At 45.0% G+C, this 57,132-nt stretch carries 60 protein-coding genes, 2 tRNA genes and 1 other RNA gene (2 of these 63 running past the window's edge); 54 read left to right on the top strand and 9 right to left on the bottom strand.

The genetic code is table 11. The features are described 5' to 3' along the window. The 5 genes from uvrA to ACOJQI_RS19920 form a co-directional block, all read left to right on the top strand. Positions 1–7, top strand: partial view of an excinuclease ABC subunit UvrA gene (gene uvrA, locus ACOJQI_RS19940; RefSeq protein WP_421381374.1) — the 3' portion only. Its footprint begins 2,873 nt before the window's first position; only the last 7 of its 2,880 coding nucleotides appear in the window; its start codon lies off the left edge, out of view; it ends in the stop codon at positions 5–7. 512 nt (positions 8–519) lie between these two features. Further along, positions 520–834 carry a DUF4870 domain-containing protein gene (locus ACOJQI_RS19935; protein ID WP_421381372.1) on the top strand — a complete coding sequence of 105 codons (315 nt, stop codon included), beginning with the start codon at positions 520–522 and terminating at the stop codon, positions 832–834. Positions 835–854: 20 nt separating this feature from the next. Then, the gene (locus ACOJQI_RS19930; RefSeq protein ID WP_421381370.1) at positions 855–1,997 is read left to right on the top strand and encodes a DUF4097 family beta strand repeat-containing protein; all 1,143 of its coding nucleotides are present in this window, start codon (positions 855–857) and stop codon (positions 1,995–1,997) included. A gap of 35 nt (positions 1,998–2,032) precedes the next feature. Beyond that, positions 2,033–2,215 (top strand): PspC domain-containing protein, encoded by a 183-nt coding sequence (locus tag ACOJQI_RS19925; RefSeq protein WP_421381368.1) that lies wholly within the window; start codon positions 2,033–2,035, stop codon positions 2,213–2,215. 17 nt (positions 2,216–2,232) lie between these two features. After that, on the top strand, positions 2,233–2,595 hold the full coding sequence (locus ACOJQI_RS19920) for a phage holin family protein (protein ID WP_421381366.1): 363 nt from the start codon (positions 2,233–2,235) through the stop codon (positions 2,593–2,595). A 64-nt stretch (positions 2,596–2,659) separates the two neighbouring features. On the opposite strand, the gene ACOJQI_RS19915 is transcribed toward ACOJQI_RS19920, so the two are convergent. Beyond that, positions 2,660–3,334: an N-acetylmuramoyl-L-alanine amidase gene (locus ACOJQI_RS19915; protein WP_421381364.1), complete on the bottom strand. Its 675-nt coding sequence runs from the start codon at positions 3,332–3,334 to the stop codon at positions 2,660–2,662. A gap of 255 nt (positions 3,335–3,589) precedes the next feature. Between ACOJQI_RS19915 and hprK the strand changes: the two genes are divergently transcribed. The 21 genes from hprK (at position 3,590) to ACOJQI_RS19810 (ending at position 22,285) form a co-directional block, all read left to right on the top strand. Continuing rightward, positions 3,590–4,534 carry an HPr(Ser) kinase/phosphatase gene (gene hprK / locus ACOJQI_RS19910; RefSeq protein ID WP_421381362.1) on the top strand — a complete coding sequence of 315 codons (945 nt, stop codon included), beginning with the start codon at positions 3,590–3,592 and terminating at the stop codon, positions 4,532–4,534. A gap of 138 nt (positions 4,535–4,672) precedes the next feature. Further along, a complete protein-coding gene (gene lgt, locus ACOJQI_RS19905) occupies positions 4,673–5,494 on the top strand; it encodes a prolipoprotein diacylglyceryl transferase (RefSeq protein WP_421381360.1) in 822 nt (273 codons plus the stop codon). A 30-nt stretch (positions 5,495–5,524) separates the two neighbouring features. Continuing rightward, positions 5,525–6,472, top strand: coding sequence for a nucleoside recognition domain-containing protein (locus tag ACOJQI_RS19900; protein ID WP_421381358.1), 948 nt, complete (start codon positions 5,525–5,527; stop codon positions 6,470–6,472). Continuing rightward, positions 6,469–7,122, top strand: coding sequence for a pyrophosphatase PpaX (gene ppaX, locus ACOJQI_RS19895; RefSeq protein ID WP_421381356.1), 654 nt, complete (start codon positions 6,469–6,471; stop codon positions 7,120–7,122). Before ACOJQI_RS19900 ends, ppaX begins: the two co-directional genes overlap by 4 nt. Further along, positions 7,119–7,652 (top strand): acyltransferase, encoded by a 534-nt coding sequence (locus tag ACOJQI_RS19890; protein ID WP_421381354.1) that lies wholly within the window; start codon positions 7,119–7,121, stop codon positions 7,650–7,652. The genes ppaX and ACOJQI_RS19890 overlap by 4 nt, the downstream gene beginning before the upstream one ends. 412 nt (positions 7,653–8,064) lie before the next feature. Next, positions 8,065–9,249, top strand: a complete 1,185-nt coding sequence (locus tag ACOJQI_RS19885; protein WP_421381352.1) for an ATP phosphoribosyltransferase regulatory subunit — start codon at positions 8,065–8,067, stop codon at positions 9,247–9,249. Then, entirely contained in the window at positions 9,246–9,884 is a 639-nt protein-coding gene (gene hisG / locus ACOJQI_RS19880) for an ATP phosphoribosyltransferase (RefSeq protein WP_421381350.1), read from the top strand. The genes ACOJQI_RS19885 and hisG overlap by 4 nt, the downstream gene beginning before the upstream one ends. 17 nt (positions 9,885–9,901) lie before the next feature. Beyond that, positions 9,902–11,170 carry a histidinol dehydrogenase gene (hisD, locus tag ACOJQI_RS19875; protein ID WP_421381348.1) on the top strand — a complete coding sequence of 423 codons (1,269 nt, stop codon included), beginning with the start codon at positions 9,902–9,904 and terminating at the stop codon, positions 11,168–11,170. A gap of 111 nt (positions 11,171–11,281) precedes the next feature. Further along, positions 11,282–11,875 (top strand): imidazoleglycerol-phosphate dehydratase HisB, encoded by a 594-nt coding sequence (hisB, locus tag ACOJQI_RS19870; RefSeq protein ID WP_421381346.1) that lies wholly within the window; start codon positions 11,282–11,284, stop codon positions 11,873–11,875. Continuing rightward, entirely contained in the window at positions 11,876–12,505 is a 630-nt protein-coding gene (gene hisH / locus ACOJQI_RS19865; protein WP_421381344.1) for an imidazole glycerol phosphate synthase subunit HisH, read from the top strand. Next, positions 12,502–13,227 (top strand): 1-(5-phosphoribosyl)-5-[(5-phosphoribosylamino)methylideneamino]imidazole-4-carboxamide isomerase, encoded by a 726-nt coding sequence (gene hisA, locus ACOJQI_RS19860; RefSeq protein ID WP_421381342.1) that lies wholly within the window; start codon positions 12,502–12,504, stop codon positions 13,225–13,227. The genes hisH and hisA overlap by 4 nt, the downstream gene beginning before the upstream one ends. Continuing rightward, positions 13,221–13,979: an imidazole glycerol phosphate synthase subunit HisF gene (hisF, locus tag ACOJQI_RS19855; RefSeq protein WP_421381340.1), complete on the top strand. Its 759-nt coding sequence runs from the start codon at positions 13,221–13,223 to the stop codon at positions 13,977–13,979. Before hisA ends, hisF begins: the two co-directional genes overlap by 7 nt. Continuing rightward, entirely contained in the window at positions 13,976–14,605 is a 630-nt protein-coding gene (gene hisIE / locus ACOJQI_RS19850) for a bifunctional phosphoribosyl-AMP cyclohydrolase/phosphoribosyl-ATP diphosphatase HisIE (protein WP_421381337.1), read from the top strand. The genes hisF and hisIE overlap by 4 nt, the downstream gene beginning before the upstream one ends. Positions 14,606–15,008: 403 nt before the next feature. After that, positions 15,009–16,523 (top strand): tetratricopeptide repeat protein, encoded by a 1,515-nt coding sequence (locus ACOJQI_RS19845; RefSeq protein ID WP_421381335.1) that lies wholly within the window; start codon positions 15,009–15,011, stop codon positions 16,521–16,523. 195 nt (positions 16,524–16,718) lie between these two features. Next, the gene (gene trxB / locus ACOJQI_RS19840) at positions 16,719–17,669 is read left to right on the top strand and encodes a thioredoxin-disulfide reductase (RefSeq protein ID WP_421381333.1); all 951 of its coding nucleotides are present in this window, start codon (positions 16,719–16,721) and stop codon (positions 17,667–17,669) included. Between the two features lie 431 nt (positions 17,670–18,100). Then, a complete protein-coding gene (locus ACOJQI_RS19835; protein WP_421381331.1) occupies positions 18,101–18,559 on the top strand; it encodes an 8-oxo-dGTP diphosphatase in 459 nt (152 codons plus the stop codon). A 16-nt stretch (positions 18,560–18,575) separates the two neighbouring features. Further along, positions 18,576–19,469: an RNase adapter RapZ gene (gene rapZ / locus ACOJQI_RS19830; protein ID WP_421381329.1), complete on the top strand. Its 894-nt coding sequence runs from the start codon at positions 18,576–18,578 to the stop codon at positions 19,467–19,469. Then, positions 19,466–20,446, top strand: coding sequence for a gluconeogenesis factor YvcK family protein (locus tag ACOJQI_RS19825; RefSeq protein WP_421381327.1), 981 nt, complete (start codon positions 19,466–19,468; stop codon positions 20,444–20,446). The genes rapZ and ACOJQI_RS19825 overlap by 4 nt, the downstream gene beginning before the upstream one ends. An 88-nt stretch (positions 20,447–20,534) precedes the next feature. Next, positions 20,535–21,482 (top strand): DNA-binding protein WhiA, encoded by a 948-nt coding sequence (gene whiA, locus ACOJQI_RS19820; protein ID WP_421381325.1) that lies wholly within the window; start codon positions 20,535–20,537, stop codon positions 21,480–21,482. Between the two features lie 31 nt (positions 21,483–21,513). After that, positions 21,514–21,771 carry an HPr family phosphocarrier protein gene (locus ACOJQI_RS19815; RefSeq protein ID WP_421381323.1) on the top strand — a complete coding sequence of 86 codons (258 nt, stop codon included), beginning with the start codon at positions 21,514–21,516 and terminating at the stop codon, positions 21,769–21,771. A 58-nt stretch (positions 21,772–21,829) separates the two neighbouring features. Beyond that, entirely contained in the window at positions 21,830–22,285 is a 456-nt protein-coding gene (locus tag ACOJQI_RS19810; protein WP_421381321.1) for a hypothetical protein, read from the top strand. 49 nt (positions 22,286–22,334) lie between these two features. On the opposite strand, the gene clpP is transcribed toward ACOJQI_RS19810, so the two are convergent. Further along, positions 22,335–22,934, bottom strand: coding sequence for an ATP-dependent Clp endopeptidase proteolytic subunit ClpP (gene clpP, locus ACOJQI_RS19805; protein WP_421381319.1), 600 nt, complete (start codon positions 22,932–22,934; stop codon positions 22,335–22,337). 912 nt (positions 22,935–23,846) lie between these two features. On the opposite strand from clpP, the gene ACOJQI_RS19800 reads away from it, so the two are divergent. From ACOJQI_RS19800 to eno, 10 genes are all read left to right on the top strand, one after another. Next, positions 23,847–23,918 (top strand) — tRNA-Arg (locus tag ACOJQI_RS19800). 183 nt (positions 23,919–24,101) lie between these two features. Beyond that, on the top strand, positions 24,102–24,767 hold the full coding sequence (locus ACOJQI_RS19795) for a DsbA family oxidoreductase (RefSeq protein WP_421385521.1): 666 nt from the start codon (positions 24,102–24,104) through the stop codon (positions 24,765–24,767). Between the two features lie 162 nt (positions 24,768–24,929). Further along, complete coding sequence (gene rpoN, locus ACOJQI_RS19790) at positions 24,930–26,216, top strand: RNA polymerase factor sigma-54 (protein WP_421381317.1); 1,287 nt, start codon at positions 24,930–24,932, stop codon at positions 26,214–26,216. Next, positions 26,209–26,466, top strand: a complete 258-nt coding sequence (locus tag ACOJQI_RS19785) for a glutaredoxin family protein (protein WP_421381315.1) — start codon at positions 26,209–26,211, stop codon at positions 26,464–26,466. Before rpoN ends, ACOJQI_RS19785 begins: the two co-directional genes overlap by 8 nt. A gap of 140 nt (positions 26,467–26,606) precedes the next feature. After that, positions 26,607–27,629 (top strand): sugar-binding transcriptional regulator, encoded by a 1,023-nt coding sequence (locus tag ACOJQI_RS19780; protein ID WP_421381313.1) that lies wholly within the window; start codon positions 26,607–26,609, stop codon positions 27,627–27,629. Positions 27,630–27,689: 60 nt separating this feature from the next. Next, positions 27,690–28,697: a type I glyceraldehyde-3-phosphate dehydrogenase gene (gene gap, locus ACOJQI_RS19775; protein ID WP_421381311.1), complete on the top strand. Its 1,008-nt coding sequence runs from the start codon at positions 27,690–27,692 to the stop codon at positions 28,695–28,697. Positions 28,698–28,886: 189 nt separating this feature from the next. Beyond that, positions 28,887–30,071, top strand: a complete 1,185-nt coding sequence (locus tag ACOJQI_RS19770) for a phosphoglycerate kinase (protein ID WP_421381309.1) — start codon at positions 28,887–28,889, stop codon at positions 30,069–30,071. 16 nt (positions 30,072–30,087) lie between these two features. Next, entirely contained in the window at positions 30,088–30,849 is a 762-nt protein-coding gene (gene tpiA, locus ACOJQI_RS19765; RefSeq protein ID WP_421381307.1) for a triose-phosphate isomerase, read from the top strand. Next, the gene (gene gpmI, locus ACOJQI_RS19760; RefSeq protein WP_421381305.1) at positions 30,842–32,377 is read left to right on the top strand and encodes a 2,3-bisphosphoglycerate-independent phosphoglycerate mutase; all 1,536 of its coding nucleotides are present in this window, start codon (positions 30,842–30,844) and stop codon (positions 32,375–32,377) included. Before tpiA ends, gpmI begins: the two co-directional genes overlap by 8 nt. A gap of 491 nt (positions 32,378–32,868) precedes the next feature. Further along, entirely contained in the window at positions 32,869–34,161 is a 1,293-nt protein-coding gene (eno, locus tag ACOJQI_RS19755) for a phosphopyruvate hydratase (RefSeq protein WP_421381303.1), read from the top strand. Positions 34,162–34,512: 351 nt separating this feature from the next. On the opposite strand, the gene ACOJQI_RS19750 is transcribed toward eno, so the two are convergent. The 3 genes from ACOJQI_RS19750 to ACOJQI_RS19740 are packed head-to-tail and all read right to left on the bottom strand — an operon-like array spanning position 34,513 to position 38,272. Continuing rightward, entirely contained in the window at positions 34,513–35,340 is an 828-nt protein-coding gene (locus ACOJQI_RS19750; RefSeq protein ID WP_421381301.1) for a phytoene/squalene synthase family protein, read from the bottom strand. Further along, on the bottom strand, positions 35,337–36,782 hold the full coding sequence (locus ACOJQI_RS19745) for a phytoene desaturase family protein (RefSeq protein WP_421381299.1): 1,446 nt from the start codon (positions 36,780–36,782) through the stop codon (positions 35,337–35,339). The genes ACOJQI_RS19750 and ACOJQI_RS19745 overlap by 4 nt, the downstream gene beginning before the upstream one ends. Continuing rightward, positions 36,779–38,272: a phytoene desaturase family protein gene (locus tag ACOJQI_RS19740; RefSeq protein WP_421381297.1), complete on the bottom strand. Its 1,494-nt coding sequence runs from the start codon at positions 38,270–38,272 to the stop codon at positions 36,779–36,781. Before ACOJQI_RS19740 ends, ACOJQI_RS19745 begins: the two co-directional genes overlap by 4 nt. Positions 38,273–38,708: 436 nt before the next feature. Here ACOJQI_RS19740 and secG point away from each other — a divergent pair, with 436 nt between their 5' ends. The 5 genes from secG (at position 38,709) to ssrA (ending at position 43,558) form a co-directional block, all read left to right on the top strand. Beyond that, positions 38,709–38,942 carry a preprotein translocase subunit SecG gene (secG, locus tag ACOJQI_RS19735; RefSeq protein WP_421381295.1) on the top strand — a complete coding sequence of 78 codons (234 nt, stop codon included), beginning with the start codon at positions 38,709–38,711 and terminating at the stop codon, positions 38,940–38,942. Positions 38,943–39,320: 378 nt separating this feature from the next. Next, positions 39,321–40,067 (top strand): alpha/beta hydrolase, encoded by a 747-nt coding sequence (locus tag ACOJQI_RS19730; protein WP_421381293.1) that lies wholly within the window; start codon positions 39,321–39,323, stop codon positions 40,065–40,067. A 23-nt stretch (positions 40,068–40,090) separates the two neighbouring features. Next, positions 40,091–42,424, top strand: a complete 2,334-nt coding sequence (gene rnr / locus ACOJQI_RS19725) for a ribonuclease R (RefSeq protein ID WP_421381291.1) — start codon at positions 40,091–40,093, stop codon at positions 42,422–42,424. Between the two features lie 131 nt (positions 42,425–42,555). Next, entirely contained in the window at positions 42,556–43,029 is a 474-nt protein-coding gene (smpB, locus tag ACOJQI_RS19720; RefSeq protein ID WP_421381289.1) for an SsrA-binding protein SmpB, read from the top strand. A 189-nt stretch (positions 43,030–43,218) separates the two neighbouring features. After that, positions 43,219–43,558, top strand: a transfer-messenger RNA (tmRNA) gene (gene ssrA / locus ACOJQI_RS19715). 446 nt (positions 43,559–44,004) lie between these two features. Here ssrA and ACOJQI_RS19710 read toward each other — a convergent pair. Beyond that, positions 44,005–44,262, bottom strand: coding sequence for a hypothetical protein (locus tag ACOJQI_RS19710; RefSeq protein ID WP_421381287.1), 258 nt, complete (start codon positions 44,260–44,262; stop codon positions 44,005–44,007). Positions 44,263–44,472: 210 nt separating this feature from the next. Here ACOJQI_RS19710 and ACOJQI_RS19705 point away from each other — a divergent pair, with 210 nt between their 5' ends. The 11 genes from ACOJQI_RS19705 to ACOJQI_RS19655 all read left to right on the top strand — a co-directional run bounded on the left by ACOJQI_RS19705 (position 44,473) and on the right by ACOJQI_RS19655 (position 53,834). Next, a complete protein-coding gene (locus tag ACOJQI_RS19705) occupies positions 44,473–44,613 on the top strand; it encodes a hypothetical protein (RefSeq protein WP_421381285.1) in 141 nt (46 codons plus the stop codon). 187 nt (positions 44,614–44,800) lie between these two features. After that, positions 44,801–46,261, top strand: a complete 1,461-nt coding sequence (locus ACOJQI_RS19700; RefSeq protein ID WP_421381283.1) for an aldehyde dehydrogenase family protein — start codon at positions 44,801–44,803, stop codon at positions 46,259–46,261. 122 nt (positions 46,262–46,383) lie between these two features. Beyond that, positions 46,384–47,445 (top strand): phosphatidylglycerol lysyltransferase domain-containing protein, encoded by a 1,062-nt coding sequence (locus ACOJQI_RS19695; protein WP_421381281.1) that lies wholly within the window; start codon positions 46,384–46,386, stop codon positions 47,443–47,445. A 15-nt stretch (positions 47,446–47,460) separates the two neighbouring features. Continuing rightward, complete coding sequence (locus ACOJQI_RS19690; protein ID WP_421381279.1) at positions 47,461–47,772, top strand: MGMT family protein; 312 nt, start codon at positions 47,461–47,463, stop codon at positions 47,770–47,772. A 101-nt stretch (positions 47,773–47,873) separates the two neighbouring features. Continuing rightward, complete coding sequence (locus ACOJQI_RS19685) at positions 47,874–48,230, top strand: hypothetical protein (protein ID WP_421381277.1); 357 nt, start codon at positions 47,874–47,876, stop codon at positions 48,228–48,230. 141 nt (positions 48,231–48,371) lie between these two features. Beyond that, positions 48,372–48,926, top strand: coding sequence for a hypothetical protein (locus tag ACOJQI_RS19680; protein WP_421381275.1), 555 nt, complete (start codon positions 48,372–48,374; stop codon positions 48,924–48,926). Positions 48,927–48,996: 70 nt separating this feature from the next. Then, positions 48,997–49,152 carry a hypothetical protein gene (locus tag ACOJQI_RS19675; RefSeq protein WP_421381273.1) on the top strand — a complete coding sequence of 52 codons (156 nt, stop codon included), beginning with the start codon at positions 48,997–48,999 and terminating at the stop codon, positions 49,150–49,152. A gap of 340 nt (positions 49,153–49,492) precedes the next feature. Beyond that, positions 49,493–50,089, top strand: a complete 597-nt coding sequence (locus ACOJQI_RS19670) for a hypothetical protein (protein WP_421381271.1) — start codon at positions 49,493–49,495, stop codon at positions 50,087–50,089. Between the two features lie 150 nt (positions 50,090–50,239). Continuing rightward, entirely contained in the window at positions 50,240–50,632 is a 393-nt protein-coding gene (locus ACOJQI_RS19665) for a MerR family transcriptional regulator (protein WP_421381269.1), read from the top strand. Further along, on the top strand, positions 50,632–52,155 hold the full coding sequence (locus ACOJQI_RS19660) for a class I adenylate-forming enzyme family protein (RefSeq protein ID WP_421385520.1): 1,524 nt from the start codon (positions 50,632–50,634) through the stop codon (positions 52,153–52,155). The genes ACOJQI_RS19665 and ACOJQI_RS19660 overlap by 1 nt, the downstream gene beginning before the upstream one ends. After that, positions 52,152–53,834: an acyl-CoA dehydrogenase family protein gene (locus tag ACOJQI_RS19655; RefSeq protein WP_421381267.1), complete on the top strand. Its 1,683-nt coding sequence runs from the start codon at positions 52,152–52,154 to the stop codon at positions 53,832–53,834. Before ACOJQI_RS19660 ends, ACOJQI_RS19655 begins: the two co-directional genes overlap by 4 nt. Positions 53,835–53,873: 39 nt before the next feature. On the opposite strand, the gene ACOJQI_RS19650 is transcribed toward ACOJQI_RS19655, so the two are convergent. Then, positions 53,874–55,076 carry an MFS transporter gene (locus tag ACOJQI_RS19650; RefSeq protein ID WP_421381265.1) on the bottom strand — a complete coding sequence of 401 codons (1,203 nt, stop codon included), beginning with the start codon at positions 55,074–55,076 and terminating at the stop codon, positions 53,874–53,876. A gap of 211 nt (positions 55,077–55,287) precedes the next feature. On the opposite strand from ACOJQI_RS19650, the gene ACOJQI_RS19645 reads away from it, so the two are divergent. Continuing rightward, complete coding sequence (locus tag ACOJQI_RS19645; protein WP_421381263.1) at positions 55,288–55,431, top strand: hypothetical protein; 144 nt, start codon at positions 55,288–55,290, stop codon at positions 55,429–55,431. A 106-nt stretch (positions 55,432–55,537) separates the two neighbouring features. Here the strand turns inward: ACOJQI_RS19645 and ACOJQI_RS19640 are convergent. Both ACOJQI_RS19640 and ACOJQI_RS19635 read right to left on the bottom strand, forming a co-directional pair. After that, positions 55,538–55,611 (bottom strand) — tRNA-Arg (locus tag ACOJQI_RS19640). 107 nt (positions 55,612–55,718) lie between these two features. Continuing rightward, entirely contained in the window at positions 55,719–56,741 is a 1,023-nt protein-coding gene (locus tag ACOJQI_RS19635; protein WP_421381261.1) for a DUF3231 family protein, read from the bottom strand. A 184-nt stretch (positions 56,742–56,925) separates the two neighbouring features. Here ACOJQI_RS19635 and ACOJQI_RS19630 point away from each other — a divergent pair, with 184 nt between their 5' ends. After that, positions 56,926–57,132, top strand: the 5' portion of a protein-coding gene (locus ACOJQI_RS19630) for a metal-sensitive transcriptional regulator (RefSeq protein WP_421381259.1). It continues 132 nt past the right edge of the window; 207 of the gene's 339 nt are visible here — the first part of the coding sequence; it begins with the start codon at positions 56,926–56,928; its stop codon lies beyond the right edge, outside the window.

The raw sequence follows: 57,132 nt of genomic DNA, 5'->3' as shown, positions 1-57,132 counted from the left end.
CCGGTGATTCTGACCGAACAAGTCCTCCAACCAAGGGGGACTTGTTTTTTTACTGCTGCTTCACTTTAGCACTTTAAAGCACGAAGAGGGACAGTCCCTTTTCGTGGGTTAACGCTTTAACGTGCTAAGAGAGTGATTTGCTTGGAAATACTTATTAGGGAGAAAAGTTGATATCTTAAAGTTTTATGCGACAAAGGGATCATTGTGTTGATTGAAGCGGAAGGTGTACGATCTCCTGCGGGACTAGCGGGACAGGTGAGACCCCGGAAGCGCAGCTGAGGAGGCTCAACGCCCGCCCCGCGGAGTCGTGCACCTGGAGCGGAAATCAACTGCACAATTTAAGTAAAACCGAAAAAAAACACATCCCAATACGTATCGTTTCTCAGCCTGAAGATGGAGGGAAGAAATACAAAGATATGGGATGATAGTTTTACAGAAAACAAAACAAAATTACTGAAACAGTGAAACCTTTAAGGAGTCCTATCGTAAATATTACTATCAGAGAGAGGAGTGACTTCCTTGGAGACCAACAAACTGCTTTCATCACTATGTTATTTCAGCATCTTTTTCGCAGGATTCATTTTTCCGATCATCGTGTATTTCTTATCGACTGATCCTGAAACGAGAAAGCATGCAAAATCAGCTTTCCTATCCCACCTGCTGCCGCTGATTGCACTGCCGCTGGTCATAGCGGGGATCTTCTTTGACATTGGCATCCTATCAGTTGGAAGCGGCGTGCCGATATTCATCTTTATAGCCATAGGTTTTTCGCTGCTCGTTTCATTTGTAGTCGTTATTTGGAATGTCTATAAGGGAATTAAAGTATTGTTATAAATTTGAAGGAGTGAAGAAGAATGAACGAAGAACGTAAACGTATATTGGAAATGGTTGAAAAAGGACAGCTGTCCACAAAAGAAGCTTTGACACTGCTTGATGCCCTTGATAAAGAAGGGGCACCACATAAGGAGAAAGCCGGTTATAAAGAAAAAGATGGAGACCTTTTGGATGATCTGGCCAATATTTTCACCGGTGAAAAAACAGATTACCATGGTGAAAAATCGTCTCAGAACCTCAATAACGGAAAAGATAAGCTGGTCGACTTTTTTCAATCCGCACTGAACAAAATCAAGAACTTTGACCTGGATTTTGAATTTAACAAGTCGATTGAGCTTTCACATGTTTTCCAGGAAACAGAAGTTGGGTCACTGAAAGAGGTTGCAGTCGATGTGGCAAACGGAAAGGTAGAGGTTCTTCCTTGGGACCAGGACGAGGTACGAGTGGAGTGCCAGGTGAAGGTTTACCGCACAGATGACCTGGAAGAAGCCCGCAAATCGTTCTTGGGTAATACTGATTTTTATATAGAAAATGGGAAACTGCGTTTATCCACTGAGCTGAAGTGGATGAAGGTTAATTCGAAGATTTATATCCCTCAATCACAATATGAAAAGGTCTCTGTCAAAGTATTGAATGGTTCCGTTAAGTCGGAGAGAATAAAGGCTGACTCGTTCAAAGTCCGTTCAGGAAACGGAAAAGTGGAGTTGAAGGACCTGACAACGAAAAAGACAGAGGTTGACACGTCCAATGGGGCCATCCATTTAGCCAACATCTACTCTGACAGTGTCGAAGCGGAATCCATCAACGGTAAAGTGTACCTGGAAGGGGACGTCAAAGTAACCGATCTTCAGTCCCTGAATGGAACCATTGTCTGCAGCCTGAGAGGCGAGAGAGCAGATACTCTCCACGCGAAGGCTGTGACGGGCGGAATCGATTTATATGTACCGGATTCCATCGGTCTGAAGGGCGAAGCGAAGTCCAATCTTGGCAGTTTTAAGATCGAGATGGAGGGTATTAATATAGTAGAAGAAAAAAATGAAGTGGTTCAGAAGCATGTTCACTTTTCCAAAGAAAGTGAATCAGATAAGAAGCTTCATATCTTTGCTCACACAAAGACAGGTTCTGTCCTCATAAAAAAATCAGAAGAGAAGAATGATATGTAGGACAAAACATAAGATGTTAGAGAGGATGATAATGAATGGCGTTAGCTCGTTCACGAACAAATAAGGTCTTGGCAGGAGTACTGGGCGGTATCGCCGAACGTACCGGCATGAGTGCAAGCTTACTGAGAATCCTCTTTGTCATACTGCTGATCCCGACAGGATTCTTCCCGTTAGGCCTGGCCTATATTATCGCTGCGTTTGTACTCCCTAAAAGATAAGAAGGGGTAAAAATTGAATGAGATGGCTGATCGGAATTTTAATCAATGCGGTGGTCTTTGTCAGTCTTGCCGGATATTTTGAAGGATTTGAAGTATCCAGCTTTGGAGCGGCTGTCATTGCCAGTTTCATTCTTGCGATTTTGAATGTGCTGGTAAGGCCGATCCTGATTTTGCTGACACTGCCCGCCACTATTTTGACCCTGGGGCTGTTCCTGTTTGTCATTAATGCAGTTACATTACTGCTGACCGACGGCATTATGGGAGACAGCTTCGAAATGGACGGATTTGGCATGGCTCTGTTAGCCGCGATCATCCTGTCCATCATCAACATAGCGATCCAAAAAGCTGTGATTGAACCGATGAAAAAGAAAAAAGAGTGAGAGGCATGGAAACTGCTTCTCGCTCTTTTTTTGTGTATGCCTTGAGGGTTAATCTCTAAAATCATCAATCCCGCGTTATAAACACATCAAACCCTGCCTTCTTAAGCCGCAAAGCCAGAGCCTCGGCATTTTCCTTTTTGGAGAATGCCCCCGCTTGGACTTTATATAAGCTGGCATTTTCACCCTTCTTTGGGCTCAACCGGTAAATATCTGCTAATGCATGGGCAATCGCCTGTCCACAAAGGGTACGGTAGTGAGGAGAGTTTAGCAGCTCTGCCTCTTTTCTGTTGGTCATAAACCCGCATTCAACGAGGACCGCCGGCATCTCTGTTTCCCTCAGTACATGAAAATCGGCCGCTTTTACTCCTCTGTTTACAAGGCCGGTCGAGGAAAAAAGCTTGTTTTGAATTGCGCCTGCAAGCCTGACTGCCGCAGCGGGTTTCGTTTTATACACATACGTTTCCACTCCGTGAGCCTCATTCCATCCGCTGCCGAATGCATTGGCGTGAATGGAAATGAAGACATCGGCTTTCATGGTGTTGGCTATCTCGGTCCTTCGTTTTAAACTGACATCCTCTTGATCAGAATGGGTAAAGAAGACTTCCGTACCCTCATAAGATAGGAGTGTTTCTTTTGCGGATTGGGCTGCTGCCCTGTTGAACTCATACTCTCTCATTCCAGAAGGACTCCGTTTCCCGGGTGTGCTGTAGCCATGGCCGGCATCAATAGCAAATCTCATTTTTATCCACCTCTCAATTCAATTTTCACTTGATAAATAGGAATTGGAAATGATTTAGGACACCCTGCTAGGAAAAATAAGGTCTGCCAAGGTGGTAGTCACCTGCAGAAAAGTGCTAAAATGGGTTAGGATAAATTCTTTACGGTTGTCATTTGAGGAAATGTATTTCAGACCCGGGCAGCTGGTTAAGATAAAACCTGTCAAAAAACCTTAGTTACATATAAAAGTTTGCAGATGAAAAAGGAGGACTTCTTTTTGGCAAAAGTACGCGCAAAAGATATTGTTGAGAAGTTTGATCTTGAATTAGTGAGCGGCGAGGAAGGTCTTCATCGTCCAATCGTTACGAGTGATATTTCACGACCTGGATTGGAAATGGCCGGATACTTCAATTATTATCCTGCAGAGAGAATTCAGCTGCTGGGTAAAACGGAATTGAGTTTCCTGGAAAAATTGGATGATACGCAGCGCAAGTCAAGGATGGATCAGTTATGTACCGACATAACACCAGGGATCATCATCAGCAGGGATATGTCGATTCCGCAGGAGCTGGTGGATGCCTCCAACCGCAACGATGTGCCTGTGATGAGAACGCCGATGAAAACGACACGTTTTTCAAGCCGGCTGACCAACTACCTTGAAAGCAAGCTTGCCCCGACAACAGCGATTCATGGTGTCCTGGTTGATATTTATGGTGTCGGTGTGCTGATTACAGGAAAAAGCGGCGTTGGGAAAAGTGAAACAGCGCTGGAGCTTGTAAAAAGGGGCCACCGCCTTGTTGCAGATGACTGCGTGGAGATTCGCCAGGAAGATACGGATACGCTTGTCGGAAGTTCCCCTGAGTTGATTGAGCATCTGCTGGAAATCCGTGGCCTTGGCATCATCAATGTTATGACATTGTTCGGAGCGGGAGCTGTCCGGAGTTACAAGCGGATCACTCTCTGCATTGACCTTGAGCTTTGGGATAAAAACAAGCAGTATGACAGACTTGGATTAGAAGAAGAAAAAATGAGGATCATTGATACGGATATCACTAAATTGACAGTACCGGTCCGTCCGGGGCGCAACCTTGCCGTCATCATCGAGGTAGCGGCGATGAATGTCCGCTTGAAACGAATGGGCGTCAATGCTGCAGAGCAGTTCACGAACCGCTTGAGCACGGTCATTGATGAAGGCGATCAAGGCGATCAGGACGATTTCTAAAAAATGCTTTACCCCTTTAACGTGCTGAGAGGGACTGTCCCTCTCAGCGCATTAACGCGTTAACGCGGCGGGGGACTGTCCCCCAGTGCGGTAGTGTGTTAAAGGATTCTTGATTTGAAGAATGGGAGTGTTTGAGGTATGGAGTCAACGATTAGACCGCTTGATCCGATTGCGTTCGAATTCGGTCCGCTGCAGGTTCACTGGTACGGATTGATCATCGGATTGGGAATTGCATTGGCATTGTATTTTGCTGTGAAGGAAAGCGACCGCCTTGGTCTTCCGAAAGATACATTTATCGATTTGATCGTCTGGGCGATCCCGATTGCGATCATCTCTGCCCGCATCTACTATGTTGCTTTTGAATGGGACTATTATTCGCAGAACCCGGGTGACATCATCAAGATCTGGAACGGCGGGATCGCCATTCATGGAGCGTTGATCGGTTCGGTTGCGACGGCTTACTTTTTTGCGAAAGCAAAAGGATTGTCATTCTGGAAGCTTGCTGATATCGCCGCACCGAGCATCATCCTTGGCCAGGCGATTGGCCGCTGGGGGAACTTCATGAATCAGGAGGCGCACGGCGGGGAAGTGACACGTCAGTTCCTTGAGAACCTGATGCTGCCTGATTTTATCATCAATCAAATGTACATTAACGGGGTGTATTACCACCCGACTTTCTTATATGAATCACTTTGGAATATTGCCGGATTTATTTTATTACTGATTATCCGCCGGAAACTGAATTTGCGTGTCGGCGAACTGTTCCTATCATATGTAATCTGGTATTCCATCGGCCGTTTCTTCATCGAAGGAATGCGTACGGACAGCTTGATGCTCACGGAATACCTGCGCATCGCCCAAGTAATTTCTATCGTGTTGATCCTTCTTGCAGTCGCTCTATGGATTTTCAGAAGAATGAAAGGTTATGCAGCCAAACCCTATAATGACGTAGAAGCCTAGAGAAATAATAGAACAAGGGGAGTAAGGAGTATGCTTGGAACATCAATAAAAAATGGTTCAATTGCCGGTTTGAAGACAACCTGGTCATTGGGAAAGGTCATTTTCCCTATCACGATGATCGTCGTCATGCTGCAGCATACACCGATTTTGCCTTGGATCATCGATAAGATTTCACCATTAATGGGGCTGTTCGGCCTTTCCGGAGATGCGGCGATTCCGCTCGTGCTCGGAAACTTCCTGAATTTATATGCCGCCATTGGGGGAATCCTTTCGCTTGATCTTACGGTAAAAGAAGTGTTCATCGTTGCTGTGATGCTGAGCTTTTGCCATAACCTGCTGATTGAGTCATCGGTTGCCGCTAAAGTCGGCGTGAAGATTTGGGTCATCCTGACGGTGAGGATCGGATTGGCGGTCGTATCTGCGGTTGTCATCAACCTTGTATGGAATGGCGGCGGGGAACTTGCCCAGTATGGAATGATTCCGGCACAAGGAGCAGAACCGGAAGGCTGGGGACAGATTCTTCTCCTGGCATTAGAAAAAGCAGGATATGGAATCTTGCAGCTTGCCCTGATTGTCATCCCGCTTATGATCGGTCTGCAAATCTTGAAAGATAAAAAGTGGCTGGCGGCATTCTCCAATTGGATGTCTCCTTTCACGAGAGCCATGGGAATGAACGCCAACACGTCTACAACGATGGCAGCGGGTCTTTTGATCGGTCTTGCATATGGAGCAGGCGTAATGATACACGCAGTACAGGAAGACGGGGTAAGCAAAAAGGATGTCACCCTTGCTTTCATTTTTTTAGTTGCCTGCCACGCCGTGGTCGAAGATACATTGATTTTTGTCCCTCTCGGCATCCCGGTCCTGCCGCTCCTGATCATCAGGCTCGTTACGGCTGTCCTGCTCACAGTGACGGTCGCCTACATCTGGAGGCGTGCTGAAGTCACAAAAGCCAAAGGAAAGGAAGCAACTCTATGAGTGAAAAAATCACAACAGTACTATTCGACTTGGACGGAACATTGATTAATACAAATGAACTGATCATCTCTTCTTTTTTGCATACCATGAACAAGTACTTCCCGGATCAGTACAAACGGGAAGATGTCCTTCAGTTCATGGGACCGCCGCTTGAGGAGTCTTTTCTAAGAGTAAAACCGGATGCTGTTGACGAGATGGTCAAGACGTACCGGACATACAACCTGGAAAAACATGATTCTCTTGTCACTGAATTCGATGGGGTTTTTGAAACGGTACAGACATTGAGCCAGAACGGCTACAAACTGGCAATCGTCTCAACAAAGGTTCGCGATGTGGTCATCAAGGGATTGAAACTGACGAATCTCGATCAGTTCTTTGATGTCATCGTTACACTTGATGAAGTTGAAAAAGCCAAGCCGGATCCAGAACCGATTAACAAAGCCTTGGAAGCTCTTGGTTCGACACCTGGGGAATCGATCATGGTGGGAGACAACCATCATGATATCCTGGCAGGTAAAAATGCCGGGACCTATTCGGCAGGAGTTGCCTGGAGTGCGAAAGGCCGCGAGCATCTTGACCAGTATGAACCCGATTTCATGCTGGAAACGATGGCTGATCTTTTAGATGTAGTCAGGATGGAAAGACGATGAGACGGACGACCCGTTATCCAGTTGACGGGGCAAATTCTCTTTGGCATGTGTATAAAACCGTTCCATTCCTCAAGGTCGTAAAAAACTTCGTAGTCATTCAGGCGGCCAGGTATACACCATTTTTGGGAATGAAGAACTGGCTTTATAAGACTTTTTTAAAAATGAACATCGGGAACGAAACATCCTTTGCATTGATGGTGATGCTCGATGTCATGTTTCCTGAAAAGATATCCGTCGGCCGCAACACGGTGATCGGATACAATACAACGATCCTCGCTCATGAATATCTGATAAAAGAGTACCGCCTCGGCGATGTGGAAATCGGCAGCGAAGTCATGATCGGTGCGAACACGACGATTCTTCCAGGCATCAAAATCGGGGACGGTGCGATTGTGTCAGCAGGCACGCTCGTCCATAAAGACGTCCCGGCCGGCGCTTTTGTCGGAGGCAATCCAATGAAGGTCATTTATACAAAGGAAGAACTGGCCGAGCGATGGAAGGACGATGAGATTTACGGTGATCAAGGATAAGGTGTGACCCTCAGCTTTAGCGGCTGAGGGGTTTTTTGTGATGTTGGAATGGTGATTTTTGTCGAATCGTCGATAAATCTTAGAAATCGCCGATAAAAATAAATAATCGCTGATAATTTCAAAAAATCGCCGATACAATACTAGGTACCGCCGATAAATCCGGAAAATAGTCGATAAACCATTGTGCCCCGTCATTGATCCTCTCCCACTTGGAGGGTCTTTTTTTATATTCCGGGCAAGCTAATCAAAAAGAGTATTTTCGGTTGACTGGCGTTCAGGATAGAGTTACACTACATATAACTTTAATTTATTAGCACATTAGCGAACTAAAGGATTTTAAATATTTTCAATAAATCGACTGCAGTGCCATAATAAATAGATAATGTAAAAATCAAATAAAAAGGTGGTTGTCATGTCAAAGCTGTTCATGTTTGAAAAACCTTTGGGGATGAGGGACACATTCCCAAACCTCTATCAGGCAAAAGCATCATTAAAAACGAAAATGGAAAATACGATCAAAGCCTGGGGCTATCAGTTTATTGAAACCCCGACTCTGGAATACTTTGAAACTGTCGGTGAAGCATCGGCCATTCTCGACAGGCAGCTGTTCAAACTTCTCGATCAGCAGGGCCACACCCTTGTGCTCCGCCCGGATATGACAGCACCGATTGCAAGGGTGGCTGCTTCCAAGCTTTTGCGCAACAAACAGCCGTTAAGACTGGCGTATTGTGCGAATGTCTTTCGAGCTCAGCAAAGAGAAGGAGGAAGGCCTGCGGAATTCGAACAGTTCGGAATCGAATGCATCGGCGACGAAACGATTTCCGCTGACGGGGAAGTGATTTCGCTGATGATTTCCTCGTTAAAGGCAGCTGGACTGCAAAACTTCACGATTTCGATCGGGCACATCGGTTTCGTCAAAGAGCTATTCAGAGAAATTTTAGGAACGGAAGAACGGGCGAATACTTTAAGCCGCTTCTTATATGAAAAAAATTATGTTGGATTCCGTGATCATGTGAACAGTCTGTCTTTATCTTCGATCGATAAGCAGCGCCTGTTTTCTTTTCTAAAATTAAGAGGAGGAAAAGACGTGCTGCAGGAGGCCTATCCGTTAATGGAGGGCTCGGCAGGCAGGGAAGCAATCGGACAGCTGGAAGAACTGTCAGAGCTTCTTGAAGATTATGGTCTTGCTCAATATGTGAAGTTTGATTTAAGCCTTGTCAGCCACATGAGCTACTATTCGGGAATCCTTTTTGAAACATATGCAGAGAATGTCGGCTTTCCGATCGGAAACGGCGGCCGTTACAATAAATTGATGGAGAAGTTCGGAAAGGAATCAGGTGCGACGGGTTTTGCTCTGCAGCTTGACCATACGCTGGAGGCTTTGGGATTCCCTGAAACTCCGGCCACCGATCATTGCGTGCTCTTCAGCAGGGAGCGAAGAGGCGAAGCGATCCAGTATGCGCAGGAATTGAGACAGCAGGGGAAGAGTGTAGTGCTGCAGGACTGGAAAGGGATTACCGATGTAGATGAATTCTCTAAGGAATTTACAGAGATCAGTTATTTTATCGGCAAGAACGGAAAAGGCGGTGAGGAATGATGACAGAACTGACAATCGCAATGCCGAAGGGACGGATTTTTGATGAAGCGCTCGAGCTCCTGAGGCAGGCAGGTTACAACCTTCCGCCGGAATTTGATGATTCCAGGAAATTGATCATCGAGGTACCCGAAGAGAAACTGACATTCATCCTTTCCAAGCCCATGGATGTCCCTACCTATGTCGAACACGGGGTCGCCGATCTCGGCATCGCCGGCAAGGACGTCATGCTGGAGGAAGAAAGAGACGTATATGAGCTGCTTGATTTAAAAATTTCCGCCTGCTATCTGGCTGTTGCGGGACTTCCGGGGACAAAGATGAATGAAGTGGCTCCTAAGATTGCGACAAAGTATCCGACCATTGCATCAAGTTATTTCCGGGAACAGGGGGAGCAGGTTGAAATCATTAAATTGAATGGTTCAATCGAGCTGGCACCGATGATCGGACTTGCTGACAGGATTGTTGATATTGTATCCACAGGCAGGACCCTGAAGGAAAACGGACTGGTCGAGTATGAAAAAATCGTCGACATTACATCCAGGCTGATCGTAAACCCGGTCAGTTACAGGATCAAGGATGAACGGATTGATGAGCTGGCAGAACGGTTAAGAGAAGTGGTCAGCCATATCACCGTATAGAGGGAGGGGAAGTCACCATGAAAATCATTGAGGCAAAAGGGAGTTTATCGATTAAGCGCTCAATCGACAGCGGGACAGAAGAACAGCGTAAAACAGTTCAGGAAATCCTGAATGAAGTTAAGTCTGAGGGAGACCGTGCCCTGTTAAGATTCACGGAAAAATTTGATGGCGTCCAGCTTCAGGAATTGCAGGTTTCTGCTGTGGAAATCGATACAGCGGTTGAAGAAATCGGTTCTGAAATGGTGAACATTATAGAAGAAGCAGCGGAAAACATCGCACACTTTCACGGGAAACAGCGAAGGAATTCCTGGTTTGACACTGATGAAAACGGAACCCTGCTGGGCCAGAAAATCACCCCTCTTGATTCAGTCGGTGTCTATGTACCCGGTGGAACAGCGGCTTACCCTTCTTCTGTTTTGATGAACGTCCTTCCTGCAAAAGTAGCGGGAGTGGAACGTATCGTCATGGTCACCCCTCCAGGTAAAGATGGCCGCATTCCTTCGGCAGTTCTTGCCGCGGCAAAGATTGCGGGAGTCACAGAAATCTGGAAGGTTGGCGGTGCCCAGGCAATTGGCGCGCTGGCTTATGGAACGGAAAGCATTGCCCCGGTCGATAAAATTGTCGGCCCGGGGAATATCTATGTGGCCCTGGCGAAGCGTGAAGTGTTCGGCGATGTAGCGATTGATATGATTGCCGGTCCAAGTGAGATTGTCGTCTTGGCAGATGAAACAGGGATTGCAGTAGAAATTGCAGCAGACCTGTTGTCACAGGCAGAACATGATGTGAATGCCTCAGCTGTTTTGGTGACGACTTCAGGTGATTTGGCGGAAGAGGTTTCAGCGCAGGTTGACAAAGCGCTGGTGGACCTGCCGCGCCGGGAAATTGCCCGAGAGTCGGTGGAGAGGTTCGGAGCCATCTACCTTGCAGAAGATATGGAGAGAGCAGTGGAAGTCGTCAATGACCTGGCGCCGGAGCACTTGGAGATCATGACGAGCGACCCGATGGTGACGATGGCGAAGATACGGCATGCGGGAGCGATTTTCCTTGGAAGATATAGCTCGGAACCTGTAGGCGATTACTTTGCCGGGCCGAACCACGTGCTCCCTACAAACGGAACAGCAAGGTTTTCATCGCCATTGAATGTCGATGAATTCACGAAAAAGTCATCCGTGATCTCATACAGTGAAAAAGCGCTGCAGGATAACTACAGCAAAATCGCTAAACTGGCGCGTCTCGAAGGCCTTGAGGCCCATGCCCGGGCGGTCGAAACGCGATTCAAAAAGTAATGACTCATGCTTTAACACACTAACGCAGCGGGGGACAGTCCCCCGTCGCGTTAATGCGTTAAAGCGCGAAGAGGGACTGTCCCTTTTAATACGGTGAAGGAGTGAAGTGTTGTGGAGAATAGCAGGAAGGCGGAGTTGAGCCGTAAGACGAATGAGACGAATATCGAGCTCAGCTTTACTATAGATGGAAGCGGAAATTCAGATATTGAAACGGGCGTGCCGTTCATGTCGCACATGCTGGATTTATTCACAAAGCACGGCCAGTTCGATTTGAATGTGAATGCACAGGGAGATATTGAGGTGGATGACCACCATACCACAGAAGACATCGGGATCTGTCTTGGCCAGGCTCTTCAAAAGGCGTTGGGTGACAAGAAAGGGATCAAGCGCTACGGCAATGCGTTTGTACCGATGGATGAAGCCCTGGCACAGGTGGTTGTCGACCTGAGTAACAGGCCGCACCTGGAAATGCGCGCAGAGTTCCCAAGCCAGAAGGTTGGTAGCTTTGACACCGAGCTTGTCCACGAGTTCCTTTGGAAGCTGGCTTTGGAAGCGAGAATGAATCTTCATGTCATCGTTCACTACGGCCAGAATACCCACCACATGATTGAAGCGGTTTTCAAGGCCTTAGGCCGCGCACTTGATGAAGCGACGACCGTTGACCCAAGAATTCAAGGGGTGCCATCCACGAAAGGAATGTTATAAATGATCGGAATCGTCGATTATGGAATGGGCAATCTGTTCAGTGTCGGAAAGGCGCTTGAGCGGCTGGATGTTCCTTATTTTATCAGTGAAGATGTGAAAGAACTTGAGAAGGCTGACGGCCTCCTTCTTCCTGGAGTGGGATCTTTCCGCGATGCGATGACTCTTTTAAAGAGGCAGGAATTGACTGGCTTTATAAAAAAATATGCAGGCAGCGGGAAACCGCTCCTTGGCATATGCCTGGGAATGCAGCTCCTTTACGAAGAAAGTGAAGAGAACGGCACGACGGAAGGCCTTGGGCTTTTAAAAGGGCGCATCATCCGCATTCCAAGGCAGACACAGGAAATGAAGATTCCTCACATGGGCTGGAATAAGCTTCGGTTTGTCAACAATTCCCCTCTGCTTGAAGGACTGGTGGAAGAACATGTCTATTTCGTCCACTCCTATTATGTTTCCGAGCCGGATTCCGGCCATGTAACGGCGACAGCCGAGTATGGGGTGGAAGTCCCGGCCATTGCGGGAAAGGATAACATTTTTGGAATGCAATTTCATCCGGAAAAGAGCAGTGATCTCGGCATGAAGCTGCTTCGCAATTTTACCAAATTGGTGCAGGAACGGGAGGCGGTACAATGAGTTTTACAATCTATCCGGCAATCGATATGCGCGGCGGGAAATGTGTCCGCCTGCTGCAGGGCGATTACAGCAAGGAAACGGTTTATGGGGATTCTCCTTTCGATATGGCGAAAAGGTTTGTGGATGAAGGGGCAGAATGGATCCATATGGTCGACCTTGACGGCGCGAAGGAAGGCAGCCGTGTGAACGACAAGTTCGTTATCGCTGTCGCCAATGAACTGGGAGCCAAAGTCCAAATCGGCGGTGGCATCCGCACGGAAGAAGATATTGAATACTATTTGAATCATGGTGTCCAGCGTGTGATCATCGGCAGCCTTGCTGTGTCTCAGACTGACCTGGTGAAAAGCTGGCTCGCGAAATATGGGGAACGGATCGCCATCGGTCTTGATGCCAAAGACGGCTATGTTGCGACACATGGCTGGATAGAGACGTCTGAGCTGAAGGCGGTCGACCTTGGTGTTGAACTAGCTGAGGCAGGTGCTGAAACCTTTATTTTTACAGACATCGCAACGGACGGGATGCTCTCGGGGCCGAATGTAGAGGCGGTCGTTGAACTGGCAAAGGCGACAGGGAAAGAAGTGATTGCTTCCGGTGGTGTGAGCTCCATGGAAGACCTCCGTGTTTTAAAAGAAAACAACGTTGCCGGTGCCATCGTCGGAAAAGCGATTTACACAGGCAAAGTCTCCGTTGAATCTGCTGTAAAAGAGGTGTCGTCATGCTGACCAAACGGATCATTCCATGTCTTGATGTAAAAGAGGGAAGGGTTGTGAAAGGAGTCAATTTCGTTCAGCTTCGAGATGCCGGTGACCCGGTTGAACTGGCGAAATTTTATGATAAGCAGAAAGCGGATGAACTGGTTTTCCTTGATATCTCCGCATCCCATGAAGGCCGGAAAACCATGATCGATGTTGTCAGGGAAGTGGCTTCGGAACTTGCTATTCCCTTCACGGTCGGAGGCGGCATCAATTCAGTGGAAGATATGAAAAACATTTTGCGTGCAGGTGCGGATAAGGTATCGTTGAATACTGCAGCTGTCCTGCGCCCGGAATTGATTTCAGAAGGGGCCCAATATTTTGGCTCCCAATGCATTGTCGTGGCGATTGATGCCAAATATGAAGAAGAGAGCGGCACATGGAAAGTCTATACTCACGGCGGAAGGAAAGTGACGGAAAAGGACGCTGTTTCCTGGGCACAGGAGGCTGAAAAACTGGGTGCGGGAGAAATCCTGCTGACCAGCATGGACAGTGACGGCGCCAAAAACGGATTTAACCTTGCGCTGACAAAAGCGGTCAGTGAAGCTGTTTCCATCCCGGTGATTGCATCGGGCGGGGCAGGGAACGCGGAACACTTTGAACATATTTTTAAGAATGGAAAAGCGGATGCCGCCCTGGCAGCATCAATCTTTCATTATAAAGAGACAAGTGTTGAACAGGTGAAGGAATATTTGAAGGAGAAGGGGGTTGTGGTAAGATGAGCGACATTATTAATAAGATAAAATTCGATGAAAAAGGGCTCGTGCCTGCCATCGTTCAGGACGCCTCCACGAAGAAGGTGCTGACTCTGGCCTATATGAATGAAGAGTCATTGAAGCTGTCGATCGAAAAAGGGGAAACATGGTTTTACTCCCGTTCGCGCCAGGAACTATGGCATAAAGGTGCCACCAGCGGAAACACCCAGCGGATCGTCGAGATGAAGTACGACTGTGACCAGGATGCCGTGCTGGTTGAGGTCGAACCAAAAGGACCTGCCTGCCACAAAGGTTTGGAAAGCTGTTTCGAGGAAAGCTTCTATAAAGCCGAAGAGGGTCCAGCTGCAGGAAGTTCCATCCTGATACAGCTTGAGAAGGTCATCTCCGACCGTTTCGACCAGCGTCCTGAAGGAGCTTACACAACGTACCTCTTTGAAGAGGGAGTCGACAAGATCCTGAAAAAAGTCGGTGAAGAAGCGGCCGAAGTCATCATCGCTGCCAAAAACCGCGACAAAGAAGAACTCAAATGGGAAAGTGCAGACCTTCTGTATCACCTGCTCGTCCTCCTGAAAGAGCAGGACCTTCCATTGAACCAAGTCTTCCAAACACTAGAAGAGCGCCATAATAAATAAATATCAATAGATGGGGACAGTCCTTTAATACGCTAACGTATCAGGGGACTGTCCCCTTTCTCGCTTTATCGTACTAAAAGTAATAGTACCTTTTAGTGCATTAAAGTTTTTTTCTTTTTAGAAAATCCATATCACCGATATCATTCATTGAAAAAGCTTTTCAGAAACAGTAATTTTGTTGATTGAAGCGGAAGGTGTACGATCTCCTGCGGGACAAGCGGGACAGGTGAGACCCCGCAGGCGCAGCCGAGGAGGCTCACCGCCCGCCCCGCGGAGTCGTACACCTGGAGCGGAAATCACCTCACATTAATTATTTCCAGAAAATATCCTTCGGCAGTGGTTTAGCAACTGAAATATGTATGTTATACTACTGTAGTTAATCTATACGTTTCGGAGGACTTTCATGAGAAAAGGTTCAAATGCAAGAAACGATAAAAGCAAAATTTTATCATTTGTACCCACAGGTGAGTACTATTTCAACAAAGGAATCAAGGCTTACCACCGCAGGGAATTAAATAAATCCCAAAAATATCTTAACCGCGCCCTTCAGCTTGAGCCGTTAGAGCCGATGATCGCCTGCCAGCTTTCCATCGTGCATACGGAAATGGGCGAATACACACAATCCAACCAGCTGCTGCATTTGATCATCGACAGCCTGGATCCGCATATGACGGAATGTCATTACTTTTTAGCCAATAATTACGCACATCTTGGACTGTTCAAAGAAGCCTACACGCACGTGACGAACTACTTGGAAAAAGAAGAGTACGGGGAATTCAGTGAAGATGCTGAAGAACTGTTGGAGATCCTTGAGCTCGATTCGGACGAGGCACTGGACACGCTTTATGAACATGATGAGCTGATCGCCAACCAGGAAAAAGCAAGAAACCTCCTGGAGTCAGGAAACTTTCAAAAGGCAGTCGATCTCCTGGAGCAGGTGATTCAGGATTACCCAGAATACTGGTCTGCCTACAACAACCTGGCGCTTGCGCACTTTTACCTTGGCAATACGGAAAAAGCGGCCGCAACACTTGAAGAAGTTCTGGAGAAAAATCCTGGAAACCTTCATGCTCTTTGCAACACGGCTGTCTTTTATTTTTACCAGCAAAGGCACGAAGAACTGCAGGAACTGATGGAGGGACTTGAAAAAATCCGTCCGTTCCATTTTGAGCAGCGTTATAAGCTTGGAGCCACGTTCGCCTTGATTGGCCGCAATGAAAAAGCATACGAGTGGTTAAAATCGCTGCAAAAGCAAGGATTCCACGGGGATGCGAGTTTTTATTACTGGCTTTCGCATGCTGCATACCACACAGGGCACGAGCAGACCGCGGAGCAAGCCTGGAAAAGGGTTCTGGAAGAGAATCCGGAAAAAGCGGGATCGGAGCCGTGGAATGATGATCATTCACAAAATGAAGGATTTGAAAATCACGTCTCGTCCATTTTGAAAAAGCTGAAAAGCGAATATCCGGAAGAGAGGCTGTTCGGACTGTTCCTGATTTCGGTCTCCAAGCACCAAAAGGATGTTCTGACACATACTGACTTTGGCGCAGTGGATGATTTTACTTTTTCGGAAAAGCTTTATCTGGCTGAAATCCTGAATGCAGATTCCAGAAAAGCGATCAAAGGCAGCCAAATGATTAAGCATGTCCATGAAACAGCCATAGAGCTGTATGAAAGGCATCACCCGATCAGCGCTGTGGATTCCGGTTTGTTCCTGACATGGTTTGGAATCGCATGCAAATTGCTTGAGGCGGAAAAGTCATTGAAAAATGCCAAAGCTTGTGCCGCCGCAACGGAATATATCTGGCACAGGCTAAGGGGAGACAAAAAAACAAAGACCCTAATTTCAGGTAAATATGGAATCACGACAGGCACTCTGAACAAATATTTGGAAATAGTGGAAGCCTATCTGCAGTAATGAGCATATTCATGGACGAATATGCTCTCCTTTTTATAGGATATGAGTAGATAGGAAATACTACTAGATATCTGTATTTACAGAGATGAGTGAAGTGTGAATGAAGATAGAGTGAAAATCGTTTGCTCTTTCTTTTTTTATGAAAAAACATGTTCCATTTCTGTAAGGTAGACTTCGATTAAAGGAGTGTTCATTATGTCAGAAGAAAAAATTTATGATGTCATTATCGTTGGCGCCGGCCCGGCCGGTATGACAGCTGCAGTATATACATCCCGCGCGGCCCTTTCCACTTTAATGCTGGAACGCGGTATCCCGGGCGGCCAAATGGCCAACACGGAGGAAGTCGAGAACTATCCTGGTTTCGATCATATTCTTGGACCGGACCTTTCCAACAAAATGTTCGAGCATGCAAAGGCGTTCGGCGCTGAATATGCATACGGCGACATCAAGGAAATTGTAGACGGTGAAGAATACAAGACGATTAAAGCGGGTGCTAAAGAGTATAAGGCACGTGCTGTCATCATCTCTACAGGTGCTGAGTGGAAAAAACTTGGCGTGCCGGGTGAAAACGAACTTGGCGGCCGCGGTGTATCTTACTGCGCGGTTTGCGACGGGGCATTCTTTAAAGGAAAAGACCTAGTGGTTGTCGGAGGCGGAGACTCTGCTGTTGAGGAGGGTGTTTACCTGACTCGCTTCGCGAACAAGGTGACGATTGTCCACCGCCGTGACGAGCTTCGTGCCCAAAAGATCCTTCAGGACCGTGCCTTCAATAACGACAAGGTGGAGTTCATCTGGAATCATACGGTAAAAGAGATCAATGAAAAGGACGGCAAAGTCGGAAGCGTCACATTGGTATCGACTGAAAATGGCGAAGAAAAACCATTCGATGCAGACGGTGTGTTCATTTACATTGGAATGCTTCCTTTGACAAAACCATTCAAAGACCTTGGTATTACAAACGATATGGGCTACATTGAAACGAACGACAGAATGGAAACAAAGATCCCTGGAATCTTTGCTGCCGGAGACGTCCGTGAAAAAATGCTCCGCCAGATCGTAACCGCAACGGGTGACGGAAGTGTAGCTGCTCAAGCAGCACAACATTACGTTGAAGAACTTGTAGAAAAATTGGCAGAGAAGAAGTAATCTGTCGAAAAACTGCTTGTCGAATAATCGTCAGCGATTCTATGCTGAAAACGGGAAGAGCCCTTGAATTACAAGGGCTCTCCTTTTTCGACAAGGCATGTCAAAAATTACAGAATCTTGTTTAGAAATAATTAACAAACCGTAATCACACCTTAAACGTACTGTAACACTAGTGAAACACAATCCGGGTATCATAGATAATAAGAAATTGACCCCCTTTTAAGAAATAAATCCCTTGTTAGACACAGGAATCGCCTGTGTCTCTTTTTTTTGCCCTGATCCTTTACCGCATTAACGCACTAAGAGGGACTGTCCCTCTTAGTGCGTTAATGCGGTAAAGCATATGGTAAATGTTCGAACATTGTAGGTGAGGTACAATCATAGTATAATAAAGAGCAACGCTAACAGATGTAAAGCTTGAGGTGAAATGAATGCAGCGAGTGACAAATTGTTTATATATGAACGAAGATAAAGTTCTTCTTCTCCAGAAACCGCGCCGAAACTGGTGGGTGGCACCAGGCGGAAAAATGGAGCAGGGAGAATCGATCCGTGATGCTGTCATCAGGGAATATCGTGAAGAAACAGGAATTTATCTGCGCAATCCTCAGCTCAAAGGGATTTTTACTTTTATTATAAAAGACGGCGACAAAATCGTTTCAGAGTGGATGATGTTTACCTTTTTCGCTACTGAAGCTGATGGAGTCAATCTTACAGAATGTGAAGAAGGCATCCTGGAGTGGCATGAATTTGATGAAATCAAGAATCTGCCCATGGCTGAAGGAGACCGCCACATTCTTGAATACATGGTACATGGAAAAGGCACGATATACGGAACCTTTACATACACACCAGACTTTAAATTACTGGCATATAAATTAGATCCAAGTTAATCAAGGGGGAAGAGAAATGAGTATAGGTTCAACAAATGATGGTCAATTGGTGATCATTACAGGCATGTCGGGTGCAGGCAAGACCGTTGCCATTCAAAGCTTTGAAGATTTGGGGTTTTTCTGTGTAGATAACCTGCCGCCTACTCTGCTTCCGAAATTCCTTGAATTGATGAAAGAATCAGGGACAAAGATGAACAAAGTCGCTTTGGGAATGGACCTGAGAGGACGGGAGTTTTTCGATCACCTGATCCAGGCACTTGATGATATGGCCGAAACCTCCTGGGTGACACCGCAGATCCTATATCTTGATGCCGATGATTCTGCCCTGGTCAGACGTTATAAAGAAACGCGACGGTCACATCCGCTTGCTCCTTCAGGTTTGCCGATGGAAGGGATCAAGCAGGAAAGACTTCTTTTGGAAGAATTAAAAGGCCGTGCGCAAACAATCTATAATACTTCAGCAATGAAGCCGAGAGAACTCAGGGAAAAAATCCTCCAGGAATTCTCTGTAAACAAACGATCCATTTTCACCGTCAATGTTATTTCCTTCGGCTTTAAGCATGGAATCCCGATCGACGCTGACCTTGTGTTTGATGTGAGGTTCCTGCCCAACCCGCACTACATTGAACATATGAGGCCGAGGACAGGCTTGGAAGAGGATGTCTCGAAGTATGTCCTTAAATGGAGCGAAACGCAGAAATTCCTTGAAAAAGTCACTGATCTCCTCACGTTTATGCTGCCGCACTATAAGCGTGAAGGAAAGAGCCAGCTTGTCATCGCCATCGGCTGTACAGGCGGACAGCACCGGTCTGTGGCATTAGCTGAATATATCGGCCATCATTTTGAAAATGATTACACGACAAAAATCACGCACAGAGATATCCAGAAGAAACGGGAACCTCTGACATGAAGAAGAACAGCGACCCAAAGGTAGTCATCATTGGCGGCGGAACAGGACTGCCTGTTCTTCTTAGAGGACTAAAGACATATCCTTTAGATATAACGGCCATTGTGACGGTGGCTGACGATGGCGGAAGTTCCGGGCGTCTGAGAGATGATCTGAACGTACCGCCCCCGGGCGACATCCGGAATGTCATTGCAGCTCTGTCAGAGGTAGAACCCTTGATCGAGCAGATGTTTCAGCACCGGTTTGAGACATCCAATGAATTATCCGGCCATTCGCTTGGAAACCTGATCCTCGCAGCCTTCACATCAATCACCGGCGATTTTGTCCATGCCATCCAGGAAATGAGCAGGGTCCTTAATGTGAAAGGGAAAGTCCTTCCTTCTGCCAATCAAAGCGTTGTATTGAATGCAGAGATGGAAGACGGAACGATTGTCACGGGAGAATCGAAAATTCCATTCTCAGGCAAAAAGATCAAGAGGGTCTTTTTGACACCTGGCACCATCATCCCGGTTGCGGAAACGATTAGGGCCATCAGGGAAGCGGACTTGATCGTGATTGGTCCCGGAAGCTTATACACAAGTATCCTGCCTAATCTGCTGGTTCCGGAAATCGGGAAGGAAGTCAGCCATTCAAAGGCACAGAAAGTGTATATTTGCAATCTGATGACCCAGGCGGGGGAGACGCTCGATTTTACGGCAAGCGATCATGTAAAAGCCATCTACGACCATCTCCATGACGGGTTCATTGACACGATCATCGTCAACAATGAACAAGTTCCTCAGGAAATTGAAGCCCGTTACGAGGAGGAAATGGCGAAGCCGGTCATATTTGATTTTGAGCGATTGTCTGCAATGGGATTGAATGTCATTGAAGATGAGATCATTTCTTATTATGAAGGCGTCATTCGCCATGATACCGGCAGAGTAGCGGAGATTATTTTTTCTCTCATTGATAAATCCAATCTGAAAAGTACTGAATAAACTAAAATGATACTGTTGTCAAAGCAGTTGAAAAGAACGGCAGGGCTTACGCAAGAAGTGCAAGCGTTTGTCTTAGGGAGGTGAAGAGATGTCGTTTGCGTCTGTAACCAAAAAAGAATTAACCAATCTCGACTTGAAGGATTGCTGCTCGAAAGCAGAGTTATCGGCTTTGATCAGAATGAACGGATCACTGTCTTTTGCCAACAGATCCCTGATCGTCAATATCCAGACTGAAAATGCTGCGATCGCAAGGCGTATCTATTCTTTGATTAAGAAAAACTATGATACTCCGGTCGAACTTTTGGTGCGTAAAAAAATGAGGCTTAAAAAGAATAACATTTACATCGTACGCCTGAATGAGGACACGAAAGAAATTTTGGAAGATCTCCACATTCTTGGAGAGGGATTCACGATCATCCATGATATCTCTGCACAGCTCATCCACAAGAAGTGCTGCCGCCGTTCATACTTACGCGGGGCCTTCCTGGCTGGAGGCTCGGTCAACAATCCGGAAACCTCTTCTTACCACCTGGAAATCTTCTCGCTGTACCAAGAGCATAATGAAGCTCTTTCACAGGTGATGAACAGCTTCGGATTGAACAGCAAAACATTGGAACGCAAAAAGGGATTCATCACATATCTTAAAGAGGCAGAAAAAATCACTGAATTTTTGAATGTGGTAGGTGCCCATGGTGCATTGCTGCGATTCGAAGACGTACGGATCGTCAGGGATATGAGAAACTCAGTGAACAGGCTTGTAAACTGTGAAACAGCCAATCTGAACAAAACAATCGGTGCGGCTTTAAGGCAGGTCGAAAACATCCGATATATAGAGCAGACAGCCGGATTGCAAATCCTGCCGGACAAACTCAGAGAGATTGCTGAACTGAGAGTCACCTATCAAGACGTCACGTTGAAAGAACTTGGGGAAATGGTATCAGGGGGAACCATCAGCAAGTCAGGCATCAACCATAGACTCCGTAAAATAGATGAAATCGCAGACAAACTGCGTTCCGGAGAAAAAGTAAAGCATTAAAAACATATATGGACAAAGGGGAGAAGGAACCATGATTGAACAAAAAGTAGAGGTAAAATTAAAAACTGGCCTGCAAGCCCGCCCGGCCGCTCTATTCGTGCAGGAAGCCAACCGCTTCTCATCTGAAGTATTCTTGGAAAGAAACGGCAAGAAGGTTAACGCCAAAAGCATCATGGGCTTAATGAGCCTTGCAGTAAGCTCCGGCACAGAAATCACTTTGATCGCCGACGGCACTGATGAAGAAGAAGCGGTAAAGCACCTTACGGAATTTGTGCAGAAAGAAAGCTGATTGGAGACTCCATCTTTTTATAAGGTGGGGTTTTTGTTTTTGGAGAGGGGAGGTAAGAATGATTCAAAACAAGTGGAGGAGATCTCTAGTTTTATATAGTTTGGGCTTCTGTTTAATGGCTCTTGCTTATATTGCATTTGATGTATATCCGACTGGATACCAATACGAATTTGACATAGAGAGCCAAGAAGCAACGATTACTAAAGGTGTTTTTATAAAAGAGACCCGCCAATACGATTTTACATACCTCAATGACCAAGACAGAATAGAAGTGGTATTAACAGGGATGTATATTGATGACTTGCACTCCCTTTGGCGTTTGAGTTTGTTTATTATACCTGCACTATTTGTTGGTCTGATATGGATGATAAAGCCGGAAGAAAGACCATTTAACGTGAATTCAAGAGTATTTACCGTTATTTATTTGATTTTGCTGCTGGTCATTTCTATCGTCTTAATCTATAACTTTATGAGCAGCTCAGAAATAATTGCAACTAAGCTGTCGAAAATATGAAGCAATAAAAAAGAGCACCCGATGGACGGATGCTCTTTTTGTATTGATATTATTTGTTATCGTTCATTTCGTTGCTAGTGATGATACGATCGATCAAACCGTATTCAAGGGCTCTTTCCGCTGTCATGAAGTTGTCGCGGTCTGTATCTTTTGAGATAACTTCAAGAGGCTGGCCAGTACGGTCAGAAAGAATTTGGTTCAGCTTTTCACGCAAGAACAAGATGCGTTTTGCAGCGATCTCGATTTCTGTCGCTTGACCTTGTGCTCCTCCAAGCGGCTGATGGATCATAACCTCAGCATTCGGAAGGGCAAGGCGTTTTCCTTTAGCACCTGCTGCAAGAAGGAATGCACCCATTGATGCAGCCATACCGATACAAATCGTTTGTACGTCAGGCTTGATGTACTGGATTGTATCGTAGATAGCCATACCGGCTGTGATGCTTCCGCCAGGGCTGTTGATGTAAATGGAGATATCTTTTTCAGGATTCTCTGATTCAAGGAAAAGCAATTGCGCAACGATGGAGTTGGCAACATTATCATCAATGCCGCTTCCCAGCATGATAACGCGGTCTTTTAGAAGACGGGAGTAAATGTCATACGCACGCTCACCGCGGTTTGTTTGTTCAATAACTGTCGGAATTAAGTTCATCTTATTTCCTCCTTCGATCAATTAATGTTATGTTTGAAACATACAAATACTTTATGTACTGATATAATACACCAGTTGGTCAATAAAGGTCAAACAATTAACCCTCTTAAAGCTAATTTTTCCCTCGACAATCCTTTCTACATGATACCCATCCATTCCTTTTTTAAACTATGCGAATGATGAATAAAAGATTATTGTTTGTTTTTTGTGTTATAAATAATCTAAAAAAGATATTTAATGATTTCCGCTGCGGGTGCCCGACTCCGCGGGGCGGGCGGTGAATTAAAAGGTGGAAGCAGCCGATTAGCGACGTACAGATTGGAGGGCTCGCGCATGAGATAAAGGAATCACGAAGAGCGAAGCGATTCGATGATGACTTATCGCAAGGAGAGAGACCGAAATCTGCTAGTCGCTGGCTGCAGGAACTGGATTGGCCTCCTCGGCTTCGCCTGTGGGGTCTCACCTGTCCCGCTAATCCCGCAGGAGGTCGGGTACCCTCCGCTGCAATCTACAAAGGGCTCGGTAGTGGACTTTGTGGACCGGTATCAAGCGAATTATAGAATCTCATTGGTCAGGTAAGCCATTTTATGGGCCAATAACATGTAGGTTTTTAAATCTCATTGGTCCGAAATACCAATTTGCGGGCCAGTATCACGCACAATTCAGAATCTTATTGGGCCGATAATTCGATTTACGGGCCAATGTTACTGAAGTTTTTGAATCTCAATGGCCCGGTAACCCAAACTTCGGGCCAGTAACCAGAGTATATTAAAATCTCATTGGGCCGAAAAGTAAATTTACGGCCAGGTATCAAGCGACACCACTGTACTCACAAACTCTCTCCCTTAAAACCTATTGCATTTCCTCTGGTTCTGGACTATAATAGGTTATCGTACGCTTATCGTACAGTTTGCCCTCGTGGTGCAACGGATAGCACGTAAGATTCCGGTTCTTAAAATGGGGGTTCGATTCCCTCCGAGGGCGTTGCCAAAAGCCTCTGCGCTGTTTTTTCAGTGCAGGGGCTTTTTCTATTTTCAACCTGCCATTGCTGCAAGCAAATCACGTGTAAAATCCAAACGCACAATCTATACTATAGGTGAATAATGATTTGGAGGGATTAACATGCACATTGAAATGTGGACAGACTTTGCTTGACCATTCTGCTATATTGGCAAAAGGCGTCTGGAGGACGCCATTAAGCAGATTGACCATCCAATCGAAGTGACATACAGATGCTTTGAACTGGATCCGACAGCAGAGCGGGATATAAATGAAAATATTTACGAGAAACTCGCCAAGAAATACGGCATGAGTATAGATCAGGCCAAAGCCAATACTCAAAACATGGTAAACATGGCGAAAGAGGTTGGCTTGGACTATCAAATGGATACGATGATCTTAACCAATACCTTTGATGCACACCGTTTGGTGATGTTTGCAAAAACAAAGGGCCTTATGAAAGAGATGACGGAACGTATTCTAAAAGCGTTCTTCACTGAATCTAAGCATATTGGTGATCATGAAACATTGACAGAGCTTGCGGTTGAAACAGGATTGGACCGTGAAGCTGTCCAGCAGATGCTGGCAAGCGATGAGATGGCAGACGCCGTCCGTGCCGACGAGCAGGCTGCACAGCAGATCGGCGTGTCAGGTGTTCCTTTCTATCTGATCAATCAGAAGTACGCTCTTACAGGTGCCCAGCCAACTGAGGTATTTGTTCAGGCGTTGAAAAAAGTCATCGCAGAAGATGAAAACAAAATCACCATTCTGAACAGCGACAATGAAGACGGAGTCGTCTGTGACGAAAACGGCTGCGAGATCCCTAAAAAATAACCTCTAATAACAAAACCAGCCCAGACTCCTGCAAGCAGGAATTTAGGGGCTGGTTTTTTTGAAAAATCTTATTACCCCAATCGATTTCTCCCTTACGCATGTACTTATTTCCATACACGAACCTTCCTTTCTGTTGTAGAATAAGGAGAGGAGGGATCACGAATGAAGCTCAATACCGGATTATGGCAGCGGCAATCATTGAAACTGAATATGACTCAGCAGCTGACACAGGCAATTGAATTGCTGCAGTATTCCTCCCAGGAATTGAATGAGTATTTGGAGAACAAAGCCCTGGAGAACCCGCTTCTTCAGCTTGAATCTGTTCCCTACGAAGAACGGTATAGAAACCGCCCGCACAACGGAACGAGTATTGACTGGATAGAAGAGGTGGCTGTACAGCAGTCTTCGCTATGGGAGCACCTTACATCGCAGCTTGATTTGAAAACGCTTACCCATCAGGACCGCCAACACTTGTCCCTGTTATTTGACAGTCTGGATGAGAATGGCTACCTGCCGACCAATGTGGAAAGCCTCTTTAAGATACCTAACCTATCAAAATATATAGAGTTGCTTCAGAGTTTGGAACCCGCCGGCATCGGGGCAAGAAATTTAAAGGAATGCCTTCTTCTTCAGATTGGGATGGACATGAAAGCTCCTGAGCATGCATATCCAATCATTGAACATCACTTTGTGAACTTTTGTGAAAAGACATGGAAAAGAATTACGAAGGAGCTGGATATCACTCTGGCTGATATTCAAACAACAGCTGATTATGTGAAAACACTGAACCCGCGGCCGGGAGCAAGGTTCGCAGCAGAGCCACCCCAGTACATCCGCCCCGAGATGGTTGTCACTCACAGTGAAGAAGGGTTGGAAGTGCAACTGGTAGACGGCAGTGTCATGAAAATCAAATACAACAGAGAGTATGATGACTTGATCTCTTCTTCTCAGGACAGGGACGGCTTGAAGTTCCTCCGGGATAAAAAACAGGAGTTTCAATGGATCCTCAAAATGCTCGACCAGCGTAAGACAACCTTGATCAAAGTGGGGAAATGTCTTATAGAAAGGCAGGAGGGCTTTTTCAGGTATGGTCCAAAGGAGCTGAAACCTTTGACATTAAAAGAAGTGGCGGAGAAAATAGGAGTGCATGAATCTACGATCAGCAGGGCTGTCAGAGGGAAATACATGGGCACGCCTTATGGCACTTTTGAAATGAAATCCTTATTTGTCAGCGGTGTTGGAAAAGATGAGGATTCTGCTTCTTCAGAAGGAGTCAAAGCAGAGATTCTGCAGATGGTGAACCAGGAAGATAAGAAAAAGCCCTTATCTGACCAGGCGATCGCCGTCAAGTTAAAGGATAAAGGAATGAAGGTTTCCAGAAGGACGATCGCGAAGTATAGAGATCAACTCAACATACCTTCATCTACAAGGAGAAAAAGATATGATTGAAAAACATATGCCCCAAGTCAACTTTTACACAAGAGACCAGTGTCATCTATGTGAGGATGCGAAGCTCATGCTGAAGCTTGTAAAAGAAGATATCCCATTCGAATTGAACGAGATTGCTATTGACAAAAGTGACGAGCTTACAGAGCGTTTCGGTCTGATGATCCCGGTGGTCGAAGTCGGCGGTGAAATTGTCCAATATGGGCAAATTGATTATTTTACTCTAAGTAAACGTTTACAAGAAAAATCATGAGGTTTTATAGTTGAATTTTACTTCATCCCTTGCTAAACTTAGCTTGAAAGCAGGGATGAATTTTTTTTGCGGCAAGTGGGACATAATATGTCTATGAGGGACGTATCGAGTCCAGCTAAATAACTTGAAGGAGCTTTTTGATGGAATCGATCATTGACATACAAAAACGATTATTACCAGACCTGCTCCAGGTTATGCAAAAAAGACATCAAATTCTCAAATCGGTACGATTAATGCAGCCTGTCGGCAGAAGGAGCCTGGCTCAGTCACTCGGGATGACAGAAAGAGTCCTGAGAAGTGAAGTGGAATTCCTGAAGGACCAAGATCTTATTGAGATCAAATCGTCAGGAATGATCATCACAATTGAAGGAGAACTGCTTCTAAGAAAGACAGCTGACATGATGAGGGAGATAACGGGAATCGATTCCATGGAAAAGGAACTGAAGTCCTTGCTCAACCTGCATGAAATTTTTATCGTTCCTGGGAATAGTGATGAGTCTCCCTGGGTAAAAGAAGAATTAGGCAGATCGGCAGCAATGCGTATGAAAGACCTTTTGGTTGGAGATAATATCATCGCAGTAACCGGAGGATCTACGATGGCGGCTGTTGCTGAGAAACTGACACCGGAATTTTCAAAAAGCGAAGTATTATTCGTTCCGGCAAGAGGCGGTATCGGTGAAGATGTGAAAAATCAAGCCAATACGATATGCGCTAAAATGGCGGAGAGAACGGGTGCAAAACACCGGGTGCTCTATGTCCCTGATCAGGTAAGCACAGAAGTGTATAAATCTTTTATAAAAGAACCTGATATCAAGGACGTGTTAAGCCTCATCAAGTCTGCCAATATCGTTCTTCACGGGATCGGTGACGCGGTCACAATGGCCGAACGCCGGAAAACCAGTGAAGAGGTCTTCAACAAGATCCTTGCGGGAAATTCAGTCGGGGAAGCCTTTGGTTATTATTTTAACGAAGAAGGCGAAGTCGTACATAAAGTGACGACTGTAGGCCTGCAGCTGGAAGACCTAAGTAACAAATCGAATGTCATTGCGGTCGCGGGCGGCCGTTCAAAGGCAAAGGCGATTCGCGCCTATTTCAAAAGCGTGCCTCATTCTACGATTTTGATAACGGATGAAGGTGCGGCGAAAGAGCTTTTAAAAGGGTAATACCTTTTGAAATATATAATATTAAAAATTTCCTTAACCATCTAAAGGAGGACTTTATTCATGACAGTAAAAGTTGGAATTAACGGATTTGGACGTATCGGACGTAATGTTTTCCGCGCATCTTTAAAAAATGATAACGTTGAGGTTGTAGCAGTCAATGACTTGACGGACGCAAACATGCTTGCTCACCTTTTACAATATGACAGCATCCACGGAAAGCTTGATCAAGAAGTGACAGTTGACGGTGACAGCCTTGTTGTCGGCGGCAAAAAGATCAAAGTTCTTGCTGAACGCGACCCTGCACAACTTGGATGGGGAGATCTTGGCGTGGACGTAGTAGTTGAATCTACTGGCCGTTTCACTAAGCGCGCAGATGCTGCGAAACACATCGAAGCAGGCGCTAAGAAAGTCATCATCTCTGCTCCGGCTTCTGATGAAGACATCACGATTGTTATGGGTGTTAACGAAGACAAATACGATGCAGGAAGCCATGATGTAATTTCTAATGCTTCTTGTACAACAAACTGTCTTGCACCATTCGCGAAAGTATTGAACGACAAGTTCGGTATCAAACGCGGAATGATGACAACAGTTCACTCTTACACAAATGACCAGCAGATCCTTGACCTGCCGCACAAAGACTACCGTCGTGCCCGTGCAGCTGCTGAAAACATCATCCCGACTACAACTGGTGCTGCAAAAGCGGTTTCTCTTGTTCTTCCAGAACTTGAAGGCAAGCTGAACGGCGGCGCAATGCGTGTTCCGACTCCAAACGTATCTCTTGTTGACCTTGTTGCTGAGCTTGACAAAGAAGTTACTGTTGAAGACGTAAACAATGCGTTCAAACAAGCTTCTGAGGGCGACCTTAAAGGAATCCTTGGTTACAGTGAAGAGCCGCTTGTATCAGGCGACTACAATGGCAACCCTGATTCTTCTACTATCGATGCTCTTTCCACAATGGTTATGGAAGGCAACATGGTTAAAGTTATCTCTTGGTACGACAACGAAAGCGGATATTCTCACCGTGTTGTAGACCTTGTTGATTACATCGCTTCTAAAGGTCTGTAAGATACTGAAAATAAATGTGATATCCTAAATGATGAAATGTGACATAATTTTTCCATATTTATGTTGGATAAATTATGTCCCAGCATCTATAATGAAATGGGATGAAGGGGAGCGGGGAGGATTCCCCGCTCTTCTTTTTCATAACAAAACGGGATTCTGCCCCGATTATCCAGAAGGAGGCCTTTTGAAATGAACAAGAAAACAATCAAGGATATCGATTTGAAAGGTAAGCGCGTATTCTGCCGCGTGGACTTCAATGTGCCAATGAGCGAAGGAAAAGTGACGGATGAAACTCGTATCAAAGCCGCACTTCCAACAATTCAATACCTATCTGAGCAGGGAGCAAAGGTCATTCTTGCCAGCCATCTCGGACGTCCAAAAGGCCAGGTTGTTGAAGAATTGAGACTGACTCCGGTTGCAGCCCGACTTTCCGAGCTGCTTCGGAAAAATGTAGCGAAAACCGATGAAGCTTACGGAGATACTGTAAAAGCTGAGATCGAAAAAATGAGCGATGGCGACGTATTGCTTCTTGAGAATGTTCGCTTCTACCCAGGTGAAACGAAAAATGACCCTGAGCTTGCCAAAGAATTTGCTGCATTAGCGGATGTCTATGTGAATGACGCATTCGGAGCTGCTCACAGAGCGCACGCTTCCACAGCGGGAGTCGCAGAACACCTTCCGGCAGTTGCAGGCTACCTTCTTGAAAAAGAACTTGAAGTCCTGGGGAAAGCATTGACAACACCTGAAAGACCTTTCACTGCTATCATCGGCGGCGCGAAGGTTAAAGATAAAATCGGTGTCATTGATAACCTGCTGGATAAAGTGGATAACTTAATCATCGGCGGAGGACTCGCTTATACATTCGTAAAAGCACAAGGCCATGAGGTTGGAAAGTCCCTGCTTGAAGAAGATAAAATAGATTTAGCGAAAGAATTCATGAAAAAAGCAGAAGACAAAGGCGTCAAATTCTATATGCCGGTTGACGTGGTTGTTGCAGACGACTTCTCTAATGATGCCAACACGAAAGTCGTGGCAATCGAAGAGATTCCTTCTGACTGGGAAGCGCTGGACATCGGTCCAAAAACACAGGAGCAATATGCAAGTGTCATTAAAGATTCCCGTCTGGTCATCTGGAACGGACCAATGGGCGTATTTGAACTTGAAAAGTTTGCAAATGGCACAAAAGCCGTTGCTCAAGCTTTAGCCGATGCTGCAGATACATATTCTGTCATTGGCGGAGGAGATTCAGCCGCAGCGGTTGAAAAATTCGACCTAGCTGATAAAATGAGCCATATTTCTACTGGCGGCGGTGCATCCCTTGAATTCATGGAAGGCAAAGAACTTCCTGGGGTAGCAGCACTTAATGACAAGTAAGGAAAGGATGAGTAGTATGCGTAAACCGATTATTGCAGGAAACTGGAAAATGAATAAAACAATGCCTGAAGCAAAGAAATTTGCTGAAGATGTAAACGGATTGGTTCCTTCATCTGAAAAAGTGGAATCTGTGATCTGTGCACCGGCTCTATTCCTTGAGAGACTTGTAGAAATCACGAAAGACTACCAAGTCGAAATCGGTGCTCAAAATATGCACTTTGAAGAGAGCGGGGCATTCACTGGTGAAACAAGCCCGGCGGCATTACAGGATCTTGGCGTGAAATACGTGATTCTAGGACATTCGGAACGCCGTGAAATGTTCAATGAAACCGATGAATCTGTTAACAAAAAGACGAAAGCTGCGTTCAACTGCAACCTGACTCCAATCGTATGTGTCGGGGAAACATTGGAACAGCGTGAAGCTGACCAGACTAAGCAAATTGTCGGTGACCAAGTGAATAAAGCTCTTGAAGGCCTGACAGAAGACCAAGTGAAAGCAACTGTCATTGCTTATGAGCCAATCTGGGCAATCGGTACAGGCAAATCTTCAACTTCTGAAGATGCGAATGAAGTGTGCTCCCACATCCGCCAAACAGTGGCTGAGCAATTCTCCCAAGAAGCAGCGGAAGCCCTTCGCATCCAATACGGCGGAAGCGTAAAGCCAAATAACATTGGTGAATACATGGCACAATCCGATATCGATGGTGCACTTGTAGGAGGAGCCAGCCTGGAGCCGCAATCATTCTTGCAGCTATTGGAGGCAGGTTCCAATGAGTAAATCTCCTGTTGCTCTTATCATCTTAGATGGATTTGCATGTCGTGAAGAGGACAAAGGAAATGCTGTTACTCAAGCGAATAAACCGAACTTCGACCGTTACTGGAATCAGTTCCCTCACAGTCAATTGACTGCGAGTGGTGAAGCTGTCGGCCTTCCTGAAGGGCAGATGGGGAACTCGGAAGTCGGCCATTTGAATATCGGTGCCGGACGAGTCGTTTATCAAAGTCTGACACGTGTAAATGTCTCCATCCGCGAAGGCGAGTTTGAAAAAAATCAAACATTCGTTGATGCGATGGAACATGCGAAGAACAAAAACAAAGCGCTTCATATCTTCGGGCTGCTTTCTGACGGCGGTGTCCACAGTCACATCGAGCACCTTTTTGCACTGTTGAGGATGGCAGCTGCTGAAGGTCTGAAAAAAGTGTACGTGCATGCGTTCCTTGATGGCCGTGACGTTGGTCCGAAAACAGCCGAAAAGTACATCCAGCAGACGCAGGAAGTAATGAGGGAGCTGGGAGTCGGTGAAATCGCGACGGTTTCAGGGCGCTATTATTCCATGGACCGTGACAAGCGCTGGGAGCGGGTAGAAAAAGCATACCGTGCAATGGTTTATGGTGAGGGTCCTGAGTATTCCAATCCGTTGGAAGTGATCGTGGATTCCTATGATAATGGAATCTTTGACGAGTTCGTTCTTCCTTCCGTCATTAAAAGAGATAATGGTGAACCGGTTGCAACCATTGAAGAAGAAGATGCGGTCATCTTCTATAACTTCAGGCCGGACCGTGCCATCCAAATCTCTAATACATTTACAAATGATGATTTTCGTTCTTTTGAAAGAGGACCGAAACATCCGAAAAACCTTCACTTTGTGTGCCTGACACACTTCAGTGAAACGGTTGACGGCTATGTTGCTTTTAAACCGACGAACCTGGATAACACAATTGGTGAAGTCCTTTCGCAAAACGATTTAAAGCAGCTTCGAATCGCCGAAACGGAAAAATATCCTCACGTAACGTTCTTCATGAGCGGCGGGCGTGAAGAGGAATTCCCGGGTGAAACCAGAATCCTGATTAATTCCCCTGATGTTGCGACTTACGACCTTAAGCCGGAAATGAGCGCTTATGAAGTCACAGAGGCGCTTCTAGAAGAAATCAAGAATGACAGACAGGATGCCATCATTCTCAACTTTGCCAATCCTGACATGGTTGGTCACTCCGGAATGCTTGAGCCGACCATCAAGGCGATTGAAACCGTTGACGAATGCCTTGGTAAAATTGTGGACCTGATCCTGGAAAAAGGCGGATCAGCAATAATTACAGCCGATCATGGAAATGCTGATGAAGTGGTCACACTCGAAGGCGATCCAATGACGGCACACACAACAAATCCTGTACCAGTCATCGTAACGAAAGAAGGCGTATCATTGCGTGAAGGCGGGATCCTTGGAGACCTCGCCCCAACAATGCTGGACCTTTTAAACCTTAACAAACCTGCTGAAATGACAGGCAAAACGTTAATTAAAAAGTAAGTATAATGATTCAGCGAAGTACACTCTGTTAGGTTAATGGTCTAGGTCATTGCCCGACTCCGGATAAAGAGTGTATGTAGTAAAAATCAAGGCTTACTGCATTAGCCGCTAAAGGCAGATTTAATAGTTAATACTCTGTTAAAACTGTTATACAGGTTATTATTAAGTTGATTGGAGCGGAAGGTGTCGATCTCCTGCGGGACTAGCGGGACAGGTGAGACCCCGCAGGCGAATCCAGCTCCAGCGGCCAGCGACTAGCAGATTTCGGTCTCCTTCCTTGCGATAAGTCATCATCAACTCACGTTGTTCGTTGTGATTCCTTTATCTCATGCAGGAGCCCTCCAATCTGTACGTCGCTGAACGGCCACTTCCGCTTTTTATGAAGCCGAGGAGGCTCAACGCCCGCCCCGCGGAGTCGGCACCTGGAGCGGAAATCAACAAACTACTTAAAAGATGATCAAAATAACCCCATTTTAAAGGAGAGAATTTACATGCCATTTATTACAGACGTATATGCTCGCGAAGTATTGGATTCCCGCGGAAATCCTACAGTTGAAGTAGAAGTTTACACACAATCAGGCGCTTTCGGACGCGCATTGGTACCATCAGGTGCTTCTACAGGTGAATACGAAGCAGTTGAACTTCGTGACGGCGACAAAGACCGCTACCTTGGAAAAGGCGTACAAAAAGCAGTAGAAAACGTAAACAACGAAATCGCTGAAGAAATCATCGGTATGGACGTAACAGACCAAGTTGCCATCGACAGAGCGATGATCGAACTAGATGGAACAGAAAACAAAGGTAAACTAGGTGCAAACGCAATCCTTGGTGTATCCATGGCCGTTGCACGCGCTGCAGCTGACTTCTTCGGAGTCGAACTTTACCAATACCTTGGAGGCTTCAACGCGAAGCAGCTTCCAGTACCTATGATGAACATCGTTAACGGCGGAGAGCACGCTGATAACAACGTAGACATCCAGGAATTCATGGTAATGCCTGTTGGTGCTCCTACATTCAAAGAAGGCCTTCGCATGGGTGCGGAAATCTTCCACAGCCTGAAAAACGTACTTAAAGGCAAAGGCTACAACACAGCTGTTGGTGATGAAGGCGGATTTGCTCCTAACCTTAAATCCAACGAAGAAGCTCTTTCTACCATCATCGAAGCAATCGAAAAAGCTGGTTACAAGCCAGGCGAAGAAGTTCTTCTTGCAATGGACGTTGCTGCTTCTGAAATCTACAACAAAGAAGACGGCAAATACCACCTATCTGGTGAAGGCGTTGTCCGCACTTCTGAAGAAATGGTTGATTGGTACGAAGAAATGTGCAACAAGTATCCAATCGTTTCTATCGAAGACGGTCTTGACGAAAACGACTGGGATGGCCACAAGCTATTGACTGAGCGTATCGGTAACAGAGTACAGCTTGTAGGTGATGACCTGTTCGTTACAAACACAAACAAACTTTCTCAAGGTATCGAGCAAGGCGTAGGTAACTCCATCCTTATCAAGGTGAACCAAATCGGTACATTGACTGAAACGTTCGATGCTATCGAAATGGCTAAGCGCGCTGGCTACACAGCAGTCATCTCTCACCGTTCTGGTGAAACAGAAGACAGCACAATCGCTGACATCGCGGTTGCTACAAACGCCGGCCAGATTAAAACAGGTGCTCCTTCACGTACAGACCGTGTGGCGAAATACAACCAATTGCTTCGCATCGAAGACCAATTGGCACACACTGCACAGTACCTTGGAGCGAAAACGTTCTATAACATCAAGAAGTAATTACTTAAGGCGATCCGTCCACTTTGTGGGCGGATTTTTTTATTTTAGCATGGATCTCGGTGTCGAAATATGTCGAGTGGCCGATAGAACGGCAAAAGCGGCTTATAAAAAGGTAAGAGTGGCTGATAGAATCAACAAAGTGGCACATAGAACCTCAAGAGTGGCTCATAGAATCAACAAAGTGGCACATAGAACCTCAAAAGTGGCTCATAGAAGCCAAAAACCGGTTAATAACACAGCCCTCATTCCCAATCCGGCTTCATCCATTAAAAAGAGGCGGAAATCATAGTCAGATTTCCGCCTCTTTTATATTCCAATACTAAACTATATCTGTCTTAAAGAATCAGTACCTTATACTAAATTTGCAAGCAATTTTTCTTTTTGCCATTCTGAAACATAAGCTCGTTCGGAGAAGACGTTATATCCGTTCGCTCGTACGCTGTCCAGGATTCCGCGGTAGAAGATGGCGGCCGACTGGACCGGCAACAGCGAATAGGATGGATAGTGGTACATTGTTTCCATCGCTTCCTGGTAATGAGCTTCCGCGCGCTTGGCAAGGCTTTCCCACATAGAAATGAAAGAACTGTTCAATACATTCCCTGCCAGCAGAGATTTCGAATAGCCGTGCTCCTTCAAAACATCCTCTGGCAGATATACTCTGTTTCGGTCCAGATCTTCCCCGATATCCCGGAGCACATTTGTGTACTGCATGGCGATGCCGAGGGCGATGGCCCCATCCCTTAACTCCTGTTCTTTCCCGGGTGCCAGGACCGGAAGGAGCATAAGGCCGACTGTTCCTGCCACATGATAGCAGTACGATTCAAAGTCATTGATAGAGTAATAGATGCGTCCCGAAAGGTCCATTTCCTGCCCGGTAATCATATCTTCAAACGGGGCAAGTTCCATTTGATACCGCTGAAAAACGTCTTGCAGTGCTGCCCAATAGGGGGATTCTGACATATGCTCACCACTGGCAAACCGGGAAAACTCTTCCTTGAACTTTTCCAATTCAGCCTCTGGGTTTTGGCTTTCATCCACAATATCGTCGACTCTTCTGCAAAATGCATAGATTGCCCATACGGCGTTGCGGTTCTCCTCCGGCAAAAATGAAAACGCCTTGTAGAAAGTTTTTGAATGCTTCTTAATGATGTCTTCACATGCCTGGTAAGCTTCCTTCATCTTGTCATCTCCCTTTCCATATAATTTGACAGCAATTTGGCTCCCTGCATTACGATTGGAATGCCTCCTCCAGGATGGATGGAAGCACCGACACTATAAAGCCCTTCATAGGAAAACGGCTTTATTTGAGGACGGAAGACCCCGGATTGGCTCAATGTCGGGGCAAGGCCGAAGCTGCCTCCCTGGAACAAGCCATCCTGCTGGTCATCCTCCGGAGTCCGGACTTCCATCCATTCCACGGCATCCCTGAAGCCGGGAAAGCCTCTAGTTTCAATTTCATCCAAAATTTCCTCTATGAAATCATCTTGGTTTTTCCAATTGATCTTATCACCGGAAGGGACAGGGATTAGTGAATACAGCACACTCTTACCCTCCGGAGCGAGGCTGGGATCGATTTTTGATGGGTAAAAGGTGTAAATCGAGGGTTTTTCCGGCAACCTGCTGCTGGAAAAGACGGCCTCCATATGATGCTGAAAATGTTCCGGCATGAAGAATTGGTGCACATCTGCCTCATCATACTGCCTGTTTAAACCGAAGTAGAGAAGCAGACAACCTGACGAAGCTTTATAACGCTTTTTCCGCGGCTTCTCATTATCGACCAGCTGGTGTATCCCTGGAAAGTCACCATTAAACACGACAGCATCAAAGTTCTCCAATTTCCCATTTGAAATGAGACCTGTGCAGCGGTTCCCTGTAAACTGGAGCCTGGTCACTTCCGATTGAAGATGCACGTGGATACCGTTTTTCTCCACATGTTTGGTTAAAATTTCTGCAAGCCTCCCATAGCCGCCTTTCAGATACCAGATTCCATGTTCGTGCTCACTGTAGGGGATAAGGGAATAAAGAGCAGGCGCATTATTTGGTGATCCCCCGATATAAAGGGTTTGGAAGGAGAAGGCTTCCTGTAAGCGCGGATGGGTGAAATAAGCCTGGGTGCTTTTCCCGACGCTGTGGAAGGCCTTGAGCTCCAGTAAGGTTTTTATACTTTGTAAAGAGAAAAAGTCCCTTTTCTTTACAAAGTCCCTATCCAGGAACGCCTGCTTTCCTTTTTGGAAACGGTCTTTCATTTCTTTCAGGTAGCGGAGATAATTCTCCTCCTCTCCTGGAAAGACGCGTTCAATCTCTTCAAGCTGTTTTTCTAGATTGCTGTATTTATAAAAATGGCTGCCATCCGGGTAATGCAATTTATAAAGCGGATCGCACTGGATCAATTCCAGCTCATCCTCTGCCACGCCTGCTTCTTTCATGACTTCTTTTAACATTTCCGGGAGAAGGACGATGGTTGGTCCCTTATCGATTTTAAAACCGTCCCGTTCAATAAAACCGAGCCTGCCGCCCAGTCTGCTGCTCTTTTCAAAAATCGTGACATCATGGCCCTTCTTTTTTAATAAAAGGGCTGTTGTCAGGCCGCCGACTCCTCCGCCGATAATGGCCGTTCTCATACAGACACCTCCAGGCCGGCATGTTTTTCTAAGATCATGGAGCTAGTGATCCGTGCGGATTCAATGATCGTCGGGAGTCCGCTGCCGGGGTGTGTTCCGCCTCCGACAAGCCAAAGCCTGTCGATTTCCTTCACTCTGTTGTGAGGCCTGAAATACATCATTTGAGGCAGGTTATGGGCGAGGCTGAAGGTTGCTCCCTTGTAAATGTTAAGATCATGTTCCCAGTTATAAGGGGTAAAAACGACTTCTTCTTCGATGTGGTCCTGGATTCCTTTGAATTCCGTCCGTTCCTCTAGCTGTTGAAGGATGAGATTCCTGAATTGCCCTTTGTTCTTTTCCCAATCGATGGCACTGAAATTGTTCGGAACAGGCGCCAGAAGGTATACAGCCGATTTCCCTGACGGTGCGAGCGTGTCATCCGTCACAGAGGGGTTATGAATGTAGATGGATGGATCCTCTGAAAGGGTTTTGGTGCCAGTGATCTCCTCGACATTTTTCTTGTAATCTTTTGAAAAGACGATGGTGTGATGAGGCAGGTCAAATCGCTTATTCAGGCCGAGATACATCATGAAGGCCGAGCATGAATACTTTTTCTTTTGCAGCTTTTGCGGTGTGTATTTCTTTGTCAGCCCTTCTTCTAGCAGATTTTCCATTGCGTATCCAAAATCAGCGTTCACTACCACTTCATCTCCATAAAGGGTCTCGCCGTTTTCAAGAAGCACCCCTTTAGCATGGTTATCTTCCGTCACGATCTTTTTGACACCTGAATTTAACATGACCTTTCCGCCATATTCTTCTATTACAGAAGCCATCGCTTTCGTAATCTGATTCACTCCGCCTTCGGGATGATGGACACCATAAGCATGCTCCATATATGACAGTATCGTGAATGCGCCAGGACATTCCCATGGCGACATGCCGAGATATTTAGATTGAAATGTAAATGCGAGCTTCAGCCGTTCATCTTTAAAGTAATCTGACAGCCGTCCGTACAATGATTTCCCGACACTCAACTTGGGGAGGGCTTTGAGGAACCGCCATTTGGAATAGTCAAACAGCGAATCATGTTTATTCCGCAATATGGGCAGCAGCGCTTGAAGTTTCGCATCTTCCTCTTTCATGAAGCGTTCATAACCAGCAGCATCACCAGGGAAAAGCTGTTGGATCTGCTTCTTGGTTTCTTCCTGATTCCTGCTCGGGCTAAAGGACAGGCCATCGAAACGGAGCTCATACATTGGGTCGATTTCTTTAAGATTTATGTAGTCATGTAGATTCCTGCCCGATGCAGCGAAAGCTTCCTCAAGAATATGAGGCATGTTTAAAAAGGTAGGTCCTCTGTCAAACACATACTCCCCGACTTTCAACGCGGCCGTTCTTCCGCCGATAAAACTCTGCTTTTCTACAACCGTTACATCCATTCCCTTACTTGCCAGCAGCATTCCAGCTGTCAATCCGCCTGGACCGGCGCCGATTATTATGACCTTTTTCACGCGATCACCTCATTTCATTTAATAATACAAACATTATACAATTATTATACACAGGTTGGAAGAGATAAGTGTTCAATGTACAAGGTCTAACGGGTGGAAATTCTTAAAAATGAAATATTCCTGTTTAGTGGAACAATTGATCAGGGGATATATCATGGAGGATTCACTATATGATTGGTATGAAACTGGGGGGATGGTTAAGAACCTGTCCAGAAAGACCAGCCTACTCCTGCACTTTTCCTTACCCGTTAGCAGGCAGGTGAAACAATTTGGTGACCAGACAGGCTGTATTTTCGTGCTATTTCGAACGATGAATGCCGGCTGCCTGGGGCTACATTTCTGCATCGCCAAAAAATTCAAAACCTTATTGTGACTGACAGCCGGTTATGATAAAATTATAAATATTGCTTAACGTTCGTTTCAGGAGGTGGGACTCGTGCATACATTATTAATCACTTTACTTATCATTGTGTCAATTGCTCTTATCGTAGTTGTACTATTGCAATCAGGTAAAAGTGCAGGACTATCAGGTGCCATCTCAGGTGGTGCAGAGCAGCTATTCGGAAAACAGAAAGCGCGCGGACTCGATTTAGTGCTGCACCGCATTACAATTGTTCTTTCTGTACTATTTTTCATTTTGACTCTTGCAGTAACATACTTCGGTTTATAATCATAGGAAACCCGGTCAGCAAAGGCCGGGTTTTTTTATTTTTCTAGAAGTGAAAAAGTTATACATAATAGGTTTCATTACTGGATTGTTTTGCCTTTATTTGCTTACAATATAGGGTAGGTCAAATGTTAATCAAACGTTTGTTTAATAAACAGAAGGTTGATTTCCGCTACAGGATGCGTGACTCCGCGGGGCGTGCGGTGAGCCTCCTCGGCTTCGCCTGCGGGGTCTCACCTGTCACGCTGCTCCCGCAGGAGGTCACGCATCCTTCCGCTCCAATCAACTCTGCATTGCCAGCAAGTTAGTTTATTATCGAGTTGCCATTTACATATAGCAGTAAAAGGCTACCAATAAATATTTTCAAAAGGAGTTAGAACGATGAAGACTGTTTTGCCAAAGCCATTTACATTTGAGGCAGGAAAGCGTGCTGTACTGCTTCTGCACGGTTTTACCGGGAATTCTGCCGATGTCCGCATGCTCGGGCGCTTCCTTGAGAAAAAAGGGTATTCTTCACATGCACCCCATTATAAAGGGCACGGTGTCCCGCCTGAGGAACTGGTCCATACAGGCCCCGAAGACTGGTGGAAGGATGTCATGGACGGGTATAATCACCTGAAGAATAAAGGCTATGAGGAAATCGCCGTTGCGGGTCTATCACTTGGAGGGGTATTTTCCCTTAAATTAGGTTACACTGTACCTGTAAAGGGTATTGTACCGATGTGTGCGCCGATGTACATAAAAAGTGAAGAAGTCATGTATGAAGGTGTTGTGGATTACGCAAGGGAATTTAAAAAGTTTGAAGGAAAAGACCCTGCGCAAATTGAAGAAGAAATACAAGAGTTCAAGAAGACACCGATGAATACCTTGAAAGCACTTCAGGATCTCATCGCTGATGTACGGGATAACGTCGATATGATCTACAGCCCGACATTTGTCATACAGGCGCGGAATGACCACATGATTAATACAGATTCGGCTAATATTATTTATAATGCAGTCGAATCAGATAATAAAAAGATTAAATGGTATGAAGAATCCGGCCACGTCATTACGCTCGATAAGGAAAAAGAGCAGCTGCACGAAGATGTATATGCCTTCCTTGAAGGGCTGGATTGGACTGTTTAAATTACGTTTTAGGAGGTTTGAAAATGGATGATTCTATTCGCGAAAAAATAGACAAGCTCCTTTCTTACATGAAAGATGAAGCTTATAAGCCTTTGACGGTGCAAGAGCTTGAAGAGGCATTCGGAATCGAGGGCTCTTCCAACTTTAAAGAGTTTGTGAAGGCTCTTGTCACAATGGAGGAAAAAGGACTTGTGGTCCGCACTCGCAGCAACCGCTACGGTCTGCCGGAGAAAATGAACCTTGTCCGCGGTAAATTGTCAGGACACGCGAAAGGGTTCGCGTTTGTCATTCCGGATGAGCCGGGGCTAGATGACATTTTTATTCCGCCGAATGAAACAAATAATGCCATGAACGGTGACATCGTTCTTGCGCGGGTATCCTCTGAATCTTCCGGAAGCAGAAGAGAGGGCTCCATCGTCAGGATCCTTGAAAGAGGCGTTTCCCAGGTAGTCGGAACCTATACAGAAAGCAAGCATTTTGGTTTTGTCATTCCTGATGATAAGAAGTTTTCCAGTGATATCTTCATTCCTAAAGCCGCCAACATGGGAGCGGTGGAAGGACATAAGGTTGTCGTCAAACTGACTTCTTATCCTGAAGGCAGAAAGAGTGCCGAAGGGGAAGTCATTGATATCCTGGGCCATAAAAATGATCCCGGAGTCGACATTCTTTCCGTTATCCACAAGCATGGCATTACGGTCGAGTTTCCGGATGAAGTAATGGAACAGGCAAACAATGTTCCGGATGAAATAGATCCATCCGAGCTTGAGAACCGCCGTGACCTCCGTGATGAAACCATCGTTACGATAGACGGTGCAGATGCCAAGGACCTTGATGATGCCGTAACAGTTAAACAGTTGGATAATGGGAACTACAAGCTGGGTGTCTATATAGCGGATGTCAGCTATTATGTGGAAGAAAATTCTCCGATCGACCAGGAAGCTTTTGAGAGAGGAACATCCGTTTATCTGGTTGACCGCGTCATCCCGATGATCCCGCACCGTCTTTCTAACGGAATTTGTTCATTGAACCCGAAAGTGGACCGTCTGACACTTGGATGTGAAATGGAGATTAACGCTCAGGGTGAAGTGGTCAAACATGAAATCTTCCAAAGTGTCATAAAGACGACTGAGCGGATGACTTACTCAGATGTGAACAAGATCCTTGTGGATAAAGACGAAAAGCTTCGTGAACATTACGAGCCAATCGTGCCGATGTTTGAAAAGATGGAAGAACTTGCGCAGATTCTGAGAGAGAAGAGGATGGAGCGCGGAGCCATCGATTTCGATTTTAAAGAATCAAAAGTCCTTGTGGATGATGAGGGCAAGCCTACGGATGTCGTGTTAAGAACACGTTCTGTAGCTGAACGCCTTATTGAGGAGTTCATGCTTGTGGCGAATGAAACAGTCGCTGAGCACTTCCATTGGATGGATGTTCCATTCATTTATCGTATCCATGAAGACCCCAAAGAAGAGAAGCTGCAGAAATTCTTCGAGTTCATCACGAACTTTGGGCTTTTTGTCAGAGGAACAGCAAATTCGGTTCATCCGCGTGCACTGCAGGAGATCATTGAGGCAGTTGAAGGCAAACCGGAAGAAATGGTTGTGTCGACGGTCATGCTCCGTTCCATGCAGCAGGCAAAATATTATGCTGAGAGCCTCGGGCACTTTGGTCTTTCTACACAATACTATACTCATTTCACATCGCCGATCCGCCGTTATCCGGACTTGATCGTTCACCGCCTGATCCGCACCTACTTGATTGAAGGCAAGCTGGACGAAAGCACCCGGGCGAAGTGGGCTGCGCAGATGGATGAAATTGCGGAGCACACATCAAGCCGTGAGAGACGTGCCGTTGATGCTGAACGTGAAACAGATGAATTGAAGAAAGCAGAGTACATGCTGGATAAAGTGGGAGAAGAATATGAAGGGATCATCTCTTCTGTCACAAACTTTGGGATGTTCGTCGAGCTTTCCAACACCATTGAAGGTCTTGTCCATGTAAGCTACATGACTGATGACTACTACCGCTTCGATGAAAGATCAATGGCGATGATCGGTGAAAAAACAGCCAATGTATTCCGAATCGGTGACGAAATCACCATCCGGGTAGTGAACGTCAACAAAGACGAGCGTGCCATCGACTTTGAAATCGTCGGCATGAAAAGCAACCAGAGACCTCGGGAAGAGCGCCCTACGGTTGTGAGAACGAAACAAAAAGACCGTAACGGCGGCGAAAAGCCGAGGAAAGATTCAGGCGAATGGTCAACACGCCCGCCTAATAAGAATAAAAAGAAAAAAGGCAGCAAAAAGTTTGAAAATGCGCCTCGAAGCAAGAGGAAGCCTAAGAAACGTAAATAACCACTGTAAGGAGAAAAGACGCGATTTCTTTTCTCCTTTGCTTTAAGCTTGTATAATGAATATACTATTTTAAAAAGGCGGTTCTAAAAAAGAGAAAAACAGCCGCTGTCAGAGAAAGAGGGGGAAGCCGCATGCCAAAGGGTGAAGGAAAGTTAATCGCACAGAATAAAAAGGCGAGACATGATTTTACTATTGAAGAAACCTATGAAGCCGGAATGGTTCTGCAAGGAACGGAAATCAAGGCGATCAGAGCTGGACGTGTGAACCTAAAGGACTCGTTTGCCAGAATCCAGCAAGGGGAAGTATTTGTTCATAACCTGCATATCAGCCCATATGAGCAGGGAAACCGTTATAATCATGATCCGCTCAGGACACGCAAGCTCCTGCTTCATAAAAAGCAGATTTCCCAGCTGATCGGGGAGACAAAAGAAGCTGGATATTCCTTGGTGCCATTGAAGCTTTATATCAAGAATGGAGTAGCTAAGCTGCTGATCGGGCTGGCGAAAGGTAAAAAGAAATATGATAAACGTGAAGACCTGAAACGTAAAGATGCGAACAGGACTATCCAGCGTGAACTTGCCCAAAGACAGAAGGGTAATTACTGATTAACGTAATTTACCAGAAGCCTATTCATTGCAAAATCAAATACATTTGTTATAATAGTAATTGTCGCGAGGTTAATGCGCGGCACGCAAGAACAACTGAATAAGTAACTGAGCTTAACTTATTCTGCCCGTTCTTCCCTTTTAGGTTTTTTCGCGAATAGCGGAAATGACCAACTATCATGGGGACGTTACGGATTCGACAGGGATAGTTCGAGCTTGAGTTGCGAGCCGTGGGGATCGTCCACGATAAAACGTCAACGCCAATAATAACTGGCAAATCTAACAACAACTTCGCTTTAGCAGCGTAAGCTAGCTTAGCGGTTCCTCCCTCCATCGCCCATGTGGTAGGGTAAGGGACTCACTCTTAGTGGGCTACGCCGGATTCCACCGTCTGAGGATGAAGGAAGAGATTAATCAGGCTAGCTGCACGGACGCCCGTCGATAGGCAGATGTTGCAGCGAACTCGCGAATATATCGACTACGCTCGTAGATGCTTAAGTGGCGATATGTCTGGACGTGGGTTCGATTAATTATTAGTCGCCTTGTATGGCAACATACAAGTGAAAATTTGGCTTTATCGGTGAAACCTAAGTCACAATTGTGATAAGGCAATGCCGAGCGGTATGTGGAGCAATCCAACAGCCGTGTATCGACTCATAGGTTGCCCAAGCGGCAGTACTAGGATGCGGATTCCTGCCTGATATCAGGTAAATATATAGTTCGCATAATACGCCAAAGGACCTTGCAAAAGGTTCAAGATATAGTCAGTGCCATGTCGAAAGCATGGAACAGCACGTCCCACCGTCTCCACCAAATACATATTTGGTGGTTTTTATTTTTACATAACTAACGCTGAGAGCCAATTTACTGCAGATACAGTAGATTGGCTTTTTTTATATCTTGAAAAAATCTTCTTCAAATTGAACTTTTTCTTTTTAAAGATTGGCTGCTGTATTTTCCGTTTCTTAAGGTAACTCATTCATAGTGGTTAAGTATCCATAATGCTCTTTTTTTCTTTTTATCCACTCTTAAATAAGGATGAATTTCTTCCAAAGTAAAGAGGACTTCTTCTTTCTTTTTGATGATCAAAGTATAAGAGTCTTTATGACGATCCGGTTTGTAGTTTTTCTTGTTATTAATGCTTCCACCAGATAACTGTTTAAGATAAACAAGCAATTCTCTATCTGTTGAGGCGATACTTATACAGAGCCTTCTATGCTCACTTCCATGCATTCTGGTTAGTGAAATTGAACCCTCTCCATCGATTATTCCAGCAAAATAAGCGGCCTCACAAGGTTCCTGTAATTTCCTTATTTTAATTTTAACTGATTCCTAAGGTGAAGTGAAAAGATAAAGTCTCACTCTGCTGGTTTAATAAACTCCTGATTTTTTTCCTGCTGATTGGAAATTATAAAAACAACCATAAAAGCAGGAGGTGGGCAAATGTCCTCAAAGGAATATTACAGAAATCCAAAATCCATTAAGTATAGTATATGGGATACGAAAACCGACAAGAGCCATGAGTTTGCCGGTAGTCAGCGTGAAAAAAAAGAGAACCCCCAATCAAATGAGAAAGACCTTTAATCCATAAGGGCATTTTAACTCAGCCATATTCAGCTTCCTGAATATGGCTTCTTTATAAATGTTTCATGCAAAACCACAGAGGATAAATTAATTCTATGGATAAACTTAAAAACAATTTTGATAAAACTATGCTTTTTTATTTGGAGAGGGCATAGTTTCCTTACTTTAAACAGAGAGGAGACTACAAATGGAGCAGTTTGAACAGTATACAACCAGCTTTATAAACGGTGAGTGGACGGAAGGGAAAAGTGGACGCACCTATGATAACTTGAATAAATATGATGATACTGTCATCAATACACTATCTTTGGCGACAGCCGAGCAGCTGGAGGAAACGTTCCTGATTGCAAAAGATGCCCAGAAACAGTGGGGGCAGACATCTGCGAAGGAGAGAGAGGAGATTCTTCTTAAGGCTGCTGATTACTTAGAAAAGCATAAGGATGAAATTGTCCCGATTATTTCCAAGGAAACAGGAGGGAACGTGGTAAAAGCCCATGTGGAATTGGAACTGACAATCGGCCTGACAAGAGAGGCTGCAAAGATGGCTTATCACTTGGAAGAAGTGGAGGAAGTGGATTCACTAATTGAGGGGAAAGTGAATCATGTTCACCATTTACCATTAGGAGTCATTACCTCCATTTCCCCTTTTAACTTTCCAATGAATCTGTCAATGAGAACGATAGCGCCTGCTATTGCCTTGGGAAATACGGTCGTTCACAAACCGGATATTCAAACGAGTTTGACAGGCGGGGCCATCATCGCCAAAGCCTTTGAACAAGCAGGCCTTCCAAAAGGGGTATTCAACAGTATCGTGACCGACCTTGAAGAAATCGGCGACGATATGCTGACATCTCCTCATTCTCAGTTGATCAGCTTCACTGGATCGACTCCGGTTGGAAAGCATATCGGTAAGATTGCGGGAAGCATGTTAAAACGTGTGGCCTTGGAACTCGGAGGCAATAATCCGTTTGTTGTGTTATCTGACGCGGACGTTGACCGCGCCGTGGATGCAGCGATATTCGGGAAGTTCATCCACCAGGGGCAGATCTGCATGATCATTAACCGTATCATTGTCCAAGAGGATAAGTATGATGCGTTTATTGAGAAATTTACGGAGAGAACGAAGCAGCTGCCTTATGGTGATCCAACCGATCCTAATACGGTGATTGGACCGCTGATTAACAATGACCAAATTGAAAAAGCTCTTGGCTTTATAGAGGCAGCGAAAAAAGATGGCACTAAATGTGTACTGGAAGGGAAGCGTGAAGGAAATATCCTGACGCCAACCATTTTCGTTGATGTAGATAACAAGAGTGAGCTGGCACAAACGGAACTTTTCTCTCCGATTGTAACTATCATCAAAGCGGAAACAGACGAACAGGCAATCGAATTGGCAAATGACACAGAATTCGGTTTAAGTTCGGCGATCTTCACTTCCGACCTGGAGAAAGGGGAAGAACTCGCCCTTAAAGTTGAAAGCGGTATGACACATATTAACGACCAAACGGTCAACGACAGTCCGACTGTCCCATTTGGCGGAACAAAATCAAGCGGCATGGGCCGATTTGGAAACCCTTGGGTAACAGAAGAATTCACACAAACCAAATGGGTATCAGTACAGAAAGAATACAGAGAGTATCCATTCTAAATAACATGGAGGACCTGCGACTTTAGCAGGTCCTTTTTCTATCAATATATGTTAAAAATTATCCTATTCTCGGGCCTTCTGTATGGTATAGTAATGAGGTAATTCTATCAGGAGGCAAGAGCATGTTGGATATTAATCAATTCAATTCCTTGGAACAGGCATCTTCTGTCAAAAAGGGATTTCCTTCATGTCCCTTTGAAGGGCACTTTGAACAGATGATCCCCATCTTAAAAGAAAGAGGGGGAAGTCATTTAACCCACTTAACCTTTTTAAAAGACAAAGAAGTTTTTTGGACGAAGGATCAAACCGTTTTTATCGTATATAGACGAATCGCCAATAAATTGATTGTATTGGGAGACCCAATAGGCAGTGAAGAAAATATCAAGGATTCCATCAAGGAGTTCTGTGAATATAGCAAAAATAAAGGGCTGAAGCCTGTTTTTTATCAAATCAGCTCCAAGTATATGCAATATTATCATGACTCTGGCTACAGGTTCATCAAGCTTGGGGAGGAAGGACAGGTAGACCTGAGAGCCTTCACGATGGAAGGCAAGCAGAACGCAAAGCTGCGGACAAGATTAAATAAATTTGAAAGGAATGGCTTTACTTTTGAAGTCGGCCATCCCCCATTCACAAAAGAATACCTATCTGAAATTACTGATGTGTCTAAGTCTTGGCTTGGCAACCAGAAAGAAAAGGAATTCTCGGTGGCATCATTCAGGGAAGATTATGTATCCAGGTTTCCGATTGCGGTGTTGAGGGACTCCGATGGAAAGCTGATTGCGTTTTCAACGCTGGCCACAAACTATAGAAATACAGTCAGTATCGACTTGATGAGAAAGGTTTCTGACAGCCCTCATGGAACGATGGATGTATTATTTGTCCTTATCTTTAACTGGGCAAAGGCTCAAGGCTATGAAACCTGCAGTCTTGGGATGTCGCCGCTTTCCAATGTCGGTAACTGCAGCCATTCCTTCACCAGCGAGAAGATTATCCGTCTCGCCTATCTGTATGGGAACTCTCTGTATAATTTCAGGGGATTGAAGGAATTCAAGGACAAGTTTTCTACACGCTGGGAGCCAAAGTATTTAGCGTATAAAAAAACAATTCTTCCAATCGCCGTCATACAATTGCTTCTGCTGATCAATGGCAGACCCCGTGTGAAGATACTGACGGGAAAATGATAAGGAGTTTTACAAGTGACACCTTTCACAGAAAAAGTTGTTGAGATTATCAAACAAATTCCGCCAGGCAAGGTCATGACCTATGGTCAGATAGCCGGCTTGGCCGGGAGCCCGCGTGCTGCCCGCCAAGTAGTCAGGATTCTCCACTCGATGAGCAGGAAACACAAACTTCCCTGGCATCGTGTCATCAATGCCAAGGGGCAGATCGCTCTCCAGGAAGAGGACCCCTTTGAAGAGCAAAGACTGAACTTGGAGATGGAAGGCGTGGAAGTCGGCATTCATGGGAAAATCAATTTGGAAGAATATCGATGGGATCTAGAGGAATAAGACACTTTCTTACTAAAAGAAAGTGTCTATTTTTTATAATCACTGAATGGTTAAATATGTTAAAATAAATCAAAATCTTCCTAAAGAATAGAGGAGCAGGGATGGATATTGTCTGGGTAATTGGAATTGTCTTAATCCTGGTATTTGGGGCTGTTTCGATGAGAAAAGAATATTTGAAATTTACTCCTGATGAAAAAGAGCAATTTAAAGGAGAGTTGAAAAATCCTCTCCTGCTGCTCTCATCCCTTCTGATGCCTGCTGGTTCCTTGCTTATCTTTATATCTTTAGCTTTCCCATCTGTGATACTCAGGTGTGCCGCGTTCGGTTTGATTGGGACAGGGATGATCATTGAGGGGGCTGAACTGTCTAACCAAACCTCAAGAGGGATGTTGCTGGTGGTACTTGGTGCTGCTACTGTCCTCATCACGGGTTGCTTTGCGACCAAATCGTTCTGGTAGGAATAGGGAGGTGGACGATATGGATTCCCAAATTCGTCATCATAACTTTATTCATGTTCGTGGCAGAGACGTTCCTTTTTTGCTTTGAATGATTAATAAACAAAACTATAAAAGAAACGAATATAAATCAAAGGGGATACCATGAAAGAAAAAGTAATAAAAAAGTTAACAAGTTTAATGTTCGGGGAAGCCTTTGCGCTATTCATGTTTGCTGTTCTTTGGGTCTGGTACAGCCGTTATTTTAATTGGCGCACTCCTTATCTTACTTCACTCCCGACTGTTTTTACGTTCATCATATTGGAATTCCTCCTTGTACAGGGGAGTTTATACTGGTATTTGAAATGGAGGATGCTTAAGAAGGGACAAAAGGAAAATAAGTTAACGTCCTTGCAGCTTTTTTTATTTGAAAAGTTAAAAGTCATCAACATTTTATTACTATTGACAGGAGCGGGATTTTACGTTTTTGATGGGAGAGGATACCCCGCAAGTTATCATTGGTTTTTTATCTTGCTATATGGGTTTACCCTGTTAGAGTATATCAACTATTATTACATCCGTCTCTCTTATCAAAGTCCGGAAGAAATTAAGGAGTTTATCCGTCAAAAAGGTTTTCGGAAGTCCATCCTTGCAAGGGAAATCAGCGGTTATAAGGCAGAACGAAGAGTCCGGCGTTCGGGGAAGGACTATTTCCTATAATTCAATGATTTTAGAATTGAGCCCTAAAAAGATATAATGAAGATAAGTTTTTTTTGAAAGGAAGATGTTGATGGATGGCTTTTTAAATCTTGTCTTCGGTTATATAATTTTAGCGGTTCCGGCATTGATTGTCGTGCTGTTATTCAGACGAAAATCCAAGAAGGACCTTGAGAAATATGATGAAAGTCAATATCATATTCTTGATCACAATGAAGAGGAAAAATAGAGAAGGTAGTTTTAGACTTTATCTCTAACTCAATACTAAAAGTCACGAGAAAACAATCCGGGATTTCCCGGGTTGTTTTTTTATTTGGTGTTAAAACAATGCAAAGAAACAAATGGACATAGATTTTTCAATATTTTCCACTTTTTTAGCCATACTTACTGCTTGTAGTGGAATATAATGGTATTAATTGCTTCGATATCACGTAATCCAGAGGAAAGGAGGCGTGTAGATAAAGAAAGAAAATAGAACCTCACCAGACAATACATAAATGAACATGCGTGATAGTGTTTGACTTCACTGTATAGATGTTTGTATTGAGAAAAACATGGGGGGAGATTTTTTGAAAAATATAAAAACATTATTAATCTTTTGTCTATGTCTGTGCTTTATTGTATGGGCAGATAAAAAAGCAAACGCAGCGGGTGAAGCAGAATATTTTCCGCAAAAGCTGGAGGAGTACTTGCGAAAAGCGGAATTCTACTATCATAAAAATTCTTTGAAAGTAATGGATACCCTTGAACTGGATGGAGTCGTTGATAAAATTGTCCAGGTTGACGATCCCGCTACACCTGAAAATGAAGAAAAAACGGAAACGTATAATGCTAAAATTATGGTTGGTTATGGGGAGTTTCGGGAACAGCGTGACACTATTTTTTTCTTTGGAAAGAAAGACGTCTTCTTTTACGATGTGGATAATGACATCTTCCTGACATTTGGGGAAGTGGCTGGCAATGAAGAGGTCAGCAGCTTTTTTGATCAGTATAAGGATGATTTGAAAAGTAAACTGCTTACGAGTTCACTGGTCAAAATGCTGTTGCTGCTCTTTGTAACGGTCATACTCTGGCCTTTGTTCATTATCCTTTATTGGAGAAGGTCCAATTCAAAGGATAGTACTGCTTTGTTCTTGGAAGGCTCCAAGAAGGTCCATTTTAAATAGACGAAAATCCACCAGCAGCTTTCTCGCTGGTGGATTTTTTTGATGGCTGTTCAGGGCGTGAACAGTCAAGAAAATTTAATCCTAAAAGAATCTTGAAGTTAACGTTAACGTTAATGATAAAATATAATTATCTAAAAATTCAGATACGGGATGATCAGGATGAACTACTCAATTTCACAGCTTGCGGAAGAATTCGATATTACTACAAGGACCATCAGGTATTATGAAGAGCTGGATCTTCTGAGCCCTGAAAGGAATGAAAACGGCAGGAGGGTATATTCCAGAAAGGAGTATGCCCGTCTTAAGCTGATCATCCGCGGGAAGCGGTTCGGATTTTCTTTAGATGAAATCAAAGAAATGATCCATCTCTTTGACAGGGACCGCAGCGGCAAGGCACAACTGGAAAGGACCATTGAATATGGCAATCAAAAAATAGAGGAGGTGAGTGACCGGATCCAAGAGCTTGAAAATATGAAACACGACTTGGAGAATCTTCGTGATGATTTTATTAAGAGACTTGAACAATTGGGGAGAGATGAATGATGAATATTTCCAAACTACTTGAAAGAAATGCCCGTAAATATCCTTATCAGGATGCAGTCATCTCAGGTGAACAGCGTGTGAATTACTTTGAATTGGATCAGCAGGTGAACAAGTTCGCCTCCGCTTTGAAGCAGCAGGGCATAACCTCAGGGGACAAAGTCGTCCTTTTCATGCCCAACACACTGGAGTTTGCCATTACTTATTTTTCTGTCCTGAGACTGGGGGGAATCATCGTACCTGTGAATGCCAAGCTGACAGGGGAAGAAGTTCAGTACATCCTGGAACACAGTGATGCCAAAGCTCTCATTGTCAATGAGATGCTGTTTGCCTCTGTTTCAAACCTTCAAACTAAAGACCTCATTCTGATTAAAACAGGTGAAATGCAAGGTGCCTGGAAAAGCTTCCAACAGGTGCTTGAAAGCGGAATGGATACACCGATTGCCTGTGACCTCAAAGAAGATGATGAAGCCACTATATTATACACCTCAGGAACAACAGGGAGGCCAAAGGGCGTTCTGTTTACCTACCGCAATATTTTAAGTGCTGCCATCATGATGTGCGTGGAGATGGAAATGAAACTGGAGAGCCGCATCCTTCATATGATGCCGTTGAGTCATTCAGCCCCGCTTCATTTATTCCTGGTCGCAGGAACTTATGTGGGAGCAGCTCACGTATTATCGCCGACATTTACTCCGGAAGCGCTTCTGAAACTGGTTGACAATGAAAAGATCACTCATTTCTTTGGAGCACCGGTTGCTTACCTGTTCACTGCGAAAATGCCTAATATCGAAACGTTCAATTTATCAACCATGAAATTCTGGGTATATGGAGGGGCACCGCTCTCCCAGCCTGAAGTTCAATTTATCAAAGAAAAGTTCAAGACGGAAAGCCTTTGCTGCGTGTACGGCCTGACTGAAGCGGGACCTACGGGGACGCTTCTGCTCCCGGCTGAACACGAAAAGCACTCGGGCAGTATCGGCAGAAGGGCTGCCCTGGGAACTGAATTTAAAATCGCCGATGATGAAGGCAACGAAGTACAGCCAGGCGAAGTCGGTGAAATCCTTCTTTACGGTGAGGGGAACATGAAGGGCTATTATAAAGAGCCTGAAAAAACTGAAGACGCTTATCACAACGGCTGGTTGAAAACCGGTGACCTGGCTAAGAAGGATGAGGAGGGTTATGTCTGGGTCGTCGACCGGAAGAAAGATTTGATCATCTCCGGCGGTGTGAATGTATATCCTAAAGAGGTTGAAGAGGCTCTCGCTTCTCATCCTGCCATTTCCGAGGCAGCCGTCATCGGTGTACCGCATCCGGAGTGGGGTGAAACCGTAAAAGCCTATATCGTTGCATCAGAAGCCTTTGAGGATGTAAAAGAAACCTGCAAAGCCTATCTGTCCGGTAAACTTGCAGGATATAAAATTCCGAAACTGTACGAACAGGTGACAGAACTGCCGCGGAATGCGACAGGGAAGATCTTGAAACAGGTTCTGCGAGATCAAAACAAAAGCGGGGTAATACAATGAAATCGATTGAAAACTTTTATTTAGAAGACCCTCATTTTATCAATCTTTTAAAAAAATCACTGGAAGCAGAGTTGAGAGGGTGGGCTCATAATGAATTGAAAGAGTTCGGCCGTATGTGTGCCGGGGAGATTGATGACCGGGCTGTCCATACTGACCGCGAAGGCCAGCCGAGGCTGATCAAATATGATCGGTTCGGGGAAGATATCTCAGAAGTCTGGGTCAATGAAGGATATAAGCAAACGGTTGAAGATACCTATAACAAAGGGATTGTGGGTTACATCCATAAACCGATACCGGAACTCGGACGGAAAGGAAATTATCTCTATTCTTATGCACAGGGTTATTTGCTGTCGCAGTCAGAGCCGGGATTCTATTGCCCTGTCACCCTGACGATGGCTACTGCCTACCTTCTTGAACATTATGCGAGTGATGAAATCAAAGAGAGGTTCCTGCCACATGTCCTGTCAACAGGAGAAACTCAATTGTATGAAGGAGCGACATTCCTGACAGAGCGGCAGGGTGGATCGGATGTCGGAGCCAATGACACCAAGGCTGTCAAACACGGTGACACCTATCAGCTCTGCGGGGAAAAATATTTTGCTTCAAATTCAGGTATGTGCGGAGTGGCAATGGTATTGGCCAGAATGGAAGGAGCCAAAGCGGGCACAAAGGGATTGAGCCTGTTTGCGGTCCCTTGGCGAAAAGACGATGGCAAGCTCAACGGCATTAAAATCAGGAGACTGAAAGACAAGCTGGGTGTCCGGGCCGTTCCATCGGCTGAAGTGGAATTCGAAGGAGCAGAGGCTTATCTGGTCGGAGAACCTTCGAAAGGAATTCATTATATGATGGAAGCACTCAATCTGTCGAGGGTCTGCAATGCGATAGCTTCAATCGGGATTATGCGCCGGGCTTATATGGAAGCAAGGAATTACGCTTATCACAGGGAGGCATTCGGTAAGAAGCTCGCAGAATATCCGATGGTGAAAGAAACATTGACTCACCTGGCGGTTAAGCAGGAGGTCGAGACCAGTTCCGTCTTTTCACTTGTTGAACTGTTCGATAAAGTCATGTCCCATGAACAGCCAGTCTCTGAAAAAGAAATGGTTCTGAATAGGCTGCTCATTGCCCTGTTAAAAAAAGAAACAGCAGAGCAGGCCATTCATTTTTCCCATGAAGCAATTGAATTGCATGGCGGAAATGGATTCATAGAAGATTTCGTCCTGCCAAGGCTCCTGCGGGATGCACAGGTACTGACGGTGTGGGAAGGGACAGCCAATATCCTTGGCCTTGAAATTCTCCGGTTGATGAACCGCCATAATGCCCATGATTTGTTTATCGAGGAGATGAATGAGAAGCTGAAAACTGTTCCTGCTTCTTTGGATTCATTAAAAGAACCGGTTTTACAAGGACTGAAGGAACTGGAGGAGTTAACAGAGTATGTGGCAGGAGCATCTGAAGACATTCAAACTTTCCATGCCAAAAAAATCGGGGACCGTATGACAGCCATTTATGAAAGCTGGATCAGTTTAAATGAGGCATCAGAAGGCGGAGAAAGGGAGCGCGCCAAAGCGGAAATCTTCATTGAAAAAACATGGGGCCAGCGGATTTTCGATAAGGAAATGAAATCCGTCTCCTATTTTGAAATAATCTGCAGCCCGCAGCTGACGCCAGTCAAATAATACAAAAACACCACACTGCCATGAGCGGTGTGGTGGCTTTCAGCCTGCTTTTTCGGCAAGGACCGTCTCTTTTAACTGGCGGTACTTCCAGTAGAAGAGGGCAGTTGCCGTAAGTGAAACAATTCCGAACATAAGTGTCATATGCTGTATTCCCATCAGGTCAAGGAACAAGCCGGTCATGAGCAGGACGATTTGGAAAATCAGTCGGTCCATCATGTTTCTGAAAGAAAAGAAACGGCCGTGGAATTCTTTTGGAATACGGGTTTGGAAAATTGTCGCTGCTGTCGGGAAAAAGCAGCCGACTGCGAAACCGAATACCGCAAAGGCAGATACTGCCAAGACCGCATGATCAGCAAAGAAAAGCATCATCTGTGCAATCCCCATGACAAACGAGAAAAGGAACAGAATAAGGTACGGTGACCTTTTGCCGCTGATTTGTTTAACGAAGAAAGCCCCCAGCATAAAGGCAATCCCTTCGGCTGTATAAATCCAGCCCTTGATTGCCGCACTGTCCTGCAATTCACTGATATTGATGACCAACAGATTGAAACCACCGAGAAATAACAATGGTATCAGAGTCATGATCAGGGTCATCATGACAATCGGCAGGCCCTTGATGATCGGGAACACTTCCTTGAAACCTCCCGACTTTGCCTTTCCTTTCTGGATGGTTCCGGCAGCGGGTTCTTCCAGCTGTAAAAAGAAGGTCAGGAAGAACAGCAGCAAGTACGCAACCAAGGAAAGGAAATACAGCATCGATAAAGACAGGACAACCAGGAGGACGCCTGCCAGAGCTGTCCCCAGTATCCTTGAAAGAGTCGCCACATTCATATGGACACCGTTCAGCTGAAGCAGGTCTTTTTCCTTTACCACCATTGGAATCGCAGCCTGAAGTGCCGGGAAATAGAAGGCGGCTGACACCTGAATGAATACCATAAAGACGACCATCCACCAAACGGAGCCTGTGTGAATCGCGGCAAACATGAACAGTACACTGATTGCCCGGCCGAAACCGGAGATGAGCATGACTCTTTTCTTATCAACTTGATCCGTCACCCTTCCAGCCAGTGGGCCCAGCAGCAGTCCTGCCAGCAGTCCCACAGCCAGAATCAAGGATTTAAGGAAATCAGAAGGAACTTTTTCCTGCATGAATTCAAGGTTGCCGATGATCCCAAGCCATAAGCCAAGACCGGCAACAAATTCACCCATCAAAATAATCCAGACATTTTTATTTTTCCACATAAAATAGACCTCGCAAGTTCCATATATTTCGCTTTTCTAAATATACTACAGGTCCCGATCCTTAGGAATCTTTTTTTATATTTCTTTTGAAACGCGGGGCTGGACCAGGGAATCCATCCTCGGCAATATTCATGAATAAGCCAGAAACAGACGTTTTTGTAGAAGGAAAATTCTGAATAATGTCGAATTGTCATAATATGGAGGTGATAGGATGGAGCAGGTTACAAAGAAAATGATTTGCTCTAAGTGCAGGAAAGAGATTTTGGATGAAATAGAATTCAGGGACAATGACGGCATATGCGACGACTGTTACAGCATCCCGGTCATGAAACGAATCGGGCGAATCAGAAGATAAGAGACTCAGGAGACGGAAGGAAATTAAGTTAATATGGATTGTTTACCAAAAGAAAAAAGAGTGTGAAATTCTCAGCTGAACCGGGAATTCCACACTCTTTTTTTAACGTCCCAGGCAAGATTTGAACTTGCGACCTACAGCTTAGGAGGCTGTTGCTCTATCCAGCTGAGCTACTGGGACACAGAATATTATTATAAAGGTTTTTTTTCTCAGGGTCAATTGATTTGCCGAAATTGAAGGCGGACTTCGGAAAAAATATACTGCCCTAAAAATTAGGACAGTATAATCTATTGTCTGTTTTTCTTCAGCAGCTTATTACGGTCAGGAGACTGTGGCGGTTCTTCGAGCCAGCGGTATTTTACCATAATATCCGCACCGCTTTTCCCAAGCCTTCCTGTTTCAAGAGCCAGCCGGAAGTAGTTGCTTGCGACATCCATCCTCATGCTTGCTGCTCCTGATACACCATAATTTCCCATTCCAGCGTTTATTGTAAGGGTCACCATGAACATCATCAGTTTTTCGGAAAAAATCGGGGACGTGTTGTCCTGGACGTTGGTATCCCAAGACATCGGTGCCTGCATATTATTGTCGACAAGAGTCTTGGTGAAAATATTAATATGTTTTTGTGCCACGTCTTGAGCCCTTACCATAAACTCTTTGACTTCTTTGGTCCTGGCCATTTGAGCAAAGCTTGTGGTAAGCATGCTGCCGAGCAGGTTTGTTTCTGTGTTCATGAACAAATGTGAAATCTCAATCGCATTTAATGGGCGTTTTTCAGTAAAAGGATTCAAGCTGGAACTGAAATAGCTTTTTTCATCAACAAAATCAATTCCTTTTGGATAAGGAATATACGGAGGTCTGACCAGGATTCCCTTTTTCAAAGCCATCTCAGTGGTTTTCTTGTATAAATCACTGGTAAAGGCTAAGCACCCTTGATAAAAATGAATGATATCTTCCCGGACTGCCAGAGAAAGAGCGCCGCTGTATGTAATCATTCCAACCTTGGCCATCTGCCTCAAGAACATTAAGAAGAACATATCTTCATACATTCTCGGAGATTCCGGTTTGACATCCTTTTCAATAGAAAAACCGGCAGGAATCGGAATTTGTTCTGACTCATATAGGTCCTTTAGAAAAGCAATATGATCCAAGGAAGCGCCCTGAGTTAGTTTTAGGAGAGATTCGATCTCAGGATCCTCACACTTCGCCAGAAAATATTCGGTCATACACAGGGAAGAGGTATCATTTTGATAGGTGGTCCAAAGCGTTGCCAATTCCCCTGATGTTAATCTTGTGGAATGGTTAGACATTAAAAAGCCTCCCGAAAACATAAACATTTAGAGTTATTATTTGTTCTTAGGGTAAATAAATACATATACATATTTTATATTTCAGTGAAAAGAATATAGGAGAAAATGTCGAAAAGATTTATATCTTAAACACTTTACATACTATAGGGGGGTATAGTAACATAAAGTTAAGGGAGGTGACGCAATGGTATCGAACCCGGAAGAAATGGTTGAAATCGATTCATGTTGCTCATCAAATGAAGACAGGAAAAGCCACCATTCAGATAAAATAAAAAGCAATCTGGTAACAAGGCTCAACCGGATTGAAGGACAAATTCGCGGAATCAAAAGGCTGATTGAAAATGATACGTACTGTGATGATGTAATCACTCAAATTTCAGCTACGCAGTCT

The organism is Bacillus salacetis (assembly GCF_049177075.1).
Taxonomy (GTDB): Bacteria; Bacillota; Bacilli; order Bacillales; family Bacillaceae_B; genus Rossellomorea; species Rossellomorea salacetis_A.
This window is presented reverse-complemented; position numbering and strand designations above follow the sequence as displayed.

Bases quoted from the DNA above. Each gene is read 5' to 3' on its own strand.
- ACOJQI_RS19885 (WP_421381352.1), top strand. From the start codon at position 8,065: ATGTCAAAGCTGTTCATGTTTGAAAAACCTTTGGGGATGAGGGACACA.
- smpB (WP_421381289.1), top strand. From the start codon at position 42,556: ATGCCAAAGGGTGAAGGAAAGTTAATCGCACAGAATAAAAAGGCGAGA.
- ACOJQI_RS19745 (WP_421381299.1), bottom strand. From the start codon at position 36,782: ATGAGAACGGCCATTATCGGCGGAGGAGTCGGCGGCCTGACAACAGCC.
- ACOJQI_RS19650 (WP_421381265.1), bottom strand. From the start codon at position 55,076: ATGTGGAAAAATAAAAATGTCTGGATTATTTTGATGGGTGAATTTGTT.
- ACOJQI_RS19635 (WP_421381261.1), bottom strand. From the start codon at position 56,741: ATGTCTAACCATTCCACAAGATTAACATCAGGGGAATTGGCAACGCTT.
- ACOJQI_RS19810 (WP_421381321.1), top strand. From the start codon at position 21,830: ATGATTCAAAACAAGTGGAGGAGATCTCTAGTTTTATATAGTTTGGGC.
- lgt (WP_421381360.1), top strand. From the start codon at position 4,673: ATGGAGTCAACGATTAGACCGCTTGATCCGATTGCGTTCGAATTCGGT.
- ACOJQI_RS19695 (WP_421381281.1), top strand. From the start codon at position 46,384: ATGTTGGATATTAATCAATTCAATTCCTTGGAACAGGCATCTTCTGTC.
- clpP (WP_421381319.1), bottom strand. From the start codon at position 22,934: ATGAACTTAATTCCGACAGTTATTGAACAAACAAACCGCGGTGAGCGT.
- ACOJQI_RS19710 (WP_421381287.1), bottom strand. From the start codon at position 44,262: ATGCATGGAAGTGAGCATAGAAGGCTCTGTATAAGTATCGCCTCAACA.
- ACOJQI_RS19700 (WP_421381283.1), top strand. From the start codon at position 44,801: ATGGAGCAGTTTGAACAGTATACAACCAGCTTTATAAACGGTGAGTGG.
- ACOJQI_RS19665 (WP_421381269.1), top strand. From the start codon at position 50,240: ATGATCAGGATGAACTACTCAATTTCACAGCTTGCGGAAGAATTCGAT.
- rnr (WP_421381291.1), top strand. From the start codon at position 40,091: ATGGATGATTCTATTCGCGAAAAAATAGACAAGCTCCTTTCTTACATG.
- ACOJQI_RS19785 (WP_421381315.1), top strand. From the start codon at position 26,209: ATGATTGAAAAACATATGCCCCAAGTCAACTTTTACACAAGAGACCAG.
- ACOJQI_RS19915 (WP_421381364.1), bottom strand. From the start codon at position 3,334: ATGAGATTTGCTATTGATGCCGGCCATGGCTACAGCACACCCGGGAAA.
- ACOJQI_RS19655 (WP_421381267.1), top strand. From the start codon at position 52,152: ATGAAATCGATTGAAAACTTTTATTTAGAAGACCCTCATTTTATCAAT.
- eno (WP_421381303.1), top strand. From the start codon at position 32,869: ATGCCATTTATTACAGACGTATATGCTCGCGAAGTATTGGATTCCCGC.
- ACOJQI_RS19900 (WP_421381358.1), top strand. From the start codon at position 5,525: ATGCTTGGAACATCAATAAAAAATGGTTCAATTGCCGGTTTGAAGACA.
- hisD (WP_421381348.1), top strand. From the start codon at position 9,902: ATGAAAATCATTGAGGCAAAAGGGAGTTTATCGATTAAGCGCTCAATC.
- ACOJQI_RS19730 (WP_421381293.1), top strand. From the start codon at position 39,321: ATGAAGACTGTTTTGCCAAAGCCATTTACATTTGAGGCAGGAAAGCGT.
- hisA (WP_421381342.1), top strand. From the start codon at position 12,502: ATGAGTTTTACAATCTATCCGGCAATCGATATGCGCGGCGGGAAATGT.
- ACOJQI_RS19920 (WP_421381366.1), top strand. From the start codon at position 2,233: ATGAGATGGCTGATCGGAATTTTAATCAATGCGGTGGTCTTTGTCAGT.
- trxB (WP_421381333.1), top strand. From the start codon at position 16,719: ATGTCAGAAGAAAAAATTTATGATGTCATTATCGTTGGCGCCGGCCCG.
- ACOJQI_RS19930 (WP_421381370.1), top strand. From the start codon at position 855: ATGAACGAAGAACGTAAACGTATATTGGAAATGGTTGAAAAAGGACAG.
- ACOJQI_RS19780 (WP_421381313.1), top strand. From the start codon at position 26,607: ATGGAATCGATCATTGACATACAAAAACGATTATTACCAGACCTGCTC.
- ppaX (WP_421381356.1), top strand. From the start codon at position 6,469: ATGAGTGAAAAAATCACAACAGTACTATTCGACTTGGACGGAACATTG.
- ACOJQI_RS19890 (WP_421381354.1), top strand. From the start codon at position 7,119: ATGAGACGGACGACCCGTTATCCAGTTGACGGGGCAAATTCTCTTTGG.
- ACOJQI_RS19815 (WP_421381323.1), top strand. From the start codon at position 21,514: ATGATTGAACAAAAAGTAGAGGTAAAATTAAAAACTGGCCTGCAAGCC.
- hisF (WP_421381340.1), top strand. From the start codon at position 13,221: ATGCTGACCAAACGGATCATTCCATGTCTTGATGTAAAAGAGGGAAGG.
- ACOJQI_RS19645 (WP_421381263.1), top strand. From the start codon at position 55,288: ATGGAGCAGGTTACAAAGAAAATGATTTGCTCTAAGTGCAGGAAAGAG.
- hisG (WP_421381350.1), top strand. From the start codon at position 9,246: ATGATGACAGAACTGACAATCGCAATGCCGAAGGGACGGATTTTTGAT.
- ACOJQI_RS19680 (WP_421381275.1), top strand. From the start codon at position 48,372: ATGAAAGAAAAAGTAATAAAAAAGTTAACAAGTTTAATGTTCGGGGAA.
- gpmI (WP_421381305.1), top strand. From the start codon at position 30,842: ATGAGTAAATCTCCTGTTGCTCTTATCATCTTAGATGGATTTGCATGT.
- gap (WP_421381311.1), top strand. From the start codon at position 27,690: ATGACAGTAAAAGTTGGAATTAACGGATTTGGACGTATCGGACGTAAT.
- ACOJQI_RS19685 (WP_421381277.1), top strand. From the start codon at position 47,874: ATGGATATTGTCTGGGTAATTGGAATTGTCTTAATCCTGGTATTTGGG.
- ACOJQI_RS19835 (WP_421381331.1), top strand. From the start codon at position 18,101: ATGCAGCGAGTGACAAATTGTTTATATATGAACGAAGATAAAGTTCTT.
- ACOJQI_RS19770 (WP_421381309.1), top strand. From the start codon at position 28,887: ATGAACAAGAAAACAATCAAGGATATCGATTTGAAAGGTAAGCGCGTA.
- ACOJQI_RS19845 (WP_421381335.1), top strand. From the start codon at position 15,009: ATGAGAAAAGGTTCAAATGCAAGAAACGATAAAAGCAAAATTTTATCA.
- ACOJQI_RS19675 (WP_421381273.1), top strand. From the start codon at position 48,997: ATGGATGGCTTTTTAAATCTTGTCTTCGGTTATATAATTTTAGCGGTT.
- ACOJQI_RS19750 (WP_421381301.1), bottom strand. From the start codon at position 35,340: ATGAAGGAAGCTTACCAGGCATGTGAAGACATCATTAAGAAGCATTCA.
- ACOJQI_RS19925 (WP_421381368.1), top strand. From the start codon at position 2,033: ATGGCGTTAGCTCGTTCACGAACAAATAAGGTCTTGGCAGGAGTACTG.
- ACOJQI_RS19825 (WP_421381327.1), top strand. From the start codon at position 19,466: ATGAAGAAGAACAGCGACCCAAAGGTAGTCATCATTGGCGGCGGAACA.
- tpiA (WP_421381307.1), top strand. From the start codon at position 30,088: ATGCGTAAACCGATTATTGCAGGAAACTGGAAAATGAATAAAACAATG.
- ACOJQI_RS19705 (WP_421381285.1), top strand. From the start codon at position 44,473: ATGTCCTCAAAGGAATATTACAGAAATCCAAAATCCATTAAGTATAGT.
- ACOJQI_RS19660 (WP_421385520.1), top strand. From the start codon at position 50,632: ATGAATATTTCCAAACTACTTGAAAGAAATGCCCGTAAATATCCTTAT.
- rapZ (WP_421381329.1), top strand. From the start codon at position 18,576: ATGAGTATAGGTTCAACAAATGATGGTCAATTGGTGATCATTACAGGC.
- whiA (WP_421381325.1), top strand. From the start codon at position 20,535: ATGTCGTTTGCGTCTGTAACCAAAAAAGAATTAACCAATCTCGACTTG.
- hisIE (WP_421381337.1), top strand. From the start codon at position 13,976: ATGAGCGACATTATTAATAAGATAAAATTCGATGAAAAAGGGCTCGTG.
- hisH (WP_421381344.1), top strand. From the start codon at position 11,876: ATGATCGGAATCGTCGATTATGGAATGGGCAATCTGTTCAGTGTCGGA.
- rpoN (WP_421381317.1), top strand. From the start codon at position 24,930: ATGAAGCTCAATACCGGATTATGGCAGCGGCAATCATTGAAACTGAAT.